The sequence below is a fragment of the Cryobacterium sp. Hb1 genome, assembly GCF_004403585.1.
Taxonomy (GTDB): domain Bacteria; phylum Actinomycetota; class Actinomycetes; order Actinomycetales; family Microbacteriaceae; genus Cryobacterium; species Cryobacterium lyxosi.
This window is the reverse complement of the sequence record NZ_SOHI01000011.1, coordinates 1-52,588: the sequence shown is the minus strand read 5'-3', so window position 1 is coordinate 52,588 and position 52,588 is coordinate 1. Positions and strand designations below refer to the sequence as shown.

The 52,588-nt window shown below is 62.4% G+C and carries 47 protein-coding genes and 1 pseudogene; 17 read left to right on the top strand and 31 right to left on the bottom strand.

Translation table 11 applies throughout. The annotated features are described in order from the left end of the window. Window positions 1-479: 479 nt before the first annotated feature. The 4 genes from egtD to egtA are packed head-to-tail and all read right to left on the bottom strand — an operon-like array spanning window position 480 to window position 4,787. A complete protein-coding gene (egtD, locus tag E3T38_RS04820) occupies window positions 480-1,466 on the bottom strand; it encodes an L-histidine N(alpha)-methyltransferase (protein WP_134546681.1) in 987 nt (328 codons plus the stop codon). After that, entirely contained in the window at window positions 1,463-2,227 is a 765-nt protein-coding gene (gene egtC, locus E3T38_RS04815) for an ergothioneine biosynthesis protein EgtC (protein WP_134546679.1), read from the bottom strand. Before egtC ends, egtD begins: the two co-directional genes overlap by 4 nt. Before the next feature lie 3 nt (window positions 2,228-2,230). Then, window positions 2,231-3,580 (bottom strand): ergothioneine biosynthesis protein EgtB, encoded by a 1,350-nt coding sequence (gene egtB, locus E3T38_RS04810; RefSeq protein WP_134546677.1) that lies wholly within the window; start codon window positions 3,578-3,580, stop codon window positions 2,231-2,233. Further along, the gene (gene egtA, locus E3T38_RS04805; protein ID WP_198417302.1) at window positions 3,570-4,787 is read right to left on the bottom strand and encodes an ergothioneine biosynthesis glutamate--cysteine ligase EgtA; all 1,218 of its coding nucleotides are present in this window, start codon (window positions 4,785-4,787) and stop codon (window positions 3,570-3,572) included. Before egtA ends, egtB begins: the two co-directional genes overlap by 11 nt. 336 nt (window positions 4,788-5,123) lie before the next feature. On the opposite strand from egtA, the gene E3T38_RS17420 reads away from it, so the two are divergent. After that, the gene (locus E3T38_RS17420; RefSeq protein WP_134546693.1) at window positions 5,124-5,243 is read left to right on the top strand and encodes a helix-turn-helix domain-containing protein; all 120 of its coding nucleotides are present in this window, start codon (window positions 5,124-5,126) and stop codon (window positions 5,241-5,243) included. A gap of 817 nt (window positions 5,244-6,060) precedes the next feature. Then, window positions 6,061-8,409 (top strand): FdhF/YdeP family oxidoreductase, encoded by a 2,349-nt coding sequence (locus E3T38_RS04795; RefSeq protein WP_134546675.1) that lies wholly within the window; start codon window positions 6,061-6,063, stop codon window positions 8,407-8,409. A 511-nt stretch (window positions 8,410-8,920) separates the two neighbouring features. Here the strand turns inward: E3T38_RS04795 and E3T38_RS04790 are convergent. From E3T38_RS04790 to E3T38_RS04750, 9 genes are all read right to left on the bottom strand, one after another. Continuing rightward, on the bottom strand, window positions 8,921-10,366 hold the full coding sequence (locus E3T38_RS04790) for an NADH-quinone oxidoreductase subunit N (RefSeq protein ID WP_241984303.1): 1,446 nt from the start codon (window positions 10,364-10,366) through the stop codon (window positions 8,921-8,923). 6 nt (window positions 10,367-10,372) lie between these two features. Then, complete coding sequence (locus E3T38_RS04785) at window positions 10,373-11,863, bottom strand: NuoM family protein (RefSeq protein WP_134546673.1); 1,491 nt, start codon at window positions 11,861-11,863, stop codon at window positions 10,373-10,375. Between the two features lie 3 nt (window positions 11,864-11,866). Then, window positions 11,867-13,828: an NADH-quinone oxidoreductase subunit L gene (locus E3T38_RS04780; protein ID WP_134546671.1), complete on the bottom strand. Its 1,962-nt coding sequence runs from the start codon at window positions 13,826-13,828 to the stop codon at window positions 11,867-11,869. Next, on the bottom strand, window positions 13,825-14,127 hold the full coding sequence (gene nuoK, locus E3T38_RS04775) for an NADH-quinone oxidoreductase subunit NuoK (protein WP_104195613.1): 303 nt from the start codon (window positions 14,125-14,127) through the stop codon (window positions 13,825-13,827). The genes E3T38_RS04780 and nuoK overlap by 4 nt, the downstream gene beginning before the upstream one ends. Beyond that, entirely contained in the window at window positions 14,124-14,687 is a 564-nt protein-coding gene (locus E3T38_RS04770) for an NADH-quinone oxidoreductase subunit J (protein ID WP_134546669.1), read from the bottom strand. The genes nuoK and E3T38_RS04770 overlap by 4 nt, the downstream gene beginning before the upstream one ends. 2 nt (window positions 14,688-14,689) lie before the next feature. Further along, window positions 14,690-15,625: a complex I subunit 1 family protein gene (locus E3T38_RS04765; RefSeq protein ID WP_134546667.1), complete on the bottom strand. Its 936-nt coding sequence runs from the start codon at window positions 15,623-15,625 to the stop codon at window positions 14,690-14,692. Between the two features lie 10 nt (window positions 15,626-15,635). Then, window positions 15,636-16,808, bottom strand: coding sequence for a hypothetical protein (locus tag E3T38_RS16615; protein WP_166805422.1), 1,173 nt, complete (start codon window positions 16,806-16,808; stop codon window positions 15,636-15,638). A gap of 38 nt (window positions 16,809-16,846) precedes the next feature. Then, window positions 16,847-17,197 (bottom strand): NADH-quinone oxidoreductase subunit A, encoded by a 351-nt coding sequence (locus E3T38_RS04755; RefSeq protein ID WP_241984302.1) that lies wholly within the window; start codon window positions 17,195-17,197, stop codon window positions 16,847-16,849. A gap of 736 nt (window positions 17,198-17,933) precedes the next feature. After that, window positions 17,934-18,572, bottom strand: a complete 639-nt coding sequence (locus E3T38_RS04750; protein ID WP_134546663.1) for a class I SAM-dependent methyltransferase — start codon at window positions 18,570-18,572, stop codon at window positions 17,934-17,936. Window positions 18,573-18,657: 85 nt separating this feature from the next. On the opposite strand from E3T38_RS04750, the gene E3T38_RS04745 reads away from it, so the two are divergent. Continuing rightward, window positions 18,658-20,088 (top strand): NAD(P)/FAD-dependent oxidoreductase, encoded by a 1,431-nt coding sequence (locus E3T38_RS04745; RefSeq protein WP_134546661.1) that lies wholly within the window; start codon window positions 18,658-18,660, stop codon window positions 20,086-20,088. An 84-nt stretch (window positions 20,089-20,172) separates the two neighbouring features. On the opposite strand, the gene E3T38_RS04740 is transcribed toward E3T38_RS04745, so the two are convergent. Next, on the bottom strand, window positions 20,173-20,421 hold the full coding sequence (locus E3T38_RS04740; protein WP_166805421.1) for a hypothetical protein: 249 nt from the start codon (window positions 20,419-20,421) through the stop codon (window positions 20,173-20,175). 475 nt (window positions 20,422-20,896) lie between these two features. Here E3T38_RS04740 and E3T38_RS04735 point away from each other — a divergent pair, with 475 nt between their 5' ends. After that, window positions 20,897-21,358 carry an SRPBCC domain-containing protein gene (locus E3T38_RS04735; protein WP_166805420.1) on the top strand — a complete coding sequence of 154 codons (462 nt, stop codon included), beginning with the start codon at window positions 20,897-20,899 and terminating at the stop codon, window positions 21,356-21,358. Between the two features lie 539 nt (window positions 21,359-21,897). On the opposite strand, the gene E3T38_RS17415 is transcribed toward E3T38_RS04735, so the two are convergent. The 6 genes from E3T38_RS17415 to E3T38_RS04705 form a co-directional block, all read right to left on the bottom strand. Next, on the bottom strand, window positions 21,898-22,185 hold the full coding sequence (locus E3T38_RS17415; RefSeq protein WP_370448986.1) for a tyrosine-type recombinase/integrase: 288 nt from the start codon (window positions 22,183-22,185) through the stop codon (window positions 21,898-21,900). A gap of 574 nt (window positions 22,186-22,759) precedes the next feature. Continuing rightward, entirely contained in the window at window positions 22,760-23,734 is a 975-nt protein-coding gene (locus tag E3T38_RS04725) for a tripartite tricarboxylate transporter substrate binding protein (RefSeq protein ID WP_166805419.1), read from the bottom strand. Window positions 23,735-23,837: 103 nt separating this feature from the next. Then, entirely contained in the window at window positions 23,838-24,731 is an 894-nt protein-coding gene (locus E3T38_RS04720) for an SDR family NAD(P)-dependent oxidoreductase (protein WP_134546653.1), read from the bottom strand. Then, window positions 24,728-25,495, bottom strand: a complete 768-nt coding sequence (locus E3T38_RS04715) for an SDR family NAD(P)-dependent oxidoreductase (protein ID WP_134546651.1) — start codon at window positions 25,493-25,495, stop codon at window positions 24,728-24,730. The genes E3T38_RS04720 and E3T38_RS04715 overlap by 4 nt, the downstream gene beginning before the upstream one ends. Before the next feature lie 38 nt (window positions 25,496-25,533). Then, the gene (locus tag E3T38_RS04710; RefSeq protein WP_198417299.1) at window positions 25,534-27,063 is read right to left on the bottom strand and encodes an NAD(P)/FAD-dependent oxidoreductase; all 1,530 of its coding nucleotides are present in this window, start codon (window positions 27,061-27,063) and stop codon (window positions 25,534-25,536) included. A gap of 43 nt (window positions 27,064-27,106) precedes the next feature. Next, on the bottom strand, window positions 27,107-27,886 hold the full coding sequence (locus E3T38_RS04705; RefSeq protein ID WP_134546649.1) for an alpha/beta fold hydrolase: 780 nt from the start codon (window positions 27,884-27,886) through the stop codon (window positions 27,107-27,109). Between the two features lie 213 nt (window positions 27,887-28,099). Here E3T38_RS04705 and E3T38_RS17410 point away from each other — a divergent pair. The 4 genes and pseudogenes from E3T38_RS17410 to E3T38_RS04695 form a co-directional block, all read left to right on the top strand. Then, a pseudogene (locus tag E3T38_RS17410) lies at window positions 28,100-28,333 on the top strand (alcohol dehydrogenase catalytic domain-containing protein); the annotation flags it as partial. A gap of 208 nt (window positions 28,334-28,541) precedes the next feature. Further along, window positions 28,542-28,988, top strand: a complete 447-nt coding sequence (locus tag E3T38_RS17405; protein WP_370448987.1) for a zinc-binding dehydrogenase — start codon at window positions 28,542-28,544, stop codon at window positions 28,986-28,988. Continuing rightward, a complete protein-coding gene (locus E3T38_RS17400; protein ID WP_370448988.1) occupies window positions 28,919-29,080 on the top strand; it encodes a hypothetical protein in 162 nt (53 codons plus the stop codon). The genes E3T38_RS17405 and E3T38_RS17400 overlap by 70 nt, the downstream gene beginning before the upstream one ends. 103 nt (window positions 29,081-29,183) lie before the next feature. Beyond that, window positions 29,184-29,828 carry a TetR/AcrR family transcriptional regulator gene (locus E3T38_RS04695; RefSeq protein WP_241984304.1) on the top strand — a complete coding sequence of 215 codons (645 nt, stop codon included), beginning with the start codon at window positions 29,184-29,186 and terminating at the stop codon, window positions 29,826-29,828. 231 nt (window positions 29,829-30,059) lie between these two features. Here E3T38_RS04695 and E3T38_RS04690 read toward each other — a convergent pair whose 3' ends face one another. The 4 genes from E3T38_RS04690 to E3T38_RS04675 form a co-directional block, all read right to left on the bottom strand. Continuing rightward, complete coding sequence (locus E3T38_RS04690; protein WP_134546645.1) at window positions 30,060-31,565, bottom strand: NAD-dependent succinate-semialdehyde dehydrogenase; 1,506 nt, start codon at window positions 31,563-31,565, stop codon at window positions 30,060-30,062. Window positions 31,566-31,775: 210 nt separating this feature from the next. Continuing rightward, on the bottom strand, window positions 31,776-32,765 hold the full coding sequence (locus tag E3T38_RS04685; protein WP_134546643.1) for an alpha/beta hydrolase: 990 nt from the start codon (window positions 32,763-32,765) through the stop codon (window positions 31,776-31,778). Further along, a complete protein-coding gene (locus E3T38_RS04680) occupies window positions 32,762-34,261 on the bottom strand; it encodes an NAD(P)/FAD-dependent oxidoreductase (protein WP_134546642.1) in 1,500 nt (499 codons plus the stop codon). Before E3T38_RS04680 ends, E3T38_RS04685 begins: the two co-directional genes overlap by 4 nt. After that, window positions 34,258-35,448, bottom strand: coding sequence for an alcohol dehydrogenase catalytic domain-containing protein (locus E3T38_RS04675; RefSeq protein WP_134546687.1), 1,191 nt, complete (start codon window positions 35,446-35,448; stop codon window positions 34,258-34,260). The genes E3T38_RS04680 and E3T38_RS04675 overlap by 4 nt, the downstream gene beginning before the upstream one ends. Before the next feature lie 197 nt (window positions 35,449-35,645). Between E3T38_RS04675 and E3T38_RS04670 the strand changes: the two genes are divergently transcribed. Then, entirely contained in the window at window positions 35,646-37,517 is a 1,872-nt protein-coding gene (locus E3T38_RS04670) for a helix-turn-helix domain-containing protein (protein WP_134546640.1), read from the top strand. 20 nt (window positions 37,518-37,537) lie between these two features. Here E3T38_RS04670 and E3T38_RS04665 read toward each other — a convergent pair whose 3' ends face one another. The 7 genes from E3T38_RS04665 to E3T38_RS04635 form a co-directional block, all read right to left on the bottom strand. After that, window positions 37,538-38,308 carry an SDR family NAD(P)-dependent oxidoreductase gene (locus E3T38_RS04665; RefSeq protein ID WP_104126684.1) on the bottom strand — a complete coding sequence of 257 codons (771 nt, stop codon included), beginning with the start codon at window positions 38,306-38,308 and terminating at the stop codon, window positions 37,538-37,540. Beyond that, window positions 38,298-39,050 carry an SDR family NAD(P)-dependent oxidoreductase gene (locus E3T38_RS04660; RefSeq protein WP_134546638.1) on the bottom strand — a complete coding sequence of 251 codons (753 nt, stop codon included), beginning with the start codon at window positions 39,048-39,050 and terminating at the stop codon, window positions 38,298-38,300. Before E3T38_RS04660 ends, E3T38_RS04665 begins: the two co-directional genes overlap by 11 nt. Before the next feature lie 74 nt (window positions 39,051-39,124). Next, window positions 39,125-40,525 (bottom strand): MFS transporter, encoded by a 1,401-nt coding sequence (locus E3T38_RS04655; RefSeq protein WP_304562550.1) that lies wholly within the window; start codon window positions 40,523-40,525, stop codon window positions 39,125-39,127. A 139-nt stretch (window positions 40,526-40,664) separates the two neighbouring features. After that, window positions 40,665-41,117, bottom strand: a complete 453-nt coding sequence (locus tag E3T38_RS04650) for a MaoC family dehydratase (RefSeq protein WP_134546636.1) — start codon at window positions 41,115-41,117, stop codon at window positions 40,665-40,667. Window positions 41,118-41,120: 3 nt separating this feature from the next. Continuing rightward, window positions 41,121-42,101, bottom strand: coding sequence for a tripartite tricarboxylate transporter substrate binding protein (locus E3T38_RS04645; RefSeq protein ID WP_198417297.1), 981 nt, complete (start codon window positions 42,099-42,101; stop codon window positions 41,121-41,123). A 9-nt stretch (window positions 42,102-42,110) separates the two neighbouring features. Then, a complete protein-coding gene (locus E3T38_RS04640) occupies window positions 42,111-43,277 on the bottom strand; it encodes an acyl-CoA dehydrogenase family protein (protein WP_134546634.1) in 1,167 nt (388 codons plus the stop codon). Window positions 43,278-43,384: 107 nt separating this feature from the next. Then, entirely contained in the window at window positions 43,385-44,311 is a 927-nt protein-coding gene (locus E3T38_RS04635; RefSeq protein WP_134546632.1) for a LysR substrate-binding domain-containing protein, read from the bottom strand. A gap of 149 nt (window positions 44,312-44,460) precedes the next feature. Between E3T38_RS04635 and E3T38_RS04630 the strand changes: the two genes are divergently transcribed. The 8 genes from E3T38_RS04630 (at window position 44,461) to E3T38_RS04595 (ending at window position 52,522) form a co-directional block, all read left to right on the top strand. Continuing rightward, window positions 44,461-45,669, top strand: coding sequence for a CaiB/BaiF CoA-transferase family protein (locus E3T38_RS04630; protein ID WP_134546624.1), 1,209 nt, complete (start codon window positions 44,461-44,463; stop codon window positions 45,667-45,669). Continuing rightward, the gene (locus E3T38_RS04625; protein ID WP_158252490.1) at window positions 45,662-46,102 is read left to right on the top strand and encodes a thioesterase family protein; all 441 of its coding nucleotides are present in this window, start codon (window positions 45,662-45,664) and stop codon (window positions 46,100-46,102) included. The genes E3T38_RS04630 and E3T38_RS04625 overlap by 8 nt, the downstream gene beginning before the upstream one ends. After that, window positions 46,099-47,307 (top strand): acyl-CoA dehydrogenase family protein, encoded by a 1,209-nt coding sequence (locus E3T38_RS04620; RefSeq protein ID WP_134546623.1) that lies wholly within the window; start codon window positions 46,099-46,101, stop codon window positions 47,305-47,307. Before E3T38_RS04625 ends, E3T38_RS04620 begins: the two co-directional genes overlap by 4 nt. 47 nt (window positions 47,308-47,354) lie before the next feature. After that, entirely contained in the window at window positions 47,355-48,131 is a 777-nt protein-coding gene (gene fabG, locus E3T38_RS04615) for a 3-oxoacyl-ACP reductase FabG (protein WP_134546621.1), read from the top strand. After that, the gene (locus tag E3T38_RS04610; protein ID WP_134546619.1) at window positions 48,131-49,309 is read left to right on the top strand and encodes an acetyl-CoA C-acyltransferase; all 1,179 of its coding nucleotides are present in this window, start codon (window positions 48,131-48,133) and stop codon (window positions 49,307-49,309) included. The genes fabG and E3T38_RS04610 overlap by 1 nt, the downstream gene beginning before the upstream one ends. A 156-nt stretch (window positions 49,310-49,465) precedes the next feature. Further along, entirely contained in the window at window positions 49,466-50,458 is a 993-nt protein-coding gene (locus E3T38_RS04605; RefSeq protein ID WP_198417296.1) for a tripartite tricarboxylate transporter substrate binding protein, read from the top strand. Further along, entirely contained in the window at window positions 50,455-50,982 is a 528-nt protein-coding gene (locus E3T38_RS04600; RefSeq protein WP_134530562.1) for a tripartite tricarboxylate transporter TctB family protein, read from the top strand. Before E3T38_RS04605 ends, E3T38_RS04600 begins: the two co-directional genes overlap by 4 nt. Before the next feature lies 1 nt (window position 50,983). Further along, window positions 50,984-52,522 (top strand): tripartite tricarboxylate transporter permease, encoded by a 1,539-nt coding sequence (locus E3T38_RS04595; RefSeq protein WP_134546617.1) that lies wholly within the window; start codon window positions 50,984-50,986, stop codon window positions 52,520-52,522. Window positions 52,523-52,588 lie beyond the last annotated feature (66 nt).

Genomic DNA, 52,588 nt, shown 5'->3' with positions numbered 1-52,588 from the left:
GCCGCATCCTCAAACGCTACCTGGCCAGAAGCATCTACCGGCACCTCAACACCGCGTCAGCCACAAAATTGAGGGTTGACGAGATATAGAAGCTTCATTTAAATGAACTTCGTAGTAAAGCCGGAGCGCGAACTTGTCGTCAGACTCGCGGATCAGCTGCGGTTTGAACTGGCGGCGGCGCCCTCGGTCACTGTCCACGACCGCGGGATCATCAAGTGCGGCATCGTAACCTTTTCGGTGAAAGGAAACGACGCCAGGAATATCAAGGCCAACTTGGCAGATCACCGGATCAATGTCTCGGTAGCACCCTTATTTTCCGCTCAGGTCGACTGCGTCCCCACAGGGGACACGATAAAGGGGGGATATGGTGATGCGGGCCTCGGTGCACTACTACAACACGAAGGCCGAGATCCAGCGACTTGTTGGCTTTCTTCGGTGAACGTTCTGAAATGTTGGCCGGGGCCAGTCCCCGGGCCGGTCTAGATGGCTGCGGCCAGGGTCAAGGCGAAACGATTTTGCGGATCCGTCCACTGCCCGGCTACGGAGAACCCCGCCGTTTCCATCTCCTCGACCACGCCGCCAAGGCGGAATTTGGCCGAAATTTCCGTTCGAAGTTCTTCCCCCTCGTGGAATTGGATGTTCATATCCATCTCTGGCAGGTGCACCATCATTGGCTTGCTGGCGCGCAGCCGCATCTCGATCCATTCCTCTCGGGGCATCCACACCGCCATGTGTTCAAAGGCCATCACGTCGAAATTGGCACCGAGCTCGGTGTTGAGAACGCGCAGCACGTTCCGGTTGAAGTCAGCGGTGATCCCTTCCGTGTCGTCATAAGCCGAAACGAGGACGTGTGGCGATTTCACCAAATCCGTACCTAGAAGCAGTGAACCACCGTCTTTGCCGAGCAAGTCGCGAACGTTAGAAAGAAAACTGGCTCGGGTCGATGGCTCAAAATTACCGATGGTGCTGCCCAGTAACGCGACCATGCGACGTCCGGTCCGAGGTAGCAGGTGCAGCTGGGTCTCGAAGTCCGCAGTCACGGCCTGCAGTTCAAGGCCGGGAAAGGCAGGAGCCAATTCGTTTTGGGCATCCAGCAGTGCACTATCGCTGATATCTACGCCAACGTAACGGCGAAGGGAGCCTTCGTCTCTCAGCGCGTTGAGCAGCAGGGGGGTTTTCCGGGAAGATCCCGACCCGAGCTCGATCAGCGTCTCTGCAGGGCATGCGGTCGCTATCTCTGCCGCATGGAGTTCTAGCACTTCACGTTCGGCTCGTGTGGGGTAATACTCCGGCAGGCCTGTGATGCGCTCAAACAGTTCGCTGCCGAGTTTGTCGTAGAACCACTTGGGTGGCAGCGTTTTCGGCGACGCGCTCAGTCCTGTGCGCACGTCTGCGCGCAGGCTTCGCCCTAGAAAGTCCGGAGATAGGTGATGGATGATGTCGGGGCGGGCGGCAAAGAGACTCATGGGGCTACCTGTTCCTTCGTGAAAGTGGGAATTGGACGGACGTCGACGTAGCCGGCGGTGGCGGTCAGAAGAGAATTGTCCGCCACCTCATGCCAGTCAGGGCTGTCATCGAAAGGTTCACTGGCCACCACGACGCTCCCGGGACCGGTTCGCCAAAAGAGGGTATCTCCGGCGGCCGTGGCCGCTATGACTGTGCCGTCCGTGAGCAGAAAATTTAGTCGTGCGCCGGTGACGGCGGAGACGCTGTTGACCACGTGCGCCAGCGCTTCCCCGGCGCAGTCTCCTGTGGCGAGCCGTTCCAGGACAAGTGCCCAGAGCAGGGCGGAGTCGACCCGAGCTTCAAGGGCCAGTAGACGAGCGGGCGGAAGCGATGCGGCCAGAGCTTCCACTGCCTGCGGCCAACCCTCTATCCGGCCGTTGTGGCTGAAAAGCCAGGGCCCGTGCGCGTAGGGGGCAGCAGCTGATGCCTCCTGCGTCATCCCTGGTGTCGCGGACCGGACGGCTGCGAGCACCGCCTGGCTGGAGGTAACCCGAGCGACATCAGCGAAGGACCCGTCTGCCCAGAGAGGGATTGCGCGGCGGTAACGGGCCGGTAATGGATCCCCCGAGGCATACCATCCGACACCGAAACCATCAGCGTTTACGGTCCCGTACCGCTGATGTCTGGGTGCCCAGGATTGCGTCAACAACCCGTGAGCGGGGGCGAGCAGCAAATCCGCGAGCGGCACCGGGGACCCGACATAAGCTAAATGACGGCACACAGGCTAACGCACCTCGTCCGGTGCGGCATCCCGCGCCGTACGGAAGCCGGCGAAGATTTGCCGGCGGATTGGGTAATCCCAATTGCGGAATGTCCCACGGCACGCGGCTGCGTCCGCCGCCCAGGAGCCGCCGCGTAGCACCTTGTAGTCAGACCCGAAAAAAACTTCGCTGTATTCCTGATAGGGGAACGCGATGAATCCGGGGTAAGGGCGGAAGTCGCTGGAGACCCATTCCCAAACATCACCGATGAGTTGGCGCACTCCCAACGGTGATGCGCCGCGCGAATAGGAGCCGGCGGGGGAAGGCCGCAGAGCTGATCCGCCCAGGTTCGCGTGATGCGGGCTGGGATCTTCATCACCCCACGGGTAGCGCTTCGAGCAATCGGACCGGGGGTCGTACCGCGCAGCTTTTTCCCACTCTGGTTCGGTCGGAAGCCTACGCCCGGCCCAGCGAGCGTAGGCGTCCGCTTCGAACCAGCACACGTGCTGCACCGGCTCGTCTTCTGGCACCTGTTCAACGACGCCGAATCTGGTTCTGACCCACCGGTCACCGTCGCGTTCCCAATATTTGGGCGCCACTATTCCGGTTTCTCTGACGTGCTTCCATCCTTGGGCCGTCCACCAGCGGGGGGTTCGGTAGCCGCCGTCGTCTATGAAAGATCGGTAGGCGCCGTTGGTTACCGGAATAGTGTCGATCCAGTACGCGGGCAGATCGACCGGATGGGCGGGACGTTCGTTGTCCAGTGCCCAGGGCTCCACCGAGGTCCCCATCATGAACGTCCCTGCGGGTACCAGCACTTCCTTTGGTAGAGAGTACCGGTCGGTGGACACGACGTCGGCTGCCAATGTCCGGGCATGCAGGACTGGTCTGCCAACCCGGAGCTGGTGGGTGGCCAACATCGTCTCGTCGTGCTGCTGCTCGTGCTGGATGATCATTCCGAAGGCGAAGCCACGATCCACCAATGGCGAGCCTTCCAGGGGAGTCCGATCCAGGACATCGAGGGTTTTGGTCCGAACCTGGGCGAGGTACTTGCGGGACTCCTCCGGTGAGAGCAATGGCAGCGAGGTGCGAGCGCTGCGCGCATGCTGGAAAGCGTCATACATCTCGTCGATGTCGCACCGCAGCGGCTCCATTTTGCCGACGTCGCGGACCAGCCAGAGTTCCTCCTGGCTGCCGACATGCGCGAGGTCCCAGACCAGTGGCGACATCAGCGCCGAGTGCTGCTTCAGCAGATCTTCCTCGTCGCACTCAGTCAGCGCATGCGTTCGGATCCGGGACCTTTCCAGCGCGTCGGCGATGAAAGTTTTGAGACTTTCCGGATCGGTACCGGATTCAAAAAAATTATCGGACATTTTCACAATGCTCCTCATGCTCTGACGGACCAAAATAATTGCCGGTCCTTCTCCACACTTCCAGTCGCTCTTCCGCTGGACACCGGCCCCGCGCCGTAAATCGGTCAACAAAATCTTCTGCGCGGTTACGCGTGGCGGCGTCAACCCCTAAACGGGGCAATGCCATCAGGGCAGCTTCGGCGCAGCCGTAGGCTGCCGAAGCGAGCACGGGATTTGTCAACGCGTGACGGGCAGCTGTCCTGAGCGGATTGGACAGGGACGCCACCGGCGCGCAGGCCTCTGCGGCCAGGTCGGCTGCATGCTCATCATCCATCAGGGCTGTCACCATGGCCGTGACAGACTCCCAGTCGCTGCCTGCCTGTGCGTCGATCACCCTGATCTCCATGAACCCCCGCGGGCGGACAGGTGGGAACAAAGTTGTCAGGTGGTACTTCAGGTCGTCGAGCGTTGCAGGTCGTGGGCCTTCTCCACGTAACCAGTTCCGCATCGTCAACCCGCGCGGAGCTGTCCAGGCAGCCTCTGTTGAGGGAATGCACAGCAGCAGCGCATCAAGCGCGTAGCGGGTCCAGTCCAAGCGCGGGTCCACCGAGCGGGGAACCATTGCGGTCCGGGAAGCATCCATCGCCAACCAGATACGCTGCCGGTTGCTCTGCCAACCGCTGGGGGTGCCACGAAGGAACGGGGAATTTGCAAACATAGCAGCAAGGACCGGAATGAGATTGTGCAGTCGCGCCCAACGTTGCGCCGCGCCACTGGATCCCGGAGTGTCGAACCCAGCCTCCAGCGAAATCTGCAGAGCAGCAGTGGAACACATCATGACCCGTCCCGCAGAGCCGAAACGATCAAAATGGTGCTCCATGGCGGCATAACGTGGATGATCCAATGACCGCACCGGCGGCCGAGCAGGGTCCAAAGCCACCGCGCCGAAGCAGAGACCAGCATCCGCCAGCAGAGCCTCAACAGCTGCAAGATCCGCCCGGGTCGCCACGACGAGAGAGGGAAGATCAGACGCGCACACAGAGCTCACCTCCAACTGCCCGCCTGGTTCGAAGGTGATTACTCCTCCACCCGGTAACGGTCCCTGTGATGCTGCCATCGCGTCGCTGACCCGCGCAACCGAAACCGGGAACTGAGGATCCGAGACATCGTGGACTAACCGTTCGACCTCAACTCCGGCAGCACCCGGCGGCCCGGTCTTAAAGCACACGGAGGCAACATATATCTCCGCGTCAGATTCCGAGAGTGCACCCACGCCACGTCCGGGCAACCTTGCAGAATTCACACCAACTATTCCTTCCGGTCACGTCCCGGCGGGTGGGTAATTCATCGTCACCATTCGGGGCCGTTTTTCCGATTATGCCGCAGTGAGCTCAAGGATGGAACCCACCCTCGTCAGCGCCCCGGTGTCGGAGCCACTCAGCACGGCGTTGCAGACGTCCAATTAAACGTGGCGTTCTCGGGGAGGTAAGCAGCGAGTAACCGCCACTTATTCGTCGTGCTGCTCGATGAAGACGCGGGCAGGCCCTTTACCCGATCGCTGGACATGGCTCGCGCGGCTGCGCTGCGTGAGAAGGCTGCCGTTGGCGTTCCACAGTCTGTTCTTGCTCGTGCGTTTGGGGTCAGCCAAGAAACTGTTTATGTCTACCTCCGCGCCGAAGACTGAGCTGGCTGTAGACGATTCGGTGTGGTTAGAGGTGGATTCCTGCGGTGTCGATTAGTTCGACCCAACGCGTTCGACGGTCGGTGTGCGACGGAGTGGAGTCGGACACGTTATCAATCGGTTGACATAGTAGGAATCGTTCTATTCCACCCCTAGACCGGGACCGAATGCTTGCGTGGTTCTCATTTAGCTGATAGGACTGAAATATGGGTGGGAGAGTGGCTCGACGAAAAGTTGTCTGCTTTAGAGTGGATGATTCATTAGTTATGCAAAAAGATGTTTTTACTCGAGTGAAGCCACTGAAGATTAGGGGTGGGGGGGATTTCTCCCGCGGTGACCATGCGCCCATATAGCGTTCTGGATGACTCGCTGGCTATCGCTGCTCCGCAGCGGTATCGGCGTCTGGAATTCAATTCCTACGCCACGAGTTCTCCTGATATCTGTCACCGGACGAGTGTTGACAGGGTGCGTACGTAGTCTATGTATAAAGTGAACGACAACGAAGCGACAATAGCCCCGGGTTTTTGGCGACATGTTTCGACAAACTGCGCGCAGAACAGGTTGCCTCCTCGGGGCACGGTGTTTATTGTGTCGAGCAGGATGGGCGTCGTATTGGCGCACAAGGCCGAGATGGCTAGCGTGCCGGTGTTGGCCTCTGCCTTGGCTCCACTCTTCTTGGCTCCACTCGTCTTCGCAGCCGAACTGGCGTCCGAGGTGCGAATGATATCGGAGGGCTTCCTCAGGAAAGTTTGATGGTGATCTATTCCGGCGATAAACACGTCGTCGAAATACCGGCAAGACTACGAGAAAGTGGTGCGGTATGAGTGCGAAAGCCCCGATCGAGGATATCAACGAAAATGCCACTGAAATGGTGGTTGGGGATCCGAAGACATGGGCTGCCGGAGTGCCCGGTGTCACCCATTCCATGGGGCCGGCCTTTTTGGAGATGGGTATTGGTCGCAGTCTGAAGCTGCTAACCGATATGAATCAGAAGGACGGCTTCGACTGCATGAGTTGTGCTTGGGCGGACCCGGATCACCGCAAGACGTTCGAGTTCTGCGAGAACGGGGCGAAGGCCGTTACCTGGGAAGCTACGCCGGTGGCTATCCCGACCACCTTCTGGTCGGCACACTCCATCAGCAGTTTGCTGGAGAAGTCGGAGTACTGGCTGGGCATGCAAGGCAGACTGACTGAGCCTGTTTACAAGCCGAAAGGCAAAGACCACTACGAGCCGATCAGCTGGGATGATGCGTTCACGCTTATTGGCGACCGGCTGAAAGCCCTTGATTCTGCCAACGAGGCGACGTTCTATACCAGTGGTCGCACCGCCAACGAGACCGCATTCATCTACCAGCTGCTTGCCCGGTCACTTGGCACCAACAACCTCCCCGATTGTTCCAATATGTGCCATGAGTCCACTGGGCTAGCCATGGGCGAGTCCATTGGCATCGGAAAGAACACGGTTGCTTATAAGGACTTTGCTCAGGCGGACCTAATCATCGTCATGGGGCAAAACCCTGGTACGAACCACCCCAGAATGCTCACGGCCCTCGAGGAGGCAAAGGAGGCCGGTGCGGATATTGTTGCGGTCAACCCGCTCCTCGAGGCTGGCTTGATCCGCTATAAGAACCCGCAGAAGGTGAAAGGTATCATCGGCCACGGAACAGGTCTTGCCGACCAGTACGTGCAAATCCGCGCGGGCGGCGACGGGTGGTTGATGAAGGCAATCTCCAAACGCGTCTTCGAGGCCGAAACCGCACACCCCGGAACGGTTCTCGACCACGAGTTCATCGAGGAACACTGCGCGGGGCTTGAAAAGTTCAAAGCACATGTCGCCACGCTCGATCACGACTCGGTTCTTCGAGCAACCGGACTTACGACGGCGGAGATAGACGAGCTTGCTGCGCGGTACATGAAGGCAGACAAGGTCATCATCACCTGGGCGATGGGGCTGACTCAGCACAAAGACGCTGTTGCCATCATTAAAGAAATCATGAATCTCCTGTTACTTCGGGGAAACATCGGTAAGCCAGGCGCAGGCGCCTCTCCGATCCGTGGTCACAGTAATGTGCAAGGCGATCGCACGATGGGTATCTGGGAACAAATGCCTCCGGCATTTCTGGATGCCCTCCAGCAAGAATTTCACTTCGATCCTCCGCGCGAGAACGGCTTCGACACCGTTCAGTCGGTGGAAGCGATGCTCGCAGGAAAAACCAAGGTGTGGATTGCGATGGGCGGCAACCTCGTGTCTGCGGTATCAGATACCGCAGCTGCCGAAGCAGGATTCCGCTCTGTGGGCCTCAACGTGCAGATCTCAACGAAACTGAACCGTAACCACCTCACGGTGGGCGACGAAGCGTTAATCTTGCCGACCATGGGGCGCACCGAGATCGACATCCAGGCAGGGGGCCCGCAGATGCTCTCTGTCGAAGACTCCGTGTGCGCGATCCATGCGACCAGAGGCAAGATCAAGCCGATTTCGGACAAGCTACTCTCCGAAGTGTCAATCGTCACTCGGATCGCGCGCCAGGTATTCGGTGACGATGGGCGCATCAACTGGGCCGGGTTTGAAGAGAACTATGACACGATCCGTGATCACATCGAACACGTTATCAAGGGCTTCGACAACTTTAATGAGCGACTCCACCGGGACAACGGTTTCATCCTTCCCCACGGGCCGCGTGATTCGCGGACGTTTAACACGCCAACCGGCAAAGCCATGATCACGGTCAACGAGCTCGAGTACATCGAGTGCCCGACCGGACGCCTGCTGCTGCAATCGATGCGCGCGCACGACCAGTTCAACACGACGATCTACAGCCTGGATGACCGCTACCGTGGCATCAAGAAGAGCCGCAAGGTGATCTTCGTCCATCCAGACGATTTGTCCATGCTCGGTGTCGAAGATGGCCAGATCGTCGACGTGCACAGTGAGTTTACCGACAACGTCGACCGGGTGGTGCGCAACTTCAGGATCGTCGCGTTCCCGACGTCACGCGGGTGCGCGGCTACCTACTTTCCCGAAGGGAACCCGCTCGTTCCTTTGGGATCCACGGCCGACGGGAGCAACACACCGGCTTCGAAGGCGGTCGTCGTACGTCTGGAACCGGTCGAGACGTACCGTGCGGGCAGTCGCCGTGCGCCAGAAGGAACATTGGCGGGAATATAGCGATGTGGCTCCAGCCGCGGGAGAGCGAAGAGCCGAACTAGCGAAGGCTGCGCGCCACGAGTGTTTCCATGGGGGACTTGTCCAGCACCACCGGGAAGGTAGAGCTACGTCATCATCAGCCACTGCGATCGGCGGAACGACCAAAAAGCCGACGGTGATGCGATGGGGCTTGTGAGTGCAGCGCTGTTGCTGCAGTTCTCGATTGGCGCCGTCGACGCGTGGAGTGTGTTCAGCTCTGCGCTGAAGAGCCCGGATGCCACGGGACACTGACCAGTCCGGAAGCATCTTTGCCGTTCACCGGGACGATTGGCATGATTTACATCGGCACCTACATTGGCGGGAAGATCCAGGATAACAAGGGGCCGCGGCCGGTGGCACTGACCGGAGGCTTCACCTGTGCCTTCGGGTGCGTCCCCGCCTCGTTCGCCCTCTTACACAAGGCGGCATCTTCACCAAAAAATGTTCGTTGGCAAGAAACATGTTCTGAAGTCGATGCGTGAGCGCAGCTAATTCAGTGAACGAGGGGAGACCCGGCGATTGACAGGATGCCGCCGGCGACGACGCCGAGAACGAGCACGAATACAGCTCCGGTGATGGCCGAGTGAGCTGCCCAGCGGCGTCGCGCCCGTGCTGCAGCGGCGACCGGTGACAAGGTTGCCGTGGGATAGGAAAGCGCAGGAGTGCGGGAAAACATCGGTGCCAGCCAGCGCAGGTAGTAGAACAGGCTCGCTACGCTATTGATCACGGCGATGACCACGAGCCAGACGAGGCCGCCGTCCCAAGCAGCGGCGAGCGTGGTGAGTTTGCCGACGAACACGATGGTCGGGGGTGTGCCGACGAGGCCGAGCAGGCTCACGACGAGGGCGCCGGCAAGCCAGGGATGGGAGCTGGCCGCCCCGCGATAGTCGGTGATGGCGCGGCGAGTGGGAAGTGCCGCTACCACCGCAAAGGCGGTGAGGTTAGTGGCGGCGTAACCTGCGAGATAGAGAAGCAGCGATGGCAGGGCGAGGTCACTGCGCCCGGCAACCGCGACCGGCAGCAGGAGGTAGCCGACCTGGCTCACTGTCGACCAGCCGAGCAGCCGGCGAACGTCGTCTTGCCAGAATGCGGCAAGGTTTCCGAGGGTCATGCTGGCAGCGGCGAGAAGCCCGACCAACAGTGGCCAGTCGATGCTTGCCGGGATGATGTCGAGCAGTCGGTAGGCCGCAACGAGAGCGCCGACTTTCGGAATGGTGGTGAGGAAAGCTGCGACAGCTGTTCCGGCTGCCTGTGTCGCGTCCGGAATCCAGAAGTGTCCCGGCACGCCGCCAGCTTTGAACATCAAGCCTCCGAGCACTGCGACGACCCCCACGGCCACGGCGGCAGCCGGAGCACCGAGTAGAGCGGGGCCCAGCTGACGGTACGAGGTGCCGCCGCCGACTCCGAACAACACGGTGACGCCCAGCATCATCATGATTCCGAGCAGCGCGCCGAGTAGATACGTCTTCATCGCTGCCTCGGCGGCATGGGGGGAACGACTCATTCCGATTAGGGCATATAACGGGATCGAGGTGAGCAGGTACCCGGTTACGAGGATGAGGAGGTCGCTTGCGCCAGACAGGAGCATGGCGCCGAGGGCGGCGAGAAGCAACAGGGCGTACGTTTCACTTTCCCGACGCGTGCCGCTGAGTTCCTCGATTCCGAGCACGATGACGAAGATCGTTCCCAGGGCAATGATGATTCGACCGAAACCGGAGCCGATGTCCACGGCGAAGCTCGCTTCGAAAATCGTCGTCGACGGCTGCATCATCCCGACTGCGGCCGCAACCACACTTGCCATCAGCGCCCAGATGGCTATCCACCGGGTCGCGACCTGGCGGTTTCGGGGGAGGAACGACCCGGCGAGGAGCGCGACGATCGCCCCGCCGAGAACGAAAACTTCCGGCAAAAGGGAGAGAGTGTCCAGTGCTACGTTCACGGGCAACTAACGGCTGACCAGGTTGACGACGACTGATGCTGCGGGTTCGATGATGTCAAGTAGGAACCGCGGGAACACCCCGATGACTACCGAGAGAACCAGCAGCGAGCCGATGGAAAGTGTTTCGTTTGTGTTCAGGTCGCTAAACCCGGTGGACAACCCGCGCGGTTTGCCCGTGAGGAGACGTTGCGATGCGAGGAGAAACAGCGCCGCGGTAATCAGGATGCCAGGGAGTGCGAGCAGGCTCAGCGGTACGGTTCCGATGCTGCCGGCGAAAATCTGGAATTCGGCGATGAACCCGCTGAAGCCGGGCAGTCCGAGGGACGCGAATGCGGCGACGGCGAAGAACGCCGCGTACCGGGGGGCCGGTGCCGCGAGCCCGCCGAAAGCGTTGAGATCGTAGCTCTGCCGTCGTTCGTACAGCACGCCAGCGAGGAGGAAAAGTGCGCTGGTGATCAGGCCATGGCTGACCATCTGCACGACGGCACCGGTGACGGCGAGCTCTTGCGCCTGGGCGGAGCTGTCGCTGACGACGCCAGCGGCGCCGACGGCCAGAACGATGTAGCCCATGTGGTTGACCGACGTGTAGGCGATCATCCGTTTAACATCGGTCTGGGCCAAGGCAACGAGGGCGCCATAGAGCACCGACACGATGCCGACGACGATGATGACCCAGGCCCAGGATCGCCAGGCGTCGGGAAGTAGAGGCATCGCGATGCGCACGAAACCGTAGGTGCCCATTTTCAGCAGCACGCCGGCCAGCACGGCAGAGCCGATGGCGGGGGCATCGGTGTGAGCCGGCGGTAGCCAGGTGTGGAACGGAAACGTAGGCGTCTTGATCGCGAGGCCGATAAGGATGGCGGCGAGCACGAAGCCCCCCGCAACGGGGCTGTTCTGAAAGGGGGGAGACTGGGCGAGCTCGGCCATATCGAAGGTGTGCGGGTCGGCGCCAAGATACAAGCCGATGAAACCGAGTAGCAGGGCCAAAGACCCAAGGAACGTGTACAAGAAGAACTTCAGCGCCGAGCGCGCGGCGTTACCATGGCCCCAACCGGCGATGACGAAGTACATGCCGACCAGTGACAGGTCGAAGAAGACGAAGAACAAGATCAGGTCCTGCGCGGCGAACACGCCGAGGCAGGCCGACTGGAGAAACAGGAAGAGAGCGGCCTGCGGCCTGGGTCGGTCGTTCTCCCTGAGGGCATAGACCGCGCAGGCGGCGAAGATCACGGCGGTCAGAGTGAGCAACGGCAGGGACAGACCGTCCACTCCGAGGTGGTAACTACTACCAACACTCGGCATCCACTGCAGCTGTTCCTCGTACGCGAGGTCGCCGGGTTTCGGGCTGTCAAAAGCGATCCACATTCCCACCAGTAGCGCCAGATCGATAAGAGCGATTCCCAGCCAGGCCCATCGGGCGGCCCGGTCCGGAACCCGGGGCACGACAACGAGGAACACCGCGGTCAGTACCGGCAGGAAGACGACAAGACTGAGCATGGATTACCTCATAACGGGAAGAAGGAGAACGAGAAGAAGGATGACGGCGACAACGAGAACGACGGTGATTTGCGCGTAATACTGATGCAGTTGGCCCGTTTGGGGACGCCGGGCGATCACGCCGAACCGGCGCGCGGTGCCCGCGATAGCCTCGACTGCCGCATCCACACCGTCGGTGTCTGCCCGGGCAGCAGCGGAACCGGTGACGATACTGCCGCGCGCCGCCGCAGTCACTGCCGCATCGAGCCCGTGGTCATCGAACCGGCCGAGTCGACGGGCGCCGAGCGCTACTGCGCGCGCCGCAACGTGGATTCCACGATCGAGCACTGCGTCATCGAAACGGGCGAGTCGTTTGCTGAGGAGAAGAAGCGGGTCGACGACCATGACTCGGGTCGTTTGCTCGAGCCCGAGCCAGTTCGCGGCCCAGGAAGATCGAGGCGCTCCCTTCCAAGCCACCAGACCGAGTACGAGGAGTGCCAGCAAGGTCGAGCCGACCAGTTCGAGCATGCCGGGCCGCGGATCTGATTCTGCTCCGAGCACACCCCGTACCCAGTCGCCGACCGGCGGCAGGGTGAGCACTCCCAAGAGCGCCGCGCCCACCGCCAGAACGGTAAGCGGTACCCGTTCCCAGGCGGCGATGTGCCGCGTACCGCGCTGCTCGGTGTCGTACTTGTCGGCGGCATTTGCCAGTGGGTGGCTCCAGACGATGATGAGAGCCTTGCCCGCATATGCCGCGGCGAGTGCGGCGGCGGCCAAGCCCACGACATACAGGGCCGTACTGGTTTCCCAGGCGGCGGCCAGGAGCTGATCCTTCGTCGCCCATAGGGCCAGAGGGGCTATTCCGGCCAGGGACAGGGCGCCGACAGCGAACGTCACTCCGACCAGCGGCCAGCGGCGAGCGGCACCCCGGAGCGCTGGCAGTTGCTTAGTGCCGAGTGCCACGAGCCAAGCGCCCGCCGCGAGGAACAGGAGCGCTTTCGTTGAAGCGTGAGCGATGAGGTGGGCCGTCCCGCCCGCCAGGGAACCGACGCCGGCAGCCAGCACCACGAAACCGAGCTGCGCTGCAGTGGATGCCGCCAAGAGCTGTTTGAGGTCTGTCTGGGTGACTGCGACGGCGCCCAGCAGCAGAGCGGTCAGGGCGCCCACCCACGCTGCCGTCGTCGCGGCCCAGCCCGTGACCTCCAGCAGCGGAGCGAGTCGCAGCAGGAGGTAGCCACCCATCGCTACCATCGCCGCCGAATGCAGGAGGGCGCTAACCGGGCTCGGGCCTTCCATCGCCCGAGAAAGCCAAAAACTAAAGGGCAGTTGGGCTGCCTTGCCGAATGCGGCCATCAGAATTCCTGCGGCGATGAGGTGACGCCACGGGGACGGAGCCGTAGCCAGGTCGGCGAGTCCCATCCCGGCACCGCCCGCCAGGGCTGCCCCGGCCGCAAGGTAGAGGCCGAGGTCTCCCAGCCGTGTCGTGATGAACGCGGTCAGCCCGGCTCCGACCCGGTGGTCCTCCCGCCAGTGAAAGCCAATCAGCGCGTAGGACATGGCGCCCATGATCTCCCACGCGAACAGCAGAGTGGGCAATGTCGTGGCGGTGGCCGTCACCGCCACGGCCGCAGCAAAGATGAGCATCAGTCCGTGGAAGCGCGCTGGCGATTCCGTTCCCTCAGCGGCCGCGAAGACCAGGACCATGAGGGTGATAACTGCGACCGTCGGCACTATCAGGGCCGAGAGTCCGTCGACCGCGAGCCCGAATGAAGCACCGGCCAAGAACGGGACTTCGACGGACGGGCGGAAGGAAGCTACGACGAACGCCGCCGCCACGGTGAAGCCTGCGGTGCCAAGCGATACCGGAACGGCGACGAGATTCGCGCGCCGTCCCGTGAGGCAGAGTGCAATTCCCGCCAGAGCAGGCAGAGTGACGAGAAGCCACAGCGCAGCCACGCCCAACGTGCTTACCGTTGCATCGCTCATCCGGTGAGGTCCGTTGCTGAGTCGGTCATATCTGATCCCCGGGAACGATGCAGGAGAGTGGCAACGGCGAACCCCATCGCCATTTCCACGGTCATCGCCGCGATCACCACGAGCAGGAGAACCTGCCCGTCTGGGATCGGTGTCAGGAACCACCAGAATGCGGTGACTGCGAGGATGACGCCGTTGAGCATGAGCTCCAGCCCCATCATGACCATGACGACGACTTGCTGGGAGAGCGCGCCGTAGAGCCCGACGCAGAATAGTGCCGCGGCGGCGATAAGGACGAGCTGCAGGGTCATCGTCCCAACCCGCCCTGTTGTGGGTCGTCAGGAGTGGGACGATTCAGATCGTCGCCCCAACGGTCGTAGCGGCCCCTAGGGTTTGCGAGTACGAGGGCAGCGACGATCGTTGCGAACAGAATCGGACTCACGGTGAGCATCACGAGCATCTTGGATCCCATGATTGCCTCGCCGAGGGATGCGGTTAGGTCGGCGGCCGGCGAACCGTTGCGTGCGGGCCAGGGGATGAGTAATGCGCCACCGGCGAGCAGGAGGAAGGTGCCAACGGCGAGGATCGCCGACCATCGTTTGTTGTGGACCATGCTCATTGGCATGAGGGCAGGGTTCATCCCCATAAACATGATCATGTAGATCGCCATGATGGCCATCTCCATCACCATCATGAGAATCGTGATGACGCCGATGTAGTCAAGATCAAACATCAGCAGCATCGCGCCGACGGCGACGAAGGACACAGCCAGGGCGTAGGCTGACCGCGCCATGGAGTCGACGCGGAAGACCGCGATTCCCGAGGCGAGAGCGGTGACCGCCAGTGCCGAGAAAACAATGACCAACAGCATGCTCAGCCCCTCACTGCGACGACGATGGAGACAGCGAGCGTTTGCAGCAGTACCGCCGGGAGCACGATTATCCAGGCGACTTCAGCGAGGCGTTCGGGACGCACAGCTGGCATACGATGCCGCAGCGCTACAAACGCCGCAAGCAACAGCAGGGTTTTCACGAGCGTCCACAGCCAACTCGGCAACAGCGGACCGGCCCCACCGCCGAAAAAGAGGACAACGGCGAAGGCTGCGCCTGTCGTGAGCAGAGCATAGCGTCCCGCGAGAATCAGCAGCCGGTCCACGCCGGATACCTCGGTCAGGATCCCACCCGCGATGTCTCCGCTCGCTGCTGTCGCAAAGGGTCCCCAGTTGGAAAAAGCGACGACGCTCATGCAGAAGACGACGAAGGCGATGGGCATCCAGATAACGAACCACAGCTCTTGTTGCGCGGCAACTACATCGCTCACCCGCAGGCTGTGTGCTGCGACGGCGGGGGTCACCAGTGCGAACATCAGCGGCAACTCATAGGAGACGGCCTGTGCGAGAAACCGGTAGCCGCCCACCAGCGAGTGGGCGCTGTTGGCACCCCAGCCAATCAGCCACACGAGCGCCCACACCAGAACGTCCATTGTGTTGAACCAGACAACCCCAACCGGTATATCAGCCAGAACCCACGGACCCACCGGGATCACCGCCGTCTTCAGCACCGCGACCACCACGAGGCCGGCGCAGCCGATGCGCCAGAGGAGAACATCAGCCGCGACGGTCGTGCGGCGTCGCTGGCGCATCAAACGGGCGATCTCGAACACCGGGATGGCCGCTCCCGAACGGAACGACCGGCGCTCGGCACGAGAGACGAGGATCCCATTGAGCGCGGCTCCGGCCAGGGCGAGAACGCCGAGTGCGACCGGAGCAAACAGAGCCCAGACAGGATTCACCTCGATGATGTCAATCATGTTTTGTCGCTCATATGCGCGACTGTGGAGTCTGAGTGACGGGGGCCGTCTCGATTTCCAGAGCGGCAATAATGAGCCGCGCGGTCGCGATATCCGTGCCGTTGAGTAGTCGCGGGATCTCGCTCAGCAGGCTGCGTTGCAACGCCAGGGGGTCCTGCAGCTCGTACGCTCCTTCAGCCTTGTCGTCTCGCGCAGTGCGTCGCGCCTCGTCGAGCCAGCCGATGAGGCGGCCTCTCACCGTCTCGGAGCCGCTCTGCCCCATCCCGTTTTCCGCTTGGGCGAGTGTGTCACCGACCGTGATGCCTTTCAGCGTCCAACGTAGAGTCCAGGAGCGGCCGACGCTCTGCGCAAGCTTGTCAAGGTCGGCTGCCACGCCGAGCAGCGCCGTGCCCGACGCCACGGCGTCGCGAATCCGTCGGGCGCGGCCTGCCGCGAACGACCACCCGGCTAGAGCAAGCACCGACGCCGCAGCATCGGAACGACGGATAACAGCCAGCCGTCTTTTGTCGTCCACCGACCGGCCGCTGTCACCCGCGACAAGACCGTCACCAATCGGTTGCGCGGCTGCGGGAAGGATTTCTGCCTGAGCGCTCACGATCACATCACCTTGGAGCACGCAGCGCACAACGAGACCGGCGGGCCAGTGGGGGAGTACCGGGCCAAGAGGAACGTGAAGCACATCCATTTCGAGGCCGTCGCGATCGGGTCCGCCCGACGCTAGAGGGATCCCTCCCGGCATCGGCATGTCCATGTCCATGTCCATGTCCATGTCCATGTCCACGTCCATGTCCATGGCCATATCCACGTCATGCTCGGTCGATTCGACGCTGTCGCCAGGCGCTGCGTGCTCGGTGTGCGCGGTCTCGTCACGTGGTTTTGCTGGCTGGCGCGAGCGGGTTCGCGCATCGCTGTGGTGTCTGGCGTCATCGAGGAGCTCATCCATGGCACGCTCTAGAGTCGAAGCGACATCGCTTGCGGTGATCACTGCCGCACGCACCCGTGGGCCGGGAAGCTGTGACCAAAGGCGGGCGCACGCGGACTCGAGTTCCTCTCCCGGTTTCCCGCAGACCAGCAGAACGTCGGCATCCGCCGGGGATGTCGCCGACGTCCAGCCCCGACGAGCAAGCTCCGCCTCAACGCGCATACGAGTCTCACCCCAGCCGGGAACTTCCAGCACCAGCACGTGCACTCTGTGGGTGGCGCATCCTGCCAGCGTGCTTCTTAGACCCACCGCAGCGCACCCTCTCGCCAGGCCCAGACGACACCGACCATGAGCACACCGAGAAAGACGAACATCTCCACGACGGCGCCGATTCCGTCTTTCGCCACGACCAGTGCCCAGGGATACATGAAGAGCATCTCTACGTCAAAGGCTAGAAAGAGCAGGGTCAGCGGGTACCACCTGGCGTGGTACCTGGACAGCGCATGTTCCTCCGGCTCCCAGCCGGAAAGGAACGGCAACCGCTCAAGGGGGTCGGGGGCCACCGCGGTGTACCGCGCCATCAGGTATAGGCCGCCCACTGTCAGCAGCGCGACTGCAAGAAGAACGGCAATGCTGATGTAGGTGGACACGAGCCTCCCTCTCACCATTCCTCGGCCTCATAGCTTTTTTAGATCGATGCATTCTCCAACCTAGTCATCTGCGTGAAGCTAGTCGGGACTTTGCGCAGCACCGGTGCACTGGCGGCCATCGGTAGGCGGTGCGTTTGCGGGCAACAGTGTTGGACCCGGTCAAGGCTTGGCCAGCCGCAACCGCTCATCACGAAGAAGATTCAATGTCGAATCAGAGCCACGAACCATGCGCACCGGGAGATCTTGAGGTTCGCAGTCTGTCCGACCATGACTAGCGTGTCGGTGATCGCCGGTGCCACGAAAGGTCACCAAAAAAGGTCCTCGGTTACATCGGAAAACGTGGTTCTGCTTTTGAAGTCACGAACATAGAGGCACCGCGACGACATGTCCTGTTCGATAATTTCGAGTCGGCGGTCGCTTCGTTTACGTCAGACGTCCCGACGTAGATTTTATCCACGGCGTTGACGCTAACTTGTCCATTCATTCAGCTTCGGAGCGTGGCGCTATCGTGTTGGCACTGCTGGGTCCAGATGAAGCCGGAGCGCCTCAGTCCAAGTTGTGCCTGGCGCTAAGCACCAGGCGTATCAGGTCGCCGGTCTGCTCATCGAGCGGAACCAGCCGCGAATGGTTCAGGCTCGGTTTCAGGGGATGAATCTCCCAGATTTGCATCTGCGCACGATTGATCTTGCCTCCCCGGAGTTCTGTGATCTGAGACACACATGACCCAAGTCGTCGGCTAGGGGATCGTGGCCGCCACTACCTGGATGTGGCCGCCGCGCAGCGACGCGGAGCGAACATCCACACCTTCACGTTCGATGACGGTCCACGGGCGAGCGTGGAGGTCGGCCCCACCAACCGAGGCGGCCAGGCGCACGAGTGGAGAGAACATCCGGGCGCGGCCGACGGGCAGCTGCATGTCCACGATGCCGGCGTGACCACCGGGCTTGAGCAGCGCCCGCATCCGATCCCAGGCCGGGTGCCAGTCGTCGAAGACACTCATCGCATAGCTAGAGAACACGGCGTCGAAGAGTCCGTTCGACGGTGCCGGGAGTTCTTTCGCGATCTCATTCAGATCGAACGTGGTGGCATCCGCTTTGACCAGGCACACGCGTGTCCACCCGTTGGCTTCCACTCGGCGGTGGGCCATCTCGAGCATTTTCGGGCTGCGGTCCAGCCCGACCACTGTGCCCGACGGCCCGACGGCGTCGACGAGAAGGGCATGGTTCAGGCCGGTGCCGCAGCCGAGGTCCAGGACTGTGTCGCCGGCACGCAGATTCAACAGCGCCACACCCGATTGTCGGCCGGCTCGGTAGACGACACGTTCTCCGGACAGCGCATCGTAGAGGCGGCCCGCAGCCTCGTAGACATTCACCATGAGTGCTCGACCGGCCTTTCGTTCCCATCAGCCTAACCAGGCTCGCTCTCGCTGAAGGCAGCGTAGACCGTCTACGCTCGCAGACATGATTGAAACGCACGTATGGGACCTCGTCGTCATCGGTGGAGGAACGGCTGGTCTCGTGGCCAGCCGCACCGCAGCCAGGTTCGGGGCGAGGACTGTTTTGATCGAGGACAACCGCCTCGGTGGGGACTGCCTGTGGACCGGCTGCGTGCCCTCGAAGTCTCTAATCGCGGCCGCGGATGCCGCCACGACGGCCCGTTCGTCGGCAGGCCTCGGGGTGAGCGTGAACGATGTTGTCGTGGATTTCGCTCGGGTGATGGAGCACGTACGGGCCGCCATGTACGAAATCGCTCCGGTTGATTCCGCGGAGTCGCTCGTGGGGGACAACGTCGAGGTGGTACGGGGCCGGGCACGTTTCACCGGTCCCGACACCGTCGACGTCGACGGTCGCGAGCTGCGGTTTCGGCAGGCCTTGATCGCCACCGGCGCCTCGCCGGGATTGCCAGCGATCCCCAGGATCGACTCGGTCGATCTACTGACGAGCGAAACGTTCTGGGACCTGCGTACTTTTCCCGAGCGGCTCGTCGTGCTTGGCGGCGGGGCGATCGGTTGTGAGATCGCCCAGGCGATGGCTCGTCTCGGATCGGCCGTGATGCTCGTAGAGAACGGGCCACGTATCCTGCACAAGGAGGACGAACGGGCCAGCGCCATCATCCACGCCGCGCTCATTGCGGACGGCGTGGACGTGCGCACGAACTCCAGCGTGACCCAGGTCTCCTCGACCGATCGCCACTCAGGCACGTTCACCCTCAGCGACGAAAGCACCCTGTCTTTCGACCGGGTGCTTGCCGCACTGGGCCGCCGCCCGAACACCGCCGGTCTCGATTTGCAGCTTGTGGGAGTGCGACTCGACTCTCACGGCAACGTCGTTGTCAATTCCCGCCTGCGCTCCTCCAACCCTCGCATCTGGGCTGCAGGGGACGTGACCGGGTTGCCCCAGTTCACCCACACCGCCGGAGTAAATGCCAGCGTGGCCGCGACCAACGCAATCCTCGGCCTGACCCGCAAGTTCGATAGTGCGGTGGTCCCCCGGGTTACGTTCACCCACCCGGAGGTAGGCGCCGTCGGCCTGCAAACCAAAGATATGACCGAAGGCCACCGCATCGTCACCTGCGACCACGAGCACGTCGACCGGGCTGTGACGGAGTCGAAAACGGATGGCTACACGCAGCTGGTAGTGGACAAACGCGGCCGAGTGCTCGGCGGCACCGTGGTGGGTCCTCGAGCCGGAGAAACTCTCGGCGAGATCTCCCTGGCGGTCAAGAACCGGCTCACCACGAGCAATATCGCCGGAACCACGCACGCCTACCCTACCTACAACGACGGCCTCTGGAATGTGGCAGTGGCCGATGTGCGCCACCGACTCAGTTCCGGTCTCGTTCTGGTGGCGACGCGCACCCTCCGACGGTTGCGGAGTGCGCGCCTGCGGTGAGATCGGCAGCGCAACTGGGCTTCAGCGCAGTGCCTGGTAGTCGACGAATATCCGTTGGACGGCGCTGACACCCACGAAAACGGTTCAGACGACCGCGATCTGCCAGGCAAAGAACGAGAAAACCAGCCATAGGCTCTCCACGGTAATCGTCTCCGCGCCCTCGGCGATGCTGCGGAGAAACGAGAGGAAGCGTCCGTCATCGATCTGGCGGTTCGTGCGTTGCCATAAAAGACCACCTTTATTGACCGACCACATACTCAAGAACGACGCCCGCATGCGCGAGTTCTCCGCGGCCAGAGCTGTCGAGATCGATGCAGAATCGGGCGCGGGCACATCGGGGGATGACGCGGGTGCCATCTGAGTCGTTGGTGGTGCAGCTTGCGCTGCAGGACGTCATCGAGCGCGTGCCCATGAGCAGGTTGACCACAGCGGATGCTCGGACCGCCGCTCGCATCGCGGGCCTGCACGTCGGGACCTCGCTCGAATCTCGCGACGTTGTAGACCAATCGGTTCATCGACGGGCACTCTCGTAGTCAATGGCGCCAAGCAAACTGGGCTCTTCCGAATGCCGGTGCTGGACTAGGCGGGAACCACACCTGGCGAATGATTGGCCTCTGAGGCGTCCATGCGCTCGGGGCTCTCGAGGACCGACCTCTGATGCGTTGCCCCTCGCGTTCACGGCGCTCGCCCGCCGTGAACAGATACGTAATCATGAGTACGCTCGATGAGGTGCGTTTGCAAATCTTGTTGACGTGCCGCTCGGCGGGCAATGCCCCGTCGCGCTCGGCTTGAACGTGAAGGAAACACCGTGTCTGATCACGCAAGAATCAAGGGGCACACCGTGACCCGCACCGTGCACATCGAAGCCGCGCGCGCGCACGTCTGGAAGGCGCTGACCGACCCTGCGGTGATGGTCAAGTGGTTTGGCGACGGTGTGGTGTTCGCCGCGCTCGAGCCCGGTGCAACGGGCAGCATCCACTGGGATGACTACGGCAGCTTTCCGATCGAAATCACCGAGGTCGTGCCCGAAGGCTCGTTCGGCTTCCGTTGGTCGGGAATCCGCGCCGAACAGCTCGACGAGTACTCGACGCACGTGCGCTTCACCCTCGCCGATGCTGGTTCCGGGACGGATGTCACGGTGATCGAATCGGGCTTCGACACACTCCCCGGCACCACCCGCTACCGTCGCGAACGACTTGAGCAGAACCGAGAGGGCTGGGACGTCGAACTCGACGAGCTCGCGATGCTATTCGAGGGTGTCACTGAGTAGTTCCCGATTACGGGGGAGTCGCTCGACGAGTTGGCCACGTTGCTCGGCCGGTAGAGGACTATTTGGCGAAGTGCAGAAGATGTGCGTGAAAGCGCTCAAAATCTGCCCAGAGATTCCGCCGTCCGTAAGTGCTTGGAACAGCCCGCCTTCTCTATCCTTGTTCAGAAGATTTGTTGCGAACATAAGCGTAGTCAGGCTCGGGGATCGGCTCGGCGTAGAGCCACCGCTTTCGCGGGTGCGTCCTATTCGCTGCGACACAAGGGTGCACGCGAGCCTGGACGTGACCAGAATCGCACCATAAACCCCAAAAACTGACCAGAATCAGACCGTATTTCACCGTACAACGCGTACATTAAAACCCATCAGAACCGCGGAAATTCGAGGAAGTCTGCCCCATATGCAGGTGCACACGACCATCCCGACGGCTATCGTTTGTTCTTGGTTCGAGTCCAAGTACCACCGCTAGGCACTGATCTCCTACGGGGCACCAGAGAAGGATTCCGGGCTGAGTATCGGACGTCGCATTTCGTGCACAGCGCTCAGTCCCCATCCTTTGCAAAAACCTTGTCGAGAAGCTCCGCCGTCGCCGGGTTCACCACTTCGCTCCGCCGGATGTAGTGCTGCACCGTGATCTTCGTGTCCGTGTGACCGAGCAACTCCGCGGCCAGCTCGACGTTGGCGTTGTCGTTGACCGCGGTGGCCACGGTGCGGCGGAACAGGTGCGGTGTCACTTCGGCGGACACGTCGACCATCCGGCCGATGCCGGTCGGATCGACGGAGTAGTCGTTGCCGGCGACGCGGACGTAATAGTCTCGCGGCAGCGTCACCCTCGAGGAGAATCCCAGCACCGGAGCCACCGGCGGAAGCAGGAGAATCGCGGCGCGATCTTGTTCGATCAGATCAACTGGTTTGCACCCGAGGCTGCGAACGGTGCGGTGGTTTGCCTTCGACGACAACCAGCGAGCCAATTGCTCGTTGAAGTCCTCCGGAGAGGAGAAGGTGCGTCCGGGCTACATTTCAACCGTTGCTGACAGTGGTGAGGGGTTTCCCGTTCCCGAGCGCGCTGCGACACATAGAAATCATCAAACCCGCACGGTGTCGAGAAACTCAGTCACTCAGCGGGACGTGACCGGCGTGTTCTGAATCAGGGTGAGGTGACACGTCCATAACATGTCGACCGGGCGAGGCCCGGACCCGGCCGGTGGTGCTCAGAAGCAGGGAGGTCACCAGGCCGGTGCCCTCCCTGTCGTCCATCCAGCGGGTGGCGGAGTGTCAACGGGTTGTGGCGAGCATGATATTCCTTGGGCGGTGGATCAGAGGTTGACTACATGCGGGCGTCGAAGGCCGACGGGTCGCAAAGCGCTAATCTTCAACGGGATGCGACGGTTGGGTCGTCGGTTCTTATTTTGCCAGAAGGGACTCGTAGCGGGCGCGCATGTCCTGGAAAACCTCTGTGGTCGCCGCTGCGTCCAAGAAGGAATCCGGCACGAAACGATCGCCGATCTGGGCTATGACGTCCTTATCCTGGCTGCAGGTTTTGACACCCTTCTGGAGCTTCTCGGAGACGTCCTGGGGCAGGCCTTTAGGTCCGAAGAGGCCGTAGACCGATGTCGTCTTGACGTCATAGCCGGCCTCATCCGTGGTCGGAACGTCGGGAAAGGCTTCGGAACGCACGTCGCCCGCCGCGGCCAACGGGACAATCGCACCGTCCTTCACCTGGGCTTCGACGTCGACGTGGTCGTTGACGAACCCGGCGTCGATGTGGCCGCCCAGCAGGTTAGTAATGAGCTCGGCACTGCCTGATGTTGGCACCATCGCCAACTCGATGCCGGTGTCCTTCTGGAGGCGCTTGAGCTCGATGGCCAACGAACTAGTGGCGCCGGGGACCCCGATGGAGATCTGTCCGGGATCGGCCTTCGCTGCATCGAACAGATCTTGGAGGCTCTTGTACGGGGAGTCTTTGGGTACCGCGAATAGCGTCGGGATCTCGGCCATCGTGCCCATGGCTTGGAAGTCCGCCTGGGAGTAGGTCAACTCATTGGACATCGGGTTCAGGACCAGCGGCCCGTTGGTGCTCAGGCCCACGGTGTGTCCGTCCGGTTTCGCGCTGGCCAGTTTCTGCATGGCTACGGCGCCGGCGCCGCTGTCCCGGTTCTCCACCACGAAGGTTCCGCCGAGGAGCTTTTCCAGGCAAGAACTGTACGCGCGGGCCGTGGTGTCAGACGGGCCGCCAGCGGCGTAGGGCACGAGAAAGGTGACGGGCTTTGTGGGGTAGCCCTCGGCTGCCCGGGAGGATACCGAGCACCCGGTGGCGGTCAAGGTCAGTCCGGCAATAGCGGCGGCGGCCGTGATATGGCGCAGTCGATTCTTGTTCAAGGTATCCTCTGGTGGTCGAAGTGAAGTTGAGAGTTCAATCCGCACGGAGTGCACTCTCAGTAGTACATGATTATGACGAATGGCACAACTAGCTGTGTTGAATTTACTCACCCGTTACGCACGCGTGGGACTCCAGCCGGGAAACGCTCAGCGCGGCCCGCGGCTTCATGAAGCTGTCCCATAAGGGCCCGGTCGAGAGCCAGCGTAATGGGTCCATCAGAGCAAGGCTCCGCGGGATGAAAACCTTACGGCGGCGGGTGGCCATCGCGTTGACTAGGAGATCGGCGCAGGTATCCGTGCTGGAAACGATGCTGAAGGGCCATGGCAGGGAGCGGCTCTCCCCGGCCCGTGTGGATGCACCCGAAATCATGTTCGTTCGCACCCAGGCGGGATGTGCGACGCCGACGTTCACGCCTTTATGGGCGACTTCCAGCCGCAGTGCCCCGCCGAAGGCCTCCACGCCCGCCTTCGAGGCGGCATAGGCGTTTGCGCGCGGCACGTTCTTCAGCGCGGCCGCCGAACTCATGAGCAGGAAGTAGCCGCCGTGCTTCGAGACCTCTTCGAGGGTGGCCTTGACGGTCCTGATGACTCCGCCGAGGTTGACATCCACGATCCGCAGCAGGTCCTCGGTACGGGAGGCGGAGACAGTGGAAGCGCTGCCCACACCGGCACAGGCAAAGACGATGTCCAGCTGGCTGAAGTGTTCGACTGTTCGCTGCACCGCGAGTTCCAGCGAGGTATAGTCCGTGACGTCCGCTGCCGTGGCCAGGTGATTCCCGCCGAGCCTAGACACGACTTGTCCGAGGGCCTGCTGGTCGCGGTCGACGAGCGACACAAGGGCTCCCGCGGCAGCCAGTCGCTCGGCCGTGGCCGCGCCAATGCCGCCGGCGCCTCCGGTTATCAGAACGACTTTTCCGCGCAAGGAAGCGCGGCCCGATCTGGCGCCGGAGGACCCCGGGCGGCCCGGAATTTTGAAGACGTGAGAGGGCCCGTTCATCCCATATACGACCCGCCGTTGACGTCAACCGTAATTCCGGTCACGAAACCATTGCCGGGTGCTGCCAGGTACTGGACGGCTTGAGCGACGTCGCTGGCATAGCCCAGACGCCCGACCGGGATACGGGTCAGATAGTTTTGGTTGACCTCATCTGACACCGACGAAACCATGCCTACTCCGATCCGTCCGGGGGCGATGGCGTTGACGGTGATGCCGAACGGCGCGAGTTCCCGGGCGAAGGAGCGGGTAATGCCCAGCAGGCCCGTCTTGGTGGCCGCGTAGTGGACACCGCCCAGTCTGCCGCCGTCGCGGCCTGCAAGCGAAGACATGTTAATGATCCGGCCGAATCGAGTGCTCTTCATGTGAGGTGCCAGCGCCTGGATGCCCAAAAATGGCCCGGTGAGGTTCACGGCCATGACCGCGTTCCATTCATCGAATGGTATTTCGTCCCCTGGGATCTTCTGGCCGTCTCGTTTTGGGGAGATGCCGGCGTTGTTGACCAGAACGGCCTGCGCTGCGGGTGAGGCTTCGACGGCCTCGGCGATCCGCTTCCAGTCTTGGGGTTCGGTGACGTCGCAGCACATTGTCAGGATCGATCCATCCTGTTGTGGATCCAGCGTCGCTTCAAGGTCGGCTAGTGCGGTCTCTGACGCGTCCACCGCGATGACCCTGTCTCCGCTGGTCAGGAACGACTCCACGATGCCGCGGCCAATGCCACCGCCCGCACCGGTGATGACGGTTGTTCTGTAGTGCTGCTCGTTCATGATTATGCTTTCCGTTCCTGGATCGTTAACGATGTGCACTAGCGAGCCGCGGTCAAAACCTGTTCAACGGGTTCGTCTTCAGATCCCGTCAAATACGGCTCGGGTTCGAAATGCGCGTTTACTTGGCGGAAGGTGTAGGCCGGTTCCGGCCACAGCGTGGTCAGTCGGCCGTTGCGGTGGTCGACGTACCAGCTCCGGCAGCCGCCCTCGAGCCATACGGTGCCTTCCGCCAGACGGTCCACGCGATCCATGAAGGCTTCCTCTGCCTCTTCGGCGACCTCCAGGGCAGGTAAGTCGGCCGCCTCGCGGAAGTTCACTGCCGCCATGATGTACTCGATCTGTGCCTCCGCGATGTAGACCGCGGAGTTGTGTCCCAGGCCGGTGTTGGGACCGTTTATAATCCAGAGGTTCGGGAATCCGTGCACCGCCGTCGTGGCGTAGGCCTGCATGCCGTTGGACCAGCGTTCGCTCAACGGCAGGTCATTGCGGCCGAAGATACGGTGGGCGATAGGCAGGTCTGTCGTTTCAAAGCCGGTACAGGCCACGATCACATCGAGCTCGTGGCTCCCTCCGTCCGTCGTAATGACCCGGTTGCCTTCGACCCGTTCGATGCCGTCAGTCTCCAGATGGACGTGCTCCTGGACGAACGCCGGGTAGTAGTCGTTGGATTTCAGAACGCGCTTGCAACCGATGATGTAGTCCGGAGTCAGCTTCCGGCGCAGTCCCGGATCCTGGATCTGCCGGTGTAGATGGTCCAGAGCTACCTGGGTGGCGTCGGAAACTAAGGTAGGTGTGCCTCGACGTTGGGCATAGCGCTCCTCGTTGGACCAGAACATCTCTTCGCGCAGTTCCTGAATGCTTTCGGGCATCTTGCGGAAGAGGCCCTTTTCCTGGTCGCTGTAGGCGCGGTCCGGACGTGGCGTCACGTACGGCGCCGAGCGCTGGAACACAACGACCTCCGACGCGATTTTCGCCACCTCGGGCATGACCTGGATGGCAGTTGCTCCCGAGCCAATGACGCCGACCCGCTTGCCCACCAGATCGACTTCGTCAGCCCACTCGGCCGAGTGGAACAAACTCCCCGAGAAGTCAGATAATCCATCAATATTCGGCAGCTTTGGTTCGGACAAGTGCCCGACGGCGGTTACTAGGGTCTTGGCAGAGAAGTCGCCCTTGGGGGTGGCGACGTTCCACAATGCGGCCGCGTCATCCCAGCGTGCGCTCGTCACCTCGGCGCCGAAAACAATCCGTTCGTGGAAATTCTCATCCCGGGCAACGTGTCGAAGATAGTCGAGGATCTCCTTCTGCGGGGCGAACATCCGCGACCACTCCGGGTTGGGACGGAATGAAAACGAGTATAGGTGCGAAGGCACGTCGCAGGCAGCGCCGGGATAGTGATTGTCGCGCCAGGTGCCTCCGACTTCCTCCGCGCGTTCCAGAACGATGAACGAGCTCTTGCCTTCGCGTGCGAGCTGCGTACCCATGCCGAGACCGCCGAAGCCGGCCCCAATGATGATGACGTCGACCGACGAGTCGGGTGCCGGATATCCCAGTGGAGTGCTTGCCACTATTCCTCCAAATTGTGTCTTGTTTTGTGCTGGTATCGATGAACTAGACAAACATGCGCTCCCGGATTTCACCGGCAGGGACGGATTCGGGATCCGTCACGAACTCGTTGATGATCTGGAAAAGCTGGGCGGGGCGTTCCTGCGGGATGGCATGCCCGCTGTCGATGACGGCGTAGCGGGCGTTGGGAATGCCTCCGAAGAGCAACTTGGTCTGGCGGGTCGGGACCATCTGGTCATGGGTGCCGGCGACGACCAGTGTCGGGGCGGTAATGCTCGCCAGCTTGCCGCAGAGGTCGGCATTGGCATTGAGCTTCATCTGTTCGGCGATTCCGTCCGCGAAGACGCGGGCTTCGACGAGGGCTCGGACATCGGCTTCAGAGCGGCCTGCAAGGAAGGGATGGCCGTAGGCGGTCCAGGTGACAAATTCCCGTAGGAGGTCCTGATCCGTTTCGAAGAGCCGCATCCAAATCTGGTTCCGGAGCCTCTGCTGGGAATCGGCCTTGGTCCAGCCCGCGACCAGAGTCAGGCTTGCCAAGGTGTGAGGGTTCGAGGCGGCCAGGTCAGCAGCGACCAGGGCGCCCAGTGAATACCCGACGACGTGGACCGACCGGCCGGGGACGCAATGCTCGATAACGCCCGCGACCTGCCTTGAGAACGTCCCAAGAGTGAGACCTTCACGGGGAGTCTGGAGGTCGACGGCGAGCACACGGTACTTGGCGGCGAGCATCGGAAACAGGGTGTGGAAGTGGGTCTTGGCGTTTCCGCCCGTTCCATGAATCAGGACGACAGTGGCCCGGGCATCACGGGGGCGCAACTGTGTCATGGAAAGGTACGGTGAACCCGCCGACCCTGACTAGACCCTCGTTCGCATCTGGATGAATCTTCAAAACCAATCCCTTCGATATGTGGCTAGCCGGCGTTCATGGTCTTAGGATCCGCTCCAGCCGAGACAAATATTGAAAGTCCACTCCGTGCGGATTACACTCTCATAAAAGCATATGAGTGATATGAAGCACAACCCTTTGAAAGAGTCGACATGAAAATCGCCGGTGCGGTTCTTGAGACCGTCGGTTTCGTCTGTCCCTGTGCCGAGTCGCGGCCGATGGCTGTTTGGGAACTCGATCTCGCCGAGCCCAGACCGCAGAAGGTCCTGATCAAAATGGAGGCGGCGGGCGTCTGCCATGCCGACTTGTCGGTCGTAAACGGGGACCGTCCCCGGCTGGAGCCCATGCTGCTGGGCCACGAGGCCGCCGGCATCATCGTTGCCGTCGGTTCGCAACCGGCTCACCCGCAACGGCGGGCAGTCCTCCACCACCTCGGCGTCTCCGGGTACGCAACCCACGCCGGCTCAACCGGCGCTCGGTCGTCCCGGTCGACAGCGACTCCCTCCCGCCGTCGCAACGGTCCTTGGCTGTGCCGGGCTGACCGGCGGCGGCGCCGTCCTCAAGGCAGGCAAACCCCAGGACGGACAGGACATTATGATTGTCGGGCTCGGGAGAGTGGGCATGGCTGCCCCGCCGACCGCAGTCGCCGTATCGTCAACATGGTCAGCGCCGGCGCGCATCATTGGTATCAACGCAAACCCGGAGAAGCTGACCTTGGCACGAAACTTGGGGGCCACGGGAGCTTATTCTTCGGGAGAAGCAGAGGAGCTTGGCATCCATGCCCATGCCCATGTCGTCATCGAGGCAGCCGGCCATCCGCGGACCTTCGAAACCGCGGTCCGCTCTACGGCCGCCGGCGGAACCACCGTGACGGTCGGCCTGCCGGCGCCCGGCGCGATGTCGTCGATCGACCCCCTAAGGAATTTACCGCGGAGACCCAAACCGTCGTCGGTTCCTATCTTGGATCGGCGGTGCCCAGCCGTGATATCTCGTTCTACACGCAGATGTGGCGCGAAGGAAGACTGCCGGTCAAAAAGCTGACATCATCGGTGATTACCCTGGACAAGATCAATGAGGCGATGGACGAACTCGTGGACGGCAAGGCCATTCGCCAGATCGTGATGTTTAATTAGCCGATATGTGTATTAGGAATTCGAAGTTCAGTGGCCAAAGTATGGCTACTCTGATATCCATGCGCTGATAGGGACGTTAATGCAGATGAGATCATTGGCTTCGGTGGAAACACCGCTTGATGCACCCCTGGGATTGCGGGAGAAAGCGCGGATCGAGCGCTATCGAAACATTCGCGCCGCAGCGGAGCAGATCTTCAACGAGCGCGGCTACGAGCACGCGACGACGAAGGAAATCGCTGAACTCGCCGGGGTCGGGGAAGCGACACTGTTCCGCTATGTCACCAACAAGCACGAGCTGCTGCTTCTGGTGATCGGCAAACGCGTGGACCTAGAGATCGAGGGCATCGAAGATATGGACAAGGAACTGGCCGCCGACGCGACCTCCGCCTGGGACTACATCGAGCGGATCTACGCAATCTACCGGGCCCGGGCTAGGTTCTACACGACCGATCCGGAGAACGTGACCAGCTACCTGCAGTACGGCTTCAAAGCCGGAAGTCAGTTGGGCGCCCAGAGCATCACGCAGGGCGACAGGATCATCGCACTGACCGCGGCCGTCCTCGACAGCGCGCGGAAGGCCGGCCACCTGGTAGCCCAAGTTGATACCCGGATCGTCGCGCAGAACTGCAACGGCACCTACACCCACGAGGTCCTGCGCACGCCGGTGCGCGAATTCGCACCCCGGAACCTCTGGGATAGGCTTCAGAAGCGGCTGCAGGTGCAAATCGAGCCGCTCTTCCAGCTCTGAGGCACACCAACCAGGACAGCGCAGCCCTGCATGCTTTTGCCGTTCTTACCGTCTCGCGGACCCGACTTGCAACGCGCTGGTTGAACGATAGCGAGGTTTAAGTGACACTTCAATGCGCGGCAGCTACGCGCCGGTGAGCCTGGGTTCGCTTTGTTGATCACGCTCCAGCGGTGACGAGGAGCCGAGCTAGGTCTGGAGTCATAGAGTAGGGCTCGCTGTCCCAACTTCAGGTTAGCCCACGTACGGGTCGGCGATGCCGATGTATTGGGTGGTGGTGTATTCGGCGATGCCTTCGGATCCGCCTTCGCGGCCGAGCCCGGATTGTTTGACGCCACCGAAGGGGGCGGCTGCGTTCGAGATGACGCCGGCGTTAAAGCCGACCAAGCCGAATTCGATCTGCTCGGCCACGCGCAGGAGCCTGCTGAAGTCACGGCTGTAAAGATAGGAGGCGAGGCCATATTCGCTGGCGTTGGCGAGACGGATGGCGTCACCTTCAGTGGAGAACAAGGTGACCGGGGCGACTGGCCCGAAGATCTCCCGGCGGAGGATCACCGCGTCATTGGGTACGTTGGCCAAGACGGTCGGCGGGTAGAAGTAGCCGGGACCGTCAACGGGGGAACCGCCGGTCACGGCGGTGGCTCCGGCGTCGATGGCGGCGCGCACCAAGGCGTGAACGTCGTCCCGGGCGCCGGCATCGATGAGCGGACCTACCTGGGCGACCGGTTCGGTGCCACGGCCGATCGCCAGAGCGCCCATCGCGACGGCGAACTTTGTGGTGAATTCGGCGGCGACGGATTCCTGGACCAGGAACCGGTTCGCGGCGGTGCAGGCTTCGCCCATGTTCCGCATCTTCGCCGCCATGGCCCCCTCGACCGCCTTGTCCAGGTCCGCGTCCTCGAACACGATGAACGGGGCGTTCCCGCCCAGCTCCATCGAGGTCCGCAACACGTTGTGTGCGGCGTCGGCCATCAGCCGCTTGCCCACCGGAGTGGATCCGGTGAACGAAACCTTCCGGAGCCTCGGGTCAGTCAGCAAAGGACCGGAGATACCCGCGGCGCTGGAGGAAGACACCACGTTCAAGACCCCCGCTGGCAGGCCGGCCTCGAGCATGGTCTGTGCGAACAGCTGGGAGGTCAGCGGCGTCAATTTCGCTGGCTTGAGGATCATGGTGCAGCCCGCGGCTACGGCGGGGGCCACTTTCCGGGTGGCCATCGCGAGCGGGAAGTTCCAGGGCGTGATCAGCAGGCACGGGCCGACCGGTTTGTGTTGGACCAGGATTTTGTTCTTGCCCTCTGGGGTGGTGAGGTACCGGCCGTAGTCCCGGACTGCCTCTTCGGAGAACCAGCGCAGGAATTCGGCACCGTAGGTGACCTCGCCGCGGGCTTCGGCCAACGGTTTGCCCATTTCCAGGGTCATCAGCAGGGCGAAGTCCTCGGCCCGTTCAGTCACCAGGTCGAAAGCGCGGCGGAGAATCTCGGCGCGTTCACGCGGCGCCGTCCGGGCCCAGCCGAACTGGGCCTTATCCGCGGCGTCGAGCGCTGCAACAGCGTCCTCGCTGGTAGCGGAGGCGAGAGTGGCGAGTACCTCCCCGATAGCGGGGTCGTATACGTTGAACGTGCCGCCATCGGACGCGTTCCTCCACTGCCCGTCGATAAGCAGGCCGGTAGGCACGGAGGCTATGAGTGCAGCCTCCCGGGCTGCAGAAATGTCAGACGAGCCGGCGGGTGAAACGGTCATGGGATGTCCTTCAATGTTACGGCTGGGGGGTTCAGTAGCTGGCGGGGTTTTCGCCGTCGCCGGCCTGTATATATTCAACAGCGAGGCTTCGAAGCCCCGTATTAAAAGCGCGATGTCTGTCCTGATCAAGACAAACTCGGCGCCGCTGTCCAGGTAGTGGCGGACCGTGGAGCGGGAGGTAGGGGAGACCAGCGAGCTAGCCTTCTCCCCCTAGCCGGTGAGCTCGACCAGCCAGTCGGCGGCCCGGTTCAACAGTTTTGCACCGGTAGGAATTTTTCCGGCTGAGGTGAACAGTCCATGGGAGTGGCGTGGCAGATGGTGGTGCTCCACTGGTGCTCCGGCGCGGGCCAGCAGACCTGCGTATTCGACTCCTTCGTCGGCCAGGGGGTCTAGTCCGACGGTCACTACGAATGCTGGCGGAGCGCCGTGTTCGGCCAGTTCGGCGGGTTGACGAAGTCCAGGCGAAACGCGGAGGTCGCGTGCAAATTGCGGATCTGCCAGGTACAGGCTTCGAAACCATCGCATCGAGCCTGCGGTCAGGGGAAAACCGTCGGTGATACGGGCGTAGGAATCCGACTCGTGCAGCAGGTTCGCCACAGGATAGAAAAGCAGCTGGCCGATGATGGTGCTTCCGCTTACGGTGCAGCCCGGGTCCGAAGCCAAGACGGCGGCAAGGTTGCCGCCGGCGCTGTCGCCGGCCACGATGATCCGATGCGGATCCCAGCCATATTCTCCGGCCCGGACACTGACAAAGGTCAGGGCTGCTATGCAGTCCTCGAGCGGGGTCGGGAACGGGTACTCAGGAGCCAGCCGGTAGTCGACGGATACAACGTCAAGTCCGCTGACCGCGGCCAGGTAGCGGCAGAGGCGGTCGTGCGTTTCCACCGAGCCGATCACCCACCCGCCACCATGGAAGTACACCACGACAGCACGTGCGGTCTCCGAATCGTTACCCTCGGGACGGTAGCGCCGCAGCCGGATGGACCCGCCGTTGACCTCGCAGTGAAGGTCCTCGACCCGTTCCAGGGCTTTAAATGGAACCCCGTTTGCGGCACAGCCCGCCTCGTAGGCAGCCCGTGACTGGTCCAGGGGCTGGTCTTGAAAACTGACCGCTCCGCCGTCGCGGAACGCCCGGATCAGGTCCACTGCGTCGACAGCTACGTTGTCCAGCGGGACCGCCGGCACGAGTTTCGAGTTCATACTCTCGCCATTTCCTGAACTGGCAGCACGGCGCCGGAGAGCATGTAGTCGCTCGGGTTCCAGTGCCCAGCGAGGCTACGGTATTCCTCCACTGTTCCGGACCAGTTGTTGATAACCTTGCCCGCGGCGTTCTTGTACCAGCTGGAGCAGTCGGCGGAAAAAGCGGATCCTTCCATCTCGTTCTGCAGGCTTGCGTTGTACGAGGTCAGGACCCTTCCGCGCACTTCCACTGAGGCCTGCGGGGCGGTAAGCAGGTGCACCAAGATTTTAAGGATGTATGCCTGCTGGATTTCCAGCATGGTGATGATCGAATTGTGGTTCAGGTTGGTGTTCGGCCCGTAGATCATGAACATGTTCGGGAAGCCGTCGACGCTCATACCCAGATGGGCCTCCGCGCCGTCAGCCCAGCGTTCTTTCAGGTCCTCGCCGGAGGCACCGATGACCTGCAGATCGCCTTGGAAGGCCTGGCTGCTGAATCCGGTGCCGAAAATGATGACGTCCGCTTTATGGATCTGCCCGTCACGGGTGCGGATGCCTTCTGGAACGATTGCGTCGATGCCCTGGGTGACTAGTTCGACGTTCTCACCCATCAGGGCCGGGTAGTAGTCGTCGGTGCGGAGGATCCGCTTGCAGCCGAACTCGTAGTCAGGGGTCAGTTTGCGCCGCAGTTCTGGGTCCGGCACCTGCGCCTCGAGATGGGCCACGGCCTGGGCGACGCCGGCGCGCTGGGCGTCGGTGGCACGGCGTGTGCGTTCGAACCCGTTCTCCCGGAAATCGTGCAGGTTGTGGCGGCTTTGCTCAAAAGTATCCGGATTTTCTTCGAAGGAATCAAGCTGTTCTTTGCTGAAGATCACTTGGTTGCGGGGCATGATCCAATTGGCACTGCGCTGGAAGACTTCCAGCGATCCGGCGACCTTGGCCACCTCGGGCACGTACTGGACGGCACTGGCTGCCGAGCCGATGCTGATGATTTTCTTCCCGGTCAAGTCGACAGTGTGGTCCCAGCGCGCAGAGTGGAATGCGGCGCCTTGGAAATCGGCCAGGCCGGGAAATGCAGGAACAAACGGAGTGTTCAGCTGTCCCCAGGCGGGGATGAAAACGCGGGCGGTGTGTTCACCTGAGCCATTAACCTGCAGGCGCCAGAGCGCGTTTGCCCCATCCCATACGGCGGAGGTGACTTCGGTGTTGAAATTCAGGTGCGGGCCCAGTGTGTATCGGGTGGCTAAACGCTCCAGGTAGCCCATCAGCTCGTTGCGGTCCGCGTACATCCGGCTTACTCGTAAGTGGGGGAAGAAGCTGTAACAGTAGAGATGGGCCTCGGTGTCACAGGCGGCACCCGGGTAGCTGTTTTCGCGCCAGACTCCGCCCAGGCCGGGGCCCTTGTCGAAGATGGCGAAGTTCTCGATACCCGCCTCTTTCAGCTGGGCGCCCATGCCCAGGCCGCCGAACCCTGCGCCGAGGATCACTACGTCGTGGTCGGTTGTCTGGATGCTCATCGGTTCTTCCGTTCTTCGTGCGTTGTCCCAAAGTTGATGACTTGCCGGATCCCGCTGCCGGAGGCGAGGGCGTCCATGCCCTCGTTTATGTCGTCGAGGCTGATCTCCCGGGAGACAAGCCGTTCGAGCGGCAGTTTTCCTTCGCGCCAGAGTTGTTCAAAAACGGGGATGTCGCGCTTCGGTACGGCTGATCCGAGGTAGCTCCCCACGATCGATTGTGCCTTTGCCGTCAGTCGCAACGGTTCGATTGAGGACATGGCACCTGGTGCTGGAAGGCCGACGGTCACCAGCGTTCCGCCTAAGTCCAGCAGTTGGTAGGCGGTTTCAAAGGCGCGGGGATGGCCCGCCGCTTCAAGCACGACGTCAACGACCACGGAGCGTTCCAAGGCTTCCTCCGGAGTGTAGGCCTCGCTCGCCCCCCACTGCAGGGCAAGGTCAAGCTTGGAGGCCTGGGCGTCGACGGCAATGACGCGTCGGCAGCCAGTGGCAAGGGCAGCCAGGAGTCCGGCCATGCCCACTCCGCCAAGGCCGACGATTGCGACGGTGGACTCGGCAGTGATGCGTCCAGCGTTGAGAAGGGCCCCGCCCCCGGTGAGTACGGCGCAACCCAGAAGTGCAGCGACCGCTGGTGGCACGTCAGCCCCGACGGGCACCACGGATCGGTGATCGACCACCGCATGGGTGGCGAAGCCGGAGACGCCCAAGTGATGGGCCACCGTTTCGCCGCCGCGCGTCAGGTGGGAAGAACCGCTGAGCAGGATTCCCTGTTCGTTACTCTTGCTGCCCGCGGAGCAGGGCAGCTTTCCGTTGGTCAGGCAGGCCTCGCACTGGCCGCACCGTGGCAGGAAGGTCATAACCACCCGCTGGCCGATGAGGTTGGAGTCAACGTCCGGGCCCACCGCTTCGACGATTCCTGCTGCCTCGTGGCCCAGCAGCATCGGCAGCGGCCGCGGACGTGAACCGTTGACCACTGACAGGTCTGAGTGGCACAGTCCGGCTGCCTCGATCCGCACCAGCACTTCGCCGCGTGCTGGTCCGCTGAGGGTCAGTTCGTCCACGGTGATGGGCCGACTCTGCGCATAGGGGGGCTGCGCCCCGGTGGAATTCAAGACGGCACCGCGGATTGTCAGTGCGGTCGGGGCCGCTGCGACCGTCACGCCCTGGAGATCTGTCAGTGGAGAGCTCATCATGTCGTCCCCTGCCTGCAGGCGGCACTGCCAGCGGTCCGAGGGTCGAGTTGCTGAGTCATCTGCTGTCCTTTTTGGTAATCAGTGTGATGTAGCGAACGTTTCTGGTTCAGTCTCGCAGGAGAGCCCTCGGGCAGCCATGGAGGTTCATGACATACTGAAACCGGTTCTATGTGGATAATTCCAAGGAGGGTTTCATGCACTTGCTGGCTGGCCTCTTGCAGCAGGCATTAGACCCGGCGTCCTCCGATTTCCTTTCGGGGTTGGACCTTCTCCCGGCGGATGGCCAGGGGCAACGGCTGCGCGAGAGCCTGCGGTCCGTGCACGCACTGGCCTCCAACGCACGCGGGCAGCGGATGCTCACGCTGGCCCTGTCCGAGACTGCCGCTGCTATCTCGTCCCTGCGCGAGGGTGGAAATGTGCTTCGTGAAATCGTCACCCGGACCCGGGCCATCGTCGGTACGGACATGGCCTACATCAGCCTCAATGATCCAGAAAAGCGGGAAACGCGAATTACGGAGACTGACGGCGTGTGGACCCAGGCCTACCGGGACATCCGCATGCCCTTTGGCACCGGCGTCCTTGGCAACGTGGCACGGGCCGATGGCCCCATCCAGGTTTCAGATTATTCGCAGGCTGTCTCACTTGCACATCTGGAACACATTGACGATGCGGTTGCCAAAGAGGGGGTCAAAGCGCTGCTGGGCGCGCCTATGCGCATCGGCGGGGACATCATTGGGGCGCTCATGGTGGCAGATCGTTGGGCCCATGAGTTCAGCGAGGAACAAATCTTTGCCGTAGAGGCCCTGGCAAACCAGGCCGCCGTCGCCTTGGACAACCTGGAACGCCTGGCCGAACTGACCGAGTCGATGGGATCGCTCGAGACCGCGAACCGGGACAAGGAGAGCTCAATTGCGAGGCTCAAACGGTTGGCGGCCACAGACGATGAGCTTTTTGCAGCCCTGAGTTCCTCGGAGGGCCTGCCCGGACTGGCCGCCCGGATCAGCCAGATCCTCGGCCGCCCGGCACGGCTGCTCGATCTAACCGTCCGCATCGATGCCGGTGATGTGGGAGGCGAAAAGCTCCACGCGGCACGGGCCCTGATCCCCGCGTCCCGGCACACCAACGCTCCCGTTACCGCAACGCTGGAGGACGGGACCACTGTGGTGGTCATGGCCTCAGTCATCGAGGGGGACGCGCTGGGCGGCGTGCTCGTTGAGGGTGAAACCGCGGCCGACGACGAAGCGATTCTCCGGCGCGCTGCGCTGGTTCTGGGAACGTTCATTTCACATTCCGACGCGTCGCGGCACAACCGGCAGCGCCAGCGTGTGGAACTTCTGGCCACGCTGATCAGCCCGCCGGCGGAAGGGTTGCGGCAGCACACAGCAACATCGGCTGCTGCCTACGGCCTTGAGGACGGCTCACCGTTCCGGGTCGCCATCGTTGACGGAGCGCTGCGGTCGTTGACGGACTTTGAGGAAGCTTTAGAGGTGGACCTCGGAGAGCAGCTGCTGCGGGGCCACTTCGATGACCGCTTGTATTTGGGTGCTCCGGAGCAGGTTTTTGCATGGATCGCCGATTTTCTCGGCAAGCCCGGAGCCCGGCGTTGGGGCGGCGTGCGCATGGCCCACTCAGAGCCCCTCGCCGCGCTCAGCGAAATCGGAGCAGGATTCGCCCTGGCCGAACGCGTGCTGACGGCGGCACGGTCACTACCCCAAGCCGGCAACGTCGTAGGGTGGCAGTCTCTGGGAACCATTGGCATTTTCCTCGCCAACGCGGATTCACAGGTCACTCAAAGTGCCCTGCGCGGAAGCCTGGGTCCTTTACTTGACTACGACCGGTCGAATGGCACGCAGCTGTGCGATACGGCATTGTGCTATCTCGACGAGGGGCGCAATATTGCCCGAACGGCCCAGGAGCTGGTGGTGCACCCCAATACGGTCCGCCAACGCCTTGAACGCATCGAATCCTTGCTGGGACCAGAATGGAACAATGGGCGCCGGGCCCTCGACCACCACGTCCTGTTGGTAGTCGCCAGGCTCCTGGACGGTTCCCCGGCAAAACACTAACGGCCGCTGCGCGTCAAGGGCTATTCGTACCAAGCGCCGTCGATCGTTAATCCTCCATCGACAACGAGGGTGTGGCCCGTGACGAACGACGCCGCCGAGGAAGCCAGGAATAGGATGCTCTCAGCAATTTCGGTTGGGTGCGCAAACCGGTGTAGAGGCGTGCGACTCACAATCGGAGCCTTGTCTAATTGGCCTGATTCCTCCAGAAGCTGAGTGAAGGAGGTATCGACATATCCAGGGGCGACGGCGTTGCACCGGATTCCGTGCGGGGCCCACTCGACCGCCAGTGATCGGGTAAGGCCCTCGATGCCGGCCTTAACCGCGTTGTAGCTCGCCCTGTGGGGCATTCCCATGCGCCCAGCCACCGAGGAAATGTTAACGATGGCCGCCCGGTCGCTGGCGGCCAGGGCAGGAAAAGCCGCCTGGCATGCCCACATGGCGCCCGTCAGGTGGACGTCGACCATAACGTTCCAGTCCTCCGGCAGGAGTGTCTCGCTCGGGCCGGGGCGTGCGATTCCGGCCGAATTAATTAGCACGTCACATCCTCCCCATTGGTCCTGTACTGCGGCGAATGCCTCGAAGACGGCCTGGCGATCGCGGACATCGCAGCGCAGATTGAGCAACTGCGCCTGTGTGTCGGAGTCGATCTGGGAGGCGGTGTCATTGGAGATGTCCAAAACTGCTACCCGATACCCTTGGTCCAGCAGTGCGTCGGTACAGGCCTGGCCGATGCCGGACCTTCCGCCGGTCACCACAGCCCTCAAGGGGGCCGGCCGATTCTCAGTTGACATAGAACCCACCATTGACGCTGATGTTCTCGCCGTGGACGAAGGAGGCGCCGGGGCTGCACAGAAAGTCGATGACTGCGGCTACTTCTGCCGGAGTTCCATATCGGCCCAGCGGCGTGCCGGTGAGAATCGTCGTGCCTGCGCCGTCGCGGAGCGACTGTGTCATACGGTTTTCAATGATGCCCGGAGATACAGTGTTGATGCGCCGCTGCCCGCCGAGCTCCCACATCACGGATCGCATAAGCCCAAGCAGTCCGGCTTTACTCGCCGCATAGTGGGCATGGCCCTTGCTTCCCCGCAGTCCAGCGATGGAACTGATCAAAACGATGGAGGCATCCGGAGCCAGCCGGGGCAGCGTCGCAATGAGCAGGCGGTAGACGGCGGTGAGATTGATGTCGAGGCAGTCCTGCCACTCAACCTCGCTGATGCGGGCGAACTCACGTTCTGGATAGATCCCAGCGGCCAAGACAAGGTGCTGAATCGCCGCGTCATCAGGCAGCGCCTCGACCAGTTTCTGCGCCCCTTCTCTATTGTCGGCTTCGTAGTGCATCTGCAAGTCATTGCCGGATGGCGTTGCATCTTGCGGTGGGGGCTGGCGATCGGCCGAGACGACGCGCATCCCCTTGCCGAGGAAGAGTTCGGCAACGGCGCGGCCGATCGATCCGTTCCCTCCGGTTACTACCGCCACGGGCCTGTTCAATCCCATGGCGAGGGTGCGCTCCGTAAGCTGTTCGTTCGTATTCATGGCGGGCGGAATCTCTCTTGAAAATGGGCGTGGAGCCGCTGTAGCAGCGGGTCCACGGCCTGCGGTGCGGTAAGTTAGCGGGCCAATTCGTTCTCGTGTATCCGGTCGAGGGAGGAGAGATCCAGTCCACGTGTTTCTTTGAGCATGGACAATGCCACGGTAGAAATGATGAGGATCCCGACGACGTAGATAACGATCGGAAGAGTGTTGTTGAACTGGTTCAGCAGCAGTGTGGCGATCATCGGGGCCACGGAGCCCGCGAAGATGGTGGCGATCTGGTAGGTAAATGAGGATCCCGAGTAACGCATGCGTGTCGGGAAGATCTCGGACATCAGGGCTGCCTGCGGTGCATACGCGGCGGCCTGGACGGTCAGCCCAAAGGTAGTGCTGGCGAGGATGGCCCAGAAGTTGCCGCTGTCCAAGGCCGGAAAGAACGTCAATGCCCAGACCAATAGGCCCACGTACCCGATACCGATGGTGCGTTTGCGACCGATCTTGTCCGAGAGCCATCCGCCTCCGAGCATGGCGAAGAATTGGACGATGTTGGCCACGAATAGCACCAACAGGACAGTCGAGTATTCAACCTTGACGTGGACGGTCAGGTACGTGATGGCGAAGACGATCATGAGGTAATAAGAGGAATTTTCCCCGATGCGCATGATCAGCGCCTTGGTGATCTGGGCAGGGTAAGTGCGCAGGACCTCCCGCAGGGTTGCTGCTTCGCGCTGGGCTTCCCGCTGCTTGCGCATCGCTTCGATAAAAACCGGTGCATCTTCGACCGTACGGCGAATCATGTAACCCACAAAGATGATCAGTGCCGAGAGCCAGAATGCGATCCGCCACCCCCAGGCCATGAACGAGGACTGGTCCAAGGTCCAGGAAAGCCCGAGCATGACGACGGTCGCCAGCACGTTGCCGACCGGTGCGGCAGCCTGGGGGAAGCTGGCCCAGAATCCGCGCTGATTTTGCGGACTGTGCTCGCTGACCAACAGCACGGCGCCGCCCCACTCACCGCCAACGGCAAAACCTTGAAGAAACCGCAAGAGCACCAGCAGTGCGGGCGCCCAGTAGCCGATCTCCTGAAACCCAGGCAGGCAGCCCATGAGGAACGTCGCTGCGCCGACCAGGAGGAGGCTGAACTGCAGCAGCTTCTTGCGTCCATACCTGTCACCAAAATGACCGAAAACCATGCCTCCGAGAGGCCGGGCGAGGAAGCCGACCGCGTACGTGGCAAAGGCCGCAATGATCCCGTCCAATGGATTCCCCGTTTTAGGAAAAAACAGGGAACCGAAGACCAAAGTCGCGGCCGTACCGTAAATAAAGAACTCATACCACTCGGCGACTGTGCCGGCCATGGACGCGGCGACCACGCGCTTTATCCGTGATTTCGGGGTTTTCTGCGGGGCGTTGACTGGCGGCTGACTCAGGGCTTGGGTCATCGTAAAGCCTCCTTGCTTTTCGGTGATGACGATCACTCTCAGCCAGCCTCCCGGCTGCAGACACGTAAAACCATGGATGGATACACATACATTTGGGTTCCTTATGTATGATCGACTACCAAGGAATTACGTGGTTTCGGTGCTCTCGTTCGGCGGGGGCGCCGGAATCGGCTGGCTATTCGACCAGCAGTGACACCGTTTCGGCGACGCAGGCGGGGCGGTCCGCACCATCAATCTCGATGTGGTGGCGGACGACGGCCTGGTGACCTCGCTCCGATGCCGTCACCGACACGAGTGTCAGCCGGTCGCGCACGCGCGAGCCCACGGGTACTGCGCTCGGAAATCTGACCTTGTTCAGCCCGTAGTTCACGACCATAAGCAGCCCGTTGACCTGGTACACCTGCTTGGTCAGGTACGGGATCATCGATAGCGTCAGGTACCCGTGGGCCACGGTCCGGCCGAATGGTCCGGCCGCAGCCGCAACAGGGTCAACGTGGATCCACTGCTGGTCGCCCGTCGAATCGGCGAAAGCCTGCACCTGATCTTGCGTCACAGTGTGCCACTCGCTCACGCCGAGCTCCTCACCCACGAGTGCCGCTAGCTCGGTGAGGCCATGGATTTCGCGCACGACTCAGCCCCCCAGGATCGGCCGGTACAGGGCCTGTATCGCGGCCAGACTCTCGCCGAGGGCTGTGCCGCCCTGAAACTTGGCGGGCACGAGGTTCTCCCCGAGCTGCTCGAGCACCGTGGGGTCAGTCAGACACGCCTCGAGTGCGCCTTCGAGCGCGTTCGCCACGGGTGTCGGCAGATCGTGAGGGCCGAACAGTCCAAAGACGGATGTCGCATCCACGAGATCGGTGAAGCCGAGTTCCGCAAGCGTCGGCAACTCCGGCAGCCACGGTAGCCGTTCGGGCGTCGTCGCGGCCAGGGCCCGAAATGAGCCCTCATCGATGCGGGAGATAACGTCGGGGTGATCGTTGATGAAGAGCGCATCGACGTGACCCCCGAGCAGGTTCGTAGTCATCTCGGCATTTCCCGTTGCGGGCACGGCCACGACCTCGACGTCGTATTGGTCTTTGAGGCGCTTGAGTTCGATCGCGGCCGGGCTCGTTGCTCCGGGTACGCCCATCGTGAGGGTGCCCGGACGTTTCTCGGCCGCCGCGAAGAACGCTTCCGCGTTCTCGTAGGGGGAATCGTCACCGACGACGATGAGTGTGGGGTTCTCGGCCATCACGCCGATTGGGGTGAAGTCGTCAAGAGAATAGGCCAGGGAGTTCACCATCGGGGTCATTACGAGCGTCCCCGCAGTGCCCAAGCCGAGGGTGTAGCCGTCGGGCTTCGCACTCGCGAGTTCCTGCATGGCGACCGCCCCGCTGCCTCCCGCCTTGTTCTGCACCACGAAGGTCTCGCCGAAACCGTCGCCGAGGCAGGACGAAATCGACCGGGCGGTGAGATCGGACGGGCCGCCAGCCGCGTACGGCATGAGTACCGTAACCGGCTGTGACGGGTAGGTTTCGCCGCCGCCCGTCGCGCCGGCCTGGCAGCCGGCGAGAGCGACGGCGAGAGCGACGGCCGCAGAGGGCAGCAGAAGATTTCTGTGGGACTTCTGCACGATAACCGTCTACCGGAAGGCCGGAATGCCGGTGACGTGGCTGCCGAGGATGAGGGTGTGCACTTCGTCGGTTCCCTCATAAGTGCGCACGGACTCAAGGTTGTTCGCGTGCCGCAATGGCGAATAATCCAGGGTGATGCCGTTACCGCCGAGAATAGATCGGGCCTCACGGCAAATCTTGAGGGCCTCCCGCACATTGTTCAGCTTGCCGAGCGAAATCTGCACGGGCTCGAGCACGTCGGCGTCCTTCAGACGACCGGTGTGGATGGCGAGCAACGTGCCTTTCTGGATCTCGAGGAGCATGTTCACGAGCTTGACCTGAGTGATCTGGTACGCCGCGAGGGGCTTGTCGAACTGCATGCGTTCGAGGGAATACGCCAGGGCCACCTCGTAGCTGTCCCGCGCGGCGCCCATCGCACCCCAGATGATGCCATAGCGGGCCTCATTCAGGCACGCGAACGGTCCGCTCAGGCCGCGCGCTCCCGGCAGTAGCGCGTTGTCGGGAAGCCGAACGTCGTCGAGCAGGATGTCGCACTGGATGGAGGCCCGCATCGATAGTTTCGCCTCGATCGGCGTCGCAGTGAAGCCAGGTGTGTCGGTGGGCACGATGAAACCGCGCACGCCCTCGTCGGTCATGGCCCAAATGATCGCGATCTGGGCAACGGATGCGAGGCCGATCCACCGCTTGGATCCCTCGAGGATCCAGCCCCCGGTGTGATCCCGGCGGGCGGTCGTTGCCATGCTCGACGGGTCGGAACCTGCGGTCGGTTCGGTGAGTCCGAAGCATCCGATCAGCCGGCCGGCCGCCATCTCGGGCAGGTATTGGTTCTTCTGCTCCTCGGAGCCCCACTTGTGGATGCTGCTCATGGCGAGCGAACCCTGCACGCTCACGAGGGTGCGCAGGCCGGAGTCGCCGGCTTCGAGTTCCATGGCGGCCAGGCCATATTCCACGCTCGACCGGCCGGGGCAGCCGTAGCCGGTGAGGTGCATGCCGAGCAGCCCGAAGGCGCCCATCTGTTCCACGATCTCGAGCGGGAAGTGCGCCGATTCGTACCAGTCCTTAATATACGGCCCGATTCTCTCCCGTACGAAGGTCCGAACCGTGTCACGCAGTTCGAGTTCGGCTGCGCTCAGCAGCCCGTCGAGATTCAGAATATCCGAGGTGGTCGCGGGCATGAGTGGCTCCTTTGCCGAGTTTGCGCGCTGGGTGGCCAGCGCCACGCTCTCGACTGTGCCAGTAAATCTATTCACGATCCAATACCAAATCGGGGGCGGAATTATTTCTATTCAGCATGAATCTCGGTGGTGGGAATCACGGGTGGAGTGGGGAGTACCTCTTCAGAGAGTCGCAGGACCTCGCGCAGTGCCGGGCTGTCATTGTCGGCGCGCCACACGAGCTGCAAGAGGATGGGCGCCATTTCGTCATCGAGGGGCAGAAAAACAACGCCGGGGTAGTGCACGTTTTCGGCCACCGTGGAGACGGTGAGTGCAACGCCGATCTCGGCCGCGACGAGCGAGACGAGCGTCCACGTGTCGGGAGCCACCTGCACGATGGAGGGCACGAAGCCGGCCGTGCTGGCCAGTCGCATGAGGTAGTCGCGCAGGATCGCGCCGGGGTCCTGCGGCAACGTTACGAAGTGTTCGCCGACGAGATCTTTCATGGAAACGGACTGTCGATCGGCGAGTGGATGGCTGGAGTGGATCGCGATCACGAGGTTCTCGTAGGCGATCACCCGATGTTTGATGCCGGCCGGGATGAAGTTCCACCGTCCCAGTCCGATCTCCATCTCCTGGTTGATCACCTTGTCGAGCGCGGGGGTGGCGAAGTTAGAGCTGTAGAGCTCGAAGTCGATTCCCGGGTGGGTCGCGCGCACGAGTTTGGCGAGTGTGCCCACCATGACGTGTGATGATGCTCCAGCGAAGGCCACTCGCACCCGGCCGGTCTCGCCCTTTCCCGCCGACGACACAGCGACCCCCGCCCGACGCACGCCGTCGAGGATGTCTGTGGCTGGCTGCACGAGCGCTTCACCCGCCGGCGTGAGACGCACCGAACGGGTGCTGCGGGCGAAGAGCAGGGTTCCGAGCTCGCGCTCCAGGTTCTGGATGGCCCGGCTCAATGGGGGCTGCGCCATAAAGAGTTTTGCGGCAGCGCGGCCGAAGTGAAGTTCCTCGGCCACGGCCAGGAACGCACGAATTTGCTGGATTTCCATGCTTCAACTATTTCGATAGGCGCATGAAACTGTCAATGATTTATGCACTATTGCCCTGGGAGTATCAATTGAAGGCGTAATTGATATTGGACAGGGAGTAATTCCGTTTGCGACTGTGGAGGCACGACAGACGAACAAGGAGTCATTCAATGGATGAATCTGGCGCAGCAACGAGGCTGCACAGGATTTTCGGTCGACCGGGAAGCGGGCCACTGAGCGGAATCATTGTGGCGGACTTCAGCCGCGTTCTTGCCGGCCCGTACTGCACCATGCTGCTCGCCGACATGGGTGCCACCGTCATTAAAGTGGAGAGTCTGCAGGGCGATGACACCCGTGGGTGGATCCCGCCGGTGCGCGACGACGAGGCAACGTTTTACCTTTCGGTCAACCGCAACAAGCACTCGATCGCGCTCGACCTGAACGACGCGGCCGACCGCGCGGTGGCCCATGAGCTCGCAGCGCGGGCCGACGTGCTGGTGGAGAACTTCAAACCGGGTGGCCTCGACCGGTTCTTCCTTGACTACGACTCGGTTGTGACACGGAACCCCGAGGTAATCTACGCCTCGATCACCGGATTCGGCACCGGAGCGGGGGCCGGGCTTCCCGGCTACGACCTGCTCGTGCAGGCCGTGTCCGGCATGATGAGCCTCACCGGCGGCCAGAACACCGAGCCTTACCGCGCGGGGCTCGCAATGTTCGACGTGATCACCGGATTGCACGCCGGTATGGGCATCCTGGGTGCCCTGCACCACAAGGACCTCACCGGCAGTGGGCAGCGTGTGGAACTCAACCTGCTCTCTTCCGCGCTCTCCGGGATGGTCAACCAGTCTGCCGCCTACGTCACGGGCGGGGTCATTCCTACCCGCATGGGCAATGAGCACCCGAGCCTCTACCCCTATGAGCCGATGCCGACTGGTGACGGAATGCTCATCATTGCGGCGGGCAACAATCCCCAATTCACGAAGCTGTGCGCGGCGCTCGACATCACGGAGGCGGCGACGGATGCCCGCTTCAACTCGCCTCAGGCCCGCAACGCGCATCGCGGCCCGCTGCGGGAGATCCTGCAGCGTCAGCTCGCCCGGCGCTCGGCCGCGGAGTGGTTCGAGTTTCTCTCCGAGCTGGGCCTGCCGTGTGCGCCGATCCAGGATGTGAAGGGCGGCATCGAGCTCGCCGAAAAGCTCGGCCTTGAGCCGGTCGTGCTGGCGGGAACCGGGGATCGCCGCATTCCCACGGTGCGGCATCCGGTGAAATTCTCCCAGACCCCGGTGAGCTACGATCTAGCTCCGCCGAAACTCAACGAGAGTTCCGCCCTCGTGCGCTCCTGGCTTGCCACACGCGAGGCGCAGCTCGTTGACTGAGCCATTCCGTGCCCGGGTTGCGGTGCGGTGGAGCGACCAGGATCTCAATGGCCACGTCAATAACGCGCGTGTCGCCACCCTGCTCGAGGAAGCCAGGCTGGCGTGGCGGGCGCAGGCGCTCACGGGCTACGACCACGTCGACTCCCCGACGGTCGTGGCCGCGCTGCAGCTCAGCTTTCGCCGCCCGATCGAGTTCGGCCCCGCCGTCGAGATCGACGTGTGGGTCTCCCGGGTGGGATCCACGTCGTACACCCTGCACTATTCAGGAAGTCAGGCCGGCCACCCGGTACTGGATGCCTCGACCGTGATGGTTCCCGTGCACCCAGTGCACGGGACGGCTCGACTGCTCGATGCCGAGGAGCGCAGTTCGCTCGACCGCTGGTTTATCGCCGATGCAATGCCGCAGAGGCAACAACAGAAAGGCACAGCATGACCGACACCGCCATCAACACTGACACAGTCATAAATAGTGACTACTATCTGGTCGACGACTTCCTCAGTGACGAGGAGCGCGCCATCCGCCTCAAGGTGCGGGCCTTCGCAGACGCGGAAGTGCTCCCCATCATCAATGACTATTGGGATCGCGCCGCGTTCCCCTTCGAGCTGGTTCCGAAGATCGCCAGACTCGGAATCGTGGGCGGCACGATCGAGGGCTACGGATGCCCCGGGCTGAGCCGCCTGGGCGCCGGAATGGTGTCCCTCGAAATGTCCCGCGCTGACGGGTCTATCAACACCTTCATCGGGGTCCAGTCCGGTCTCACCATGGGCACGATCAACATGCTCGGTAGTGAGGAGCAGAAGCAGCGCTGGCTACCCGGGCTCGCGGCGCTCGACCTCGTGGGCGCGTTCGGACTCACCGAGCCCAACCACGGATCCGATTCGGTAGCGCTCGAAACGAGTGCGCGACTCGAGGGAGCGCACTACGTACTCAACGGAGCCAAGCGCTGGATCGGAAATGCGAGTTTCGCTGACGTCGTGGTGATCTGGGCGCGCGATGAATCCGACGCCAAGGTCAAGGCCTTCGTCATGGAGAAGAACAGCGACGGCTCCTTCCCCGACGGTTACGAAGCCTCCGTCATCACGGGCAAGGTCGGCAAAAGGGCCATCCTGCAGCCGGACATCACGATCACGAATCTGCGCATTCCCGCCGAAAATAAGCTCGTGAACGGCCACTCCTTCGCGGACGCCGTTCGGGTGCTCAATTCCACCCGTGGCGGGGCCTCGTGGGAGGCTCTGGGACACGGCATCGCCGCCTACGAGGCCGCCGTTGCATACGCCCGCGCCCGCGTTCAGTTCGGCAAGCCCATCGGGAGCTTTCAGCTTGTGCAGAACAAACTTGCCAATATGCTCGCGGAGCTCACCGCAATGCAACTCCTCTGCTTTCGGCTGGCCACGCTCGCTGACCAGGGCAAGATGACCGGGGCCATGGCTTCCCTCGCCAAAATGCACACGGCCCAGAAGGGGCGGTGGATCTGCCAGGAGGCCCGCGACATGCTCGGCGGCAACGGCCTGCTGCTCGAAAACCACGTGGCTCGGCACCTCACCGACATGGAGGTCGTGCACACCTACGAGGGCACGGACTCGATCCAATCGTTGCTGATCGGCCGCGACATCACCGGAATTTCGGCGTTCGCATGAGCCTCCGGCCCGCGAGCGTCCCACAACAGACCAAGCAGGGAGATTTCATGAATAGGCTCACCGACAGGGTCGCGGTCATTACCGGCGGCGCGCAGGGTATCGGGGCGGCGACGGCACTGCGCTTCGCAACGGAAGGCGCGCACGTGGCCATCCTTGATCTGAATGGAGAGCGCGCGGCCGAAACGGCCCAGCAGATCTCTCAAGCCGAGGCCGTTGTCGCGGCGGGCGGGTCGGCTAGTGGTCTCGTGTGCGACGTCACCGACGAAGACCGGGTAGCAAAAGCCTTCAGCCAGGTCTTCGCCCGCGCCGGTCGACTCGACATTCTTGTGAACAATGCCGGCATAACCCGCGACAACTTGCTGTTCAAGATGGGGCGTGCCGACTGGGATTCGGTGCTCGTCACCAACCTCACGAGTGCCTTCCTCTGCGCTCAGGCCGCGCAGAAATTTATGGTTCCCGCCCGCTACGGCCGGATCGTGAGTCTCAGCAGCCGCTCGGCGCTCGGAAACCGGGGACAGGCGAACTACGCGGCGGCCAAATCAGGGATTCAGGGGCTGACGGCTACGCTCGCCCTCGAACTCGGGCCGTTCAACATCACCGTCAACGCGGTCGCACCGGGGTACATCGCCACGGCGATGACCGCGGCCACCGCCGAGCGGGTCGGCAGCACCGCGGAGGAACACCAGAAAGCGGTCGCCGAGCGCACGCCGCTCGGCCGGGTCGGGGCACCGCACGAGGTCGCAGCCGCTATCGCATTCTTCGCGAGCGACGATTCCTCCTATGTCTCCGGCCAAACGCTTTACATCAATGGGGGAGCACGGTGATGGCCGAGGCTTTTTTGGTGGGAGGGGTGCGCACTCCCGTCGGCCGCTACGGCGGAGCACTGTCAAGCATCCGCTCGGACGATCTTGCGGCTCTTGCACTCGGCGAGCTTGTGCACCGCACCGGCATCGACCCCGCCGTGATCGATGAGGTAATTCTCGGCAACACCAACCAGGCCGGCGAAGACAGCCGCAACGTGGCGCGCATGGCGAGCCTGCTCGCCGGTTTTCCCGACGAGATCCCCGGGCTCACCGTCAACCGCCTGTGCGCCTCGGGCCTGAGTGCCATCATCCTCGCCTCGCAGATGGTCAAGAGCGGAGCCGCCGACGTCGTTGTGGCCGGCGGGGTGGAATCGATGTCGCGGGCGCCGTGGGTGCTGGCCAAGCCGGACAAGGCCTTCGGACGACCGGGCGAGATCGCTGACACGAGCATCGGTGCCCGATTCGTGAACCCGAAATTTGCCTCGACGACCACTCTCTCGATGCCGGAAACGGCCGAGGAGCTCGCCCGTGTCGATGGCATCACCCGCGAAGACGCGGATGCTTTTGCCCTTGGCTCCCACGAGCGGGCCGCCGCGGCCATCGATGGCGGCCGTTTTGCGGCCGAGATCGTTCCGGTGGCGACGAAGAAGGGTCTGGTAGAGCACGATGAGGGGCCGCGTCGGGACACGAGTCTCGAGACCCTCGCGGGCCTGCGCTCGGTCGTGCGGCCGGACGGAATCGTGACGGCGGGCAATTCGAGCTCGCTCAATGACGGAGCCTCTGCCGTGATCGTGGCGAGTGAGAGTGCCATTGAACGGCTGGGTCTCACGCCACGCGCCCGAATCGTGCACGGAGCATCGGCAGGGGTGCCGCCGCAGATCATGGGAATTGGACCCGTGCCGGCCACCCGTAAGGTGCTCAAACACGTGGGGTGGTCTGTCAATGATCTGGGAGCGATCGAGCTCAACGAGGCCTTTGCTGTGCAGGCGCTGGCCTGTATTCGGCGCCTCGGGCTCGACACGCAGGTCGTGAATCGTGATGGCGGGGCGATCGCCCTCGGGCATCCACTCGGCTCATCGGGCTCACGGATCGCGATCACCCTGATGGGCCGCATGGAACGCGAGGGCGCCCGCAGGGGGCTGGCCACGATGTGCGTGGGGCTCGGCCAGGGAACGGCGATGTTGCTCGAACGGGTCTAAACCCTGACACACTTTTATATGCCACGGGTATCAATCCGACCCCAAAATAGTATTGGAAATGGATTTATGATTCTGCAAGAGTGAAATGGGCTGACGCGAATTACTGCGCTAATTACTCCGCCATGAGGCACCAAACAGATGACAATGAGGTCAGCTTTGAAGAAGAACACTGTTGTATTCCTACCCGCGCTCGCCGGACTGGCCATGATGGGCCTCGTGGGCTGTAGCGCCTCCGGCTCTGCCGGGGCGCAGGAGGCCGAAGGCGGATACCCGTCGAAACCCGTTACCTTCGTGGTGCCGTTTGCGGCGGGAGGGCCGTCCACAGTGACGGCCCTCGCTTTCGCCTCCTGCCTCGAGGCGGGGCTCGGGCAGACATTTGTCGTCGAGAACCAGCCGGGCGGTAGCGGTGGACTGGCCATGCAGGACGTATCGAGCGCCAAACCTGACGGCTACACACTCACGCTCGGTACGAACGGCCCGCTGGTGATGAATCCGATGATTAACGAGCTCAACTACAGCATCGAAGACTTCACCTCGGTTGGTGTGATGGCGCAGATGCCGACCGTGTTGGTTGTCGGTGAGGATTCTCCCTATGAGAGCGCCGATGATTTCTTTGCGGCGGCTGACAAGAACCCTGGCAAGCTCAGTGTTGCCGTTCCGGGCGCGACCACCTCTGCGGCAATCGAGCTGCAGCGGCTATATGAGGAATACGACATTGAGGTGATTGCCGTTCCCGCCGTGGGCAATGCGGAGATGACCACCAGCCTGCTCGGGGGTCACGTGGATGCGCTTTTCATCACCGACCACCAAGACGTGCAATCGCGCATCGACGAGGGCTCTTTCGTGCCGCTCGCGGTGAGCAGCCCCAAACGGGCGGACTGGTACCCGGACGTGCCTACCCTGGCCGAGCTGGGATTCCCTGAGCTGGTCAACGCGGTGTCCGTTTTTGGAGTTATGGGACCGAAGGGCATGCCAGATTCCATCGTGTCCACCCTTGAGTCAGAACTCAAGACCTGCTCGGAAGACGCGACTGTCATCGACCAGATCGGCGAGATGTTCGTTCCGGCGGAGTTCAGCGGCGCAGCAGCCCTCGATAAGGTCTTCGCTGACATGCAGAGACTCTACGAACCCATCCTTGGACAAGAATGAGTGAGGACACCCTCGAGGCCGTCCAAGTCGCCGAGCCTGCTCCGTTCGCAACGGCTGGCCGGTACCAGGGCCGCTTCCGACTCGTCCCTGTTGTGCTGCTGGCTACCGGGGTCGCCGCCGTGATCGGATCCTGGCGTCTCGGACTGGGCGAACTCACCAACCCCGGGCCGGGGCTCTGGCCCTTGGTGGTCTCGATCGCGGTCTCGATCTCGGCGGCCATACTCATCGTCATTCCCGATATTGAGGCCTACGAGAAGTGGACGCGGCGGACGACACTGCTCGTGGGCGGCGTGCTGAGCCTCGTGGTCTTCATCCTTCTCTTCACGGCGATCGGCTTCGTCGTGCCCGCCTTCTTGCTTCTTCTTCTTTGGCTGCGGGTGTTCGGCGAGGAATCCTGGCGGCTCGCCCTCACGCTCGCCGGTGGCGGCACCGCCGTCTTTTATGTGGGCTTCGCGGTTCTGCTCGGTGTTCCTTTTCCCGACGACATCGTCGCGGGCACCATCACCCGACTGATCGGAATGTGACATGGACGCCTTCAACAACCTGGGTCTCGGATTCTCTGTTGCCTTCGAGCCCATGAACTTGCTGTTCGTCTTTGTGGGTGTGGTCATCGGCACCGCCATCGGCGTGCTTCCGGGCCTCGGCCCGACGGCCACGATCGCGCTGTTGCTGCCCATCACCTACACGATGGACGCCACGAGTGCCGTGATCATGCTCGCGGGCATCTACTACGGTTCGATGTATGGCGGAACGATCACCTCGGTGCTGCTGCGCATTCCGGGGGAGGCGGCATCCGTGGTGACCACCTTCGATGGGTATCAGATGACCAAGCAGGGCCGCGCGGGCCCCGCGCTCGGAATCAGCGCGATCGGCAGCTTCATCGGCGGCACCGTCGCCATCATCGGGCTGACATTTCTCGCGCCCGTGCTGGCGCAGGTCGCCGTCGCAGTGGGCCCCGCCTCCTATGTCGCGATCATGGTACTCGGGCTCTTTCTGGTGACGTCCCTCGGCACGGGTTCCACGATGAAGAGCCTGTGCATGGCAGCGATCGGCCTGCTGCTCTCGACCGTGGGTCAGGACCCGATCACGGGCACGGCCCGCTTCACCTTCGGGATTCCCTCCCTGCTCGGCGGCTTCGACTTCGTGGCGATCGCGATGGGCCTGTTCGGCGTCGGCCAGCTCTTGCACAGCCTCGAACGCACCGAAAAGGCGCAGGCGATCACGACGAAGATCAAGAACATCTGGCCGTCACGCAAGGATTTTCGGGACTCCTCCGGCGCCATCGCACGCGGTTCACTGCTCGGCTTCGTGATCGGCGTTCTGCCCGGAGGGGGTGGGGTTATTTCATCCCTCGCTTCCTACGCGCTCGAGAAGCGCCGAGCGAAAGACCCGTCACGGTTTGGCAACGGAGCGATTGAGGGGGTTGCCGGTCCAGAGACAGCGAACAACGCGTCGTCGACATCCGCTTTCATACCGTTGCTGATTCTCGGTATCCCGTCCAACGTGGTGCTCGCAATGCTCTACGGGGCATTGCTGCTGCAGGGGATCACACCCGGCCCGTCGCTGATCGAAGATCGGCCGGACATTTTCTGGGGCGTCATTGCGTCGATGTACATCGGCAACGTGATGCTCGTGATTCTCAATATCCCACTGATCGGTATCTTTATTCAGATGCTGCGGGTGAGAACGGGCATCCTTGCGACCTTCGCGCTCATGGTGGTCATGGTGGGCGTGTACTCGATCAATAACAACCCGTTCGACATGTGGGTGGTGTTGATCTTCGGTGTTTTTGGCTGGATTATGATCAAGACCGGTTTCGACCCCGGGCCGCTCGTACTGGCCTTCATTCTCGGACCGATCCTGGAACGGTCGTTTCGGCAGTCGATGCTCATATCCGACGGCAGCTTCGGTATCTTTGTGACTGATCCGATCTCGGCGACGATCTTCGGGGCGCTCGCGGTGTCTCTGACCTACTCGTTCATCAGCCGACGGCGTCGGGTCAAGGCTGCACAGACTCTGTCGCGCGAGTGTCTCGGTAACGGTGTTTCCGGCGTTTTTCATTAGTAGGATTCTGCGTTCGGCCAGCGGTCGTGGAAGGTGATGGCGAAGGCGTTGAGAGCTGGTTTCCAA

What these genes read in the sequence shown, in the direction of transcription:
- E3T38_RS04660 (WP_134546638.1), bottom strand. Translation starts at nt 39,050, where the DNA reads ATGAATACGAACGAACAGCTTACGGAGCGCACCCTCGCCATGGGATTG.
- E3T38_RS04705 (WP_134546649.1), bottom strand. Translation starts at nt 27,886, where the DNA reads ATGACACAGTTGCGCCCCCGTGATGCCCGGGCCACTGTCGTCCTGATT.
- E3T38_RS04785 (WP_134546673.1), bottom strand. Translation starts at nt 11,863, where the DNA reads ATGCTCAGTCTTGTCGTCTTCCTGCCGGTACTGACCGCGGTGTTCCTC.
- E3T38_RS04715 (WP_134546651.1), bottom strand. Translation starts at nt 25,495, where the DNA reads ATGAACGAGCAGCACTACAGAACAACCGTCATCACCGGTGCGGGCGGT.
- E3T38_RS04780 (WP_134546671.1), bottom strand. Translation starts at nt 13,828, where the DNA reads ATGAGCGATGCAACGGTAAGCACGTTGGGCGTGGCTGCGCTGTGGCTT.
- E3T38_RS04630 (WP_134546624.1), top strand. Translation starts at nt 44,461, where the DNA reads ATGGATGAATCTGGCGCAGCAACGAGGCTGCACAGGATTTTCGGTCGA.
- E3T38_RS04670 (WP_134546640.1), top strand. Translation starts at nt 35,646, where the DNA reads ATGCACTTGCTGGCTGGCCTCTTGCAGCAGGCATTAGACCCGGCGTCC.
- E3T38_RS17405 (WP_370448987.1), top strand. Translation starts at nt 28,542, where the DNA reads ATGATTGTCGGGCTCGGGAGAGTGGGCATGGCTGCCCCGCCGACCGCA.
- E3T38_RS04665 (WP_104126684.1), bottom strand. Translation starts at nt 38,308, where the DNA reads ATGTCAACTGAGAATCGGCCGGCCCCCTTGAGGGCTGTGGTGACCGGC.
- egtD (WP_134546681.1), bottom strand. Translation starts at nt 1,466, where the DNA reads ATGAGTCTCTTTGCCGCCCGCCCCGACATCATCCATCACCTATCTCCG.
- E3T38_RS04690 (WP_134546645.1), bottom strand. Translation starts at nt 31,565, where the DNA reads ATGACCGTTTCACCCGCCGGCTCGTCTGACATTTCTGCAGCCCGGGAG.
- E3T38_RS04795 (WP_134546675.1), top strand. Translation starts at nt 6,061, where the DNA reads ATGAGTGCGAAAGCCCCGATCGAGGATATCAACGAAAATGCCACTGAA.
- E3T38_RS04640 (WP_134546634.1), bottom strand. Translation starts at nt 43,277, where the DNA reads ATGCCCGCGACCACCTCGGATATTCTGAATCTCGACGGGCTGCTGAGC.
- E3T38_RS04770 (WP_134546669.1), bottom strand. Translation starts at nt 14,687, where the DNA reads ATGCTGTTGGTCATTGTTTTCTCGGCACTGGCGGTCACCGCTCTCGCC.
- fabG (WP_134546621.1), top strand. Translation starts at nt 47,355, where the DNA reads ATGAATAGGCTCACCGACAGGGTCGCGGTCATTACCGGCGGCGCGCAG.
- nuoK (WP_104195613.1), bottom strand. Translation starts at nt 14,127, where the DNA reads ATGACCCTGCAGCTCGTCCTTATCGCCGCCGCGGCACTATTCTGCGTC.
- E3T38_RS04765 (WP_134546667.1), bottom strand. Translation starts at nt 15,625, where the DNA reads ATGATTGACATCATCGAGGTGAATCCTGTCTGGGCTCTGTTTGCTCCG.
- E3T38_RS04685 (WP_134546643.1), bottom strand. Translation starts at nt 32,765, where the DNA reads ATGAACTCGAAACTCGTGCCGGCGGTCCCGCTGGACAACGTAGCTGTC.
- E3T38_RS17420 (WP_134546693.1), top strand. Translation starts at nt 5,124, where the DNA reads ATGGCTCGCGCGGCTGCGCTGCGTGAGAAGGCTGCCGTTGGCGTTCCA.
- E3T38_RS04610 (WP_134546619.1), top strand. Translation starts at nt 48,131, where the DNA reads ATGGCCGAGGCTTTTTTGGTGGGAGGGGTGCGCACTCCCGTCGGCCGC.
- E3T38_RS04675 (WP_134546687.1), bottom strand. Translation starts at nt 35,448, where the DNA reads ATGAGCTCTCCACTGACAGATCTCCAGGGCGTGACGGTCGCAGCGGCC.
- E3T38_RS04750 (WP_134546663.1), bottom strand. Translation starts at nt 18,572, where the DNA reads ATGGTGAATGTCTACGAGGCTGCGGGCCGCCTCTACGATGCGCTGTCC.
- E3T38_RS04635 (WP_134546632.1), bottom strand. Translation starts at nt 44,311, where the DNA reads ATGGAAATCCAGCAAATTCGTGCGTTCCTGGCCGTGGCCGAGGAACTT.
- egtB (WP_134546677.1), bottom strand. Translation starts at nt 3,580, where the DNA reads ATGTCCGATAATTTTTTTGAATCCGGTACCGATCCGGAAAGTCTCAAA.
- E3T38_RS04595 (WP_134546617.1), top strand. Translation starts at nt 50,984, where the DNA reads ATGGACGCCTTCAACAACCTGGGTCTCGGATTCTCTGTTGCCTTCGAG.
- E3T38_RS04680 (WP_134546642.1), bottom strand. Translation starts at nt 34,261, where the DNA reads ATGAGCATCCAGACAACCGACCACGACGTAGTGATCCTCGGCGCAGGG.
- E3T38_RS04720 (WP_134546653.1), bottom strand. Translation starts at nt 24,731, where the DNA reads ATGAACGGGCCCTCTCACGTCTTCAAAATTCCGGGCCGCCCGGGGTCC.
- E3T38_RS04620 (WP_134546623.1), top strand. Translation starts at nt 46,099, where the DNA reads ATGACCGACACCGCCATCAACACTGACACAGTCATAAATAGTGACTAC.
- E3T38_RS04745 (WP_134546661.1), top strand. Translation starts at nt 18,658, where the DNA reads ATGATTGAAACGCACGTATGGGACCTCGTCGTCATCGGTGGAGGAACG.
- E3T38_RS04600 (WP_134530562.1), top strand. Translation starts at nt 50,455, where the DNA reads ATGAGTGAGGACACCCTCGAGGCCGTCCAAGTCGCCGAGCCTGCTCCG.